This is a genomic window from Streptomyces sp. BV286, from assembly GCF_019090165.1.
Classification (GTDB): Bacteria; Actinomycetota; Actinomycetes; order Streptomycetales; family Streptomycetaceae; genus Streptomyces.
In genome coordinates, this window is sequence record NZ_JAHRIB010000026.1 from 1 (window position 1) to 48202 (window position 48202).

At 70.1% G+C, this 48202-nt stretch carries 38 protein-coding genes, 1 pseudogene and 1 riboswitch; of the genes and pseudogenes, 14 read left to right on the top strand and 25 right to left on the bottom strand.

What is annotated here, in order from left to right; genetic code table 11:
• On the bottom strand, positions 1 to 579 hold a 579-nt coding region (locus KUF83_RS03490; protein WP_254643318.1), incomplete at its 3' end, for an ABATE domain-containing protein.
• 37 nt (positions 580 to 616) lie between these two features.
• On the opposite strand from KUF83_RS03490, the gene KUF83_RS03495 reads away from it, so the two are divergent.
• The 3 genes from KUF83_RS03495 (at position 617) to KUF83_RS03505 (ending at position 3037) form a co-directional block, all read left to right on the top strand.
• A complete protein-coding gene (locus tag KUF83_RS03495; RefSeq protein WP_217453036.1) occupies positions 617 to 1111 on the top strand; it encodes a VOC family protein in 495 nt (164 codons plus the stop codon).
• A 290-nt stretch (positions 1112 to 1401) separates the two neighbouring features.
• Positions 1402 to 2343, top strand: a complete 942-nt coding sequence (locus KUF83_RS03500) for a M28 family metallopeptidase (RefSeq protein ID WP_217453037.1) — start codon at positions 1402 to 1404, stop codon at positions 2341 to 2343.
• A gap of 112 nt (positions 2344 to 2455) precedes the next feature.
• Positions 2456 to 3037: a flavodoxin family protein gene (locus KUF83_RS03505; protein ID WP_217453038.1), complete on the top strand. Its 582-nt coding sequence runs from the start codon at positions 2456 to 2458 to the stop codon at positions 3035 to 3037.
• A 40-nt stretch (positions 3038 to 3077) separates the two neighbouring features.
• On the opposite strand, the gene KUF83_RS03510 is transcribed toward KUF83_RS03505, so the two are convergent.
• From KUF83_RS03510 to KUF83_RS03525, 4 genes are all read right to left on the bottom strand, one after another.
• A complete protein-coding gene (locus KUF83_RS03510; protein WP_217453039.1) occupies positions 3078 to 3998 on the bottom strand; it encodes an ABC transporter permease in 921 nt (306 codons plus the stop codon).
• Positions 3985 to 4974: an ABC transporter ATP-binding protein gene (locus tag KUF83_RS03515; RefSeq protein WP_217453067.1), complete on the bottom strand. Its 990-nt coding sequence runs from the start codon at positions 4972 to 4974 to the stop codon at positions 3985 to 3987. Before KUF83_RS03515 ends, KUF83_RS03510 begins: the two co-directional genes overlap by 14 nt.
• A gap of 162 nt (positions 4975 to 5136) precedes the next feature.
• Complete coding sequence (locus KUF83_RS03520; RefSeq protein ID WP_217453040.1) at positions 5137 to 6399, bottom strand: sigma-E factor regulatory protein RseB domain-containing protein; 1263 nt, start codon at positions 6397 to 6399, stop codon at positions 5137 to 5139.
• A gap of 300 nt (positions 6400 to 6699) precedes the next feature.
• Positions 6700 to 7710 (bottom strand): polyprenyl synthetase family protein, encoded by a 1011-nt coding sequence (locus KUF83_RS03525; protein WP_217453041.1) that lies wholly within the window; start codon positions 7708 to 7710, stop codon positions 6700 to 6702.
• A 2080-nt stretch (positions 7711 to 9790) separates the two neighbouring features.
• A riboswitch (cyclic di-AMP (ydaO/yuaA leader) is annotated at positions 9791 to 9953 on the top strand.
• Between the two features lie 4 nt (positions 9954 to 9957).
• Between KUF83_RS03525 and KUF83_RS03530 the strand changes: the two genes are divergently transcribed.
• Positions 9958 to 10689 carry a LysM peptidoglycan-binding domain-containing protein gene (locus KUF83_RS03530; RefSeq protein WP_217453042.1) on the top strand — a complete coding sequence of 244 codons (732 nt, stop codon included), beginning with the start codon at positions 9958 to 9960 and terminating at the stop codon, positions 10687 to 10689.
• 149 nt (positions 10690 to 10838) lie between these two features.
• Here KUF83_RS03530 and KUF83_RS03535 read toward each other — a convergent pair.
• Positions 10839 to 11636 (bottom strand): annotated as a pseudogene (locus tag KUF83_RS03535) (HAD family hydrolase); the annotation flags it as partial.
• 335 nt (positions 11637 to 11971) lie between these two features.
• Here KUF83_RS03535 and fahA point away from each other — a divergent pair.
• From fahA to KUF83_RS03570, 7 genes are all read left to right on the top strand, one after another.
• Positions 11972 to 13186 carry a fumarylacetoacetase gene (gene fahA / locus KUF83_RS03540; protein ID WP_217453044.1) on the top strand — a complete coding sequence of 405 codons (1215 nt, stop codon included), beginning with the start codon at positions 11972 to 11974 and terminating at the stop codon, positions 13184 to 13186.
• A 552-nt stretch (positions 13187 to 13738) separates the two neighbouring features.
• Positions 13739 to 14518 carry a GntR family transcriptional regulator gene (locus KUF83_RS03545; protein ID WP_217453045.1) on the top strand — a complete coding sequence of 260 codons (780 nt, stop codon included), beginning with the start codon at positions 13739 to 13741 and terminating at the stop codon, positions 14516 to 14518.
• Between the two features lie 45 nt (positions 14519 to 14563).
• The gene (locus KUF83_RS03550; protein ID WP_217453046.1) at positions 14564 to 14791 is read left to right on the top strand and encodes a ferredoxin family protein; all 228 of its coding nucleotides are present in this window, start codon (positions 14564 to 14566) and stop codon (positions 14789 to 14791) included.
• A 90-nt stretch (positions 14792 to 14881) separates the two neighbouring features.
• Positions 14882 to 16225 (top strand): ABC transporter substrate-binding protein, encoded by a 1344-nt coding sequence (locus tag KUF83_RS03555; protein WP_217453068.1) that lies wholly within the window; start codon positions 14882 to 14884, stop codon positions 16223 to 16225.
• Positions 16222 to 17097, top strand: coding sequence for an ABC transporter permease (locus tag KUF83_RS03560; RefSeq protein WP_217453047.1), 876 nt, complete (start codon positions 16222 to 16224; stop codon positions 17095 to 17097). Before KUF83_RS03555 ends, KUF83_RS03560 begins: the two co-directional genes overlap by 4 nt.
• The gene (locus KUF83_RS03565) at positions 17081 to 17878 is read left to right on the top strand and encodes an ABC transporter ATP-binding protein (protein ID WP_217453048.1); all 798 of its coding nucleotides are present in this window, start codon (positions 17081 to 17083) and stop codon (positions 17876 to 17878) included. Before KUF83_RS03560 ends, KUF83_RS03565 begins: the two co-directional genes overlap by 17 nt.
• Positions 17879 to 17889: 11 nt before the next feature.
• Positions 17890 to 20850 carry a fumarate reductase/succinate dehydrogenase flavoprotein subunit gene (locus tag KUF83_RS03570; protein WP_217453049.1) on the top strand — a complete coding sequence of 987 codons (2961 nt, stop codon included), beginning with the start codon at positions 17890 to 17892 and terminating at the stop codon, positions 20848 to 20850.
• A gap of 188 nt (positions 20851 to 21038) precedes the next feature.
• Here KUF83_RS03570 and recQ read toward each other — a convergent pair whose 3' ends face one another.
• The 15 genes from recQ to KUF83_RS03645 all read right to left on the bottom strand — a co-directional run bounded on the left by recQ (position 21039) and on the right by KUF83_RS03645 (position 39410).
• Positions 21039 to 23060, bottom strand: coding sequence for a DNA helicase RecQ (gene recQ / locus KUF83_RS03575; RefSeq protein WP_217453069.1), 2022 nt, complete (start codon positions 23058 to 23060; stop codon positions 21039 to 21041).
• Positions 23061 to 23271: 211 nt separating this feature from the next.
• The gene (nuoN, locus tag KUF83_RS03580; protein ID WP_217453050.1) at positions 23272 to 24921 is read right to left on the bottom strand and encodes an NADH-quinone oxidoreductase subunit NuoN; all 1650 of its coding nucleotides are present in this window, start codon (positions 24919 to 24921) and stop codon (positions 23272 to 23274) included.
• Positions 24918 to 26489 carry an NADH-quinone oxidoreductase subunit M gene (locus tag KUF83_RS03585; RefSeq protein WP_217453051.1) on the bottom strand — a complete coding sequence of 524 codons (1572 nt, stop codon included), beginning with the start codon at positions 26487 to 26489 and terminating at the stop codon, positions 24918 to 24920. The genes nuoN and KUF83_RS03585 overlap by 4 nt, the downstream gene beginning before the upstream one ends.
• A gap of 5 nt (positions 26490 to 26494) precedes the next feature.
• Positions 26495 to 28441 (bottom strand): NADH-quinone oxidoreductase subunit L, encoded by a 1947-nt coding sequence (gene nuoL, locus KUF83_RS03590; protein WP_217453052.1) that lies wholly within the window; start codon positions 28439 to 28441, stop codon positions 26495 to 26497.
• A gap of 11 nt (positions 28442 to 28452) precedes the next feature.
• Positions 28453 to 28752 carry an NADH-quinone oxidoreductase subunit NuoK gene (nuoK, locus tag KUF83_RS03595; RefSeq protein ID WP_004927567.1) on the bottom strand — a complete coding sequence of 100 codons (300 nt, stop codon included), beginning with the start codon at positions 28750 to 28752 and terminating at the stop codon, positions 28453 to 28455.
• On the bottom strand, positions 28749 to 29591 hold the full coding sequence (locus tag KUF83_RS03600) for an NADH-quinone oxidoreductase subunit J (protein WP_217453053.1): 843 nt from the start codon (positions 29589 to 29591) through the stop codon (positions 28749 to 28751). The genes nuoK and KUF83_RS03600 overlap by 4 nt, the downstream gene beginning before the upstream one ends.
• A complete protein-coding gene (gene nuoI / locus KUF83_RS03605; RefSeq protein ID WP_217453054.1) occupies positions 29588 to 30229 on the bottom strand; it encodes an NADH-quinone oxidoreductase subunit NuoI in 642 nt (213 codons plus the stop codon). The genes KUF83_RS03600 and nuoI overlap by 4 nt, the downstream gene beginning before the upstream one ends.
• Positions 30222 to 31610: an NADH-quinone oxidoreductase subunit NuoH gene (gene nuoH / locus KUF83_RS03610; protein ID WP_217453055.1), complete on the bottom strand. Its 1389-nt coding sequence runs from the start codon at positions 31608 to 31610 to the stop codon at positions 30222 to 30224. The genes nuoI and nuoH overlap by 8 nt, the downstream gene beginning before the upstream one ends.
• A complete protein-coding gene (locus tag KUF83_RS03615; RefSeq protein WP_217453056.1) occupies positions 31607 to 34111 on the bottom strand; it encodes an NADH-quinone oxidoreductase subunit G in 2505 nt (834 codons plus the stop codon). The genes nuoH and KUF83_RS03615 overlap by 4 nt, the downstream gene beginning before the upstream one ends.
• Positions 34108 to 35490 (bottom strand): NADH-quinone oxidoreductase subunit NuoF, encoded by a 1383-nt coding sequence (gene nuoF, locus KUF83_RS03620; RefSeq protein WP_217453057.1) that lies wholly within the window; start codon positions 35488 to 35490, stop codon positions 34108 to 34110. Before nuoF ends, KUF83_RS03615 begins: the two co-directional genes overlap by 4 nt.
• Positions 35490 to 36368: an NADH-quinone oxidoreductase subunit NuoE gene (nuoE, locus tag KUF83_RS03625; protein WP_217453058.1), complete on the bottom strand. Its 879-nt coding sequence runs from the start codon at positions 36366 to 36368 to the stop codon at positions 35490 to 35492. The genes nuoF and nuoE overlap by 1 nt, the downstream gene beginning before the upstream one ends.
• Positions 36365 to 37696: an NADH-quinone oxidoreductase subunit D gene (locus KUF83_RS03630; protein WP_217453059.1), complete on the bottom strand. Its 1332-nt coding sequence runs from the start codon at positions 37694 to 37696 to the stop codon at positions 36365 to 36367. The genes nuoE and KUF83_RS03630 overlap by 4 nt, the downstream gene beginning before the upstream one ends.
• Positions 37693 to 38433, bottom strand: coding sequence for an NADH-quinone oxidoreductase subunit C (locus KUF83_RS03635; RefSeq protein ID WP_217453060.1), 741 nt, complete (start codon positions 38431 to 38433; stop codon positions 37693 to 37695). The genes KUF83_RS03630 and KUF83_RS03635 overlap by 4 nt, the downstream gene beginning before the upstream one ends.
• The gene (locus KUF83_RS03640) at positions 38430 to 38984 is read right to left on the bottom strand and encodes an NADH-quinone oxidoreductase subunit B family protein (protein ID WP_018528252.1); all 555 of its coding nucleotides are present in this window, start codon (positions 38982 to 38984) and stop codon (positions 38430 to 38432) included. Before KUF83_RS03640 ends, KUF83_RS03635 begins: the two co-directional genes overlap by 4 nt.
• A 66-nt stretch (positions 38985 to 39050) precedes the next feature.
• Positions 39051 to 39410: an NADH-quinone oxidoreductase subunit A gene (locus KUF83_RS03645; RefSeq protein WP_003974383.1), complete on the bottom strand. Its 360-nt coding sequence runs from the start codon at positions 39408 to 39410 to the stop codon at positions 39051 to 39053.
• A 765-nt stretch (positions 39411 to 40175) separates the two neighbouring features.
• Here KUF83_RS03645 and KUF83_RS03650 point away from each other — a divergent pair.
• Positions 40176 to 41003: a C40 family peptidase gene (locus tag KUF83_RS03650; protein ID WP_217453061.1), complete on the top strand. Its 828-nt coding sequence runs from the start codon at positions 40176 to 40178 to the stop codon at positions 41001 to 41003.
• Positions 41004 to 41237: 234 nt separating this feature from the next.
• On the opposite strand, the gene KUF83_RS03655 is transcribed toward KUF83_RS03650, so the two are convergent.
• A complete protein-coding gene (locus KUF83_RS03655) occupies positions 41238 to 42542 on the bottom strand; it encodes a geranylgeranyl reductase family protein (protein ID WP_217453062.1) in 1305 nt (434 codons plus the stop codon).
• A 129-nt stretch (positions 42543 to 42671) separates the two neighbouring features.
• Here KUF83_RS03655 and KUF83_RS03660 point away from each other — a divergent pair, with 129 nt between their 5' ends.
• Together KUF83_RS03660 and KUF83_RS03665 are read left to right on the top strand one after the other, a co-directional pair.
• Entirely contained in the window at positions 42672 to 43178 is a 507-nt protein-coding gene (locus KUF83_RS03660; RefSeq protein ID WP_217453063.1) for a GNAT family N-acetyltransferase, read from the top strand.
• A gap of 71 nt (positions 43179 to 43249) precedes the next feature.
• A complete protein-coding gene (locus tag KUF83_RS03665) occupies positions 43250 to 43597 on the top strand; it encodes a PASTA domain-containing protein (RefSeq protein ID WP_374105970.1) in 348 nt (115 codons plus the stop codon).
• An 86-nt stretch (positions 43598 to 43683) separates the two neighbouring features.
• Here the strand turns inward: KUF83_RS03665 and KUF83_RS03670 are convergent, their stop codons facing one another.
• From KUF83_RS03670 to KUF83_RS03680, 3 genes are all read right to left on the bottom strand, one after another.
• Positions 43684 to 44385, bottom strand: coding sequence for a demethylmenaquinone methyltransferase (locus KUF83_RS03670; RefSeq protein WP_217453065.1), 702 nt, complete (start codon positions 44383 to 44385; stop codon positions 43684 to 43686).
• 102 nt (positions 44386 to 44487) lie between these two features.
• Positions 44488 to 45723, bottom strand: coding sequence for an acyltransferase (locus KUF83_RS03675; RefSeq protein WP_254643317.1), 1236 nt, complete (start codon positions 45721 to 45723; stop codon positions 44488 to 44490).
• Entirely contained in the window at positions 45723 to 48074 is a 2352-nt protein-coding gene (locus KUF83_RS03680) for a bifunctional polysaccharide deacetylase/glycosyltransferase family 2 protein (protein WP_217453066.1), read from the bottom strand. The genes KUF83_RS03675 and KUF83_RS03680 overlap by 1 nt, the downstream gene beginning before the upstream one ends.
• Positions 48075 to 48202: the final 128 nt, after the last annotated feature.

The window sequence follows — 48202 nt, forward strand, 5'->3', positions numbered from 1 at the left end:
CCGGCGCGCCCGGTGCGCCCGCACCTTGTGGAGGGTGCCGCAGTGCTCCATCGCGCACCAGCGCCGACGCCCGGGCCGTGAGGTGTCGACGAACAGCAGACGGCAGTTGTGGGACCCGCACTCGCGGATGCGCTCCGCGTACGGCCCGGTGAGGAGCTCGACCGCGTCACGGGCGACCGTGGCCAGCAGCCGCGCGACGGTGGCACCCGGCGCCCACCCGCGCGAACCGTCCGCCTCGATACGGGCGGCGAGCGGCGGCCCGGCGGCGGCGGCGTTGACGGCGTCCAGCTCCCGGCCTCTCGCGGGCCGCCCGTGGGCACGGTCGGCGACGAGCTGGAAGAGCGCGTCGCGCAGGGCACGTGTTTCCGCCAACTCCCCCTGGGTGACCGTCATTTCGAGGCCGTCGGGCAGGCGGCTGCGCTCCACCCAGTCCAGCAGGTCCGCGGGCTCGTGCAACGCCTCGTGACGCGCGAACTCCCCTGGCCCGCCCGTCGTCAGCAGCTCCGTGCACAGCGACCCGGCGTCGAAGCGGTACGGCTTCCCCTCGCGCGACACGAGAGTCAGTCCGGGCGACTTCATTGCAGGCTCACTCACGTAACCACTATAAGTGGTTACCATGACTCAGGCCTCCGCACCTCAGCCCGTACCGACGCCCACGGTCGCGCCGCTGCACTGGAAAGTCGTCGTCGACACCGCGGACCCGCACGCCCAGGCCGACTTCTGGGCCGCCGCCCTCGGCTATCTGGTCGAGGACCACAGCCCGCTGATCGAGCGCCTGCTGGGCCTGGGTGCCGTACCTCCCGAGATCGTCGTCGAGTCCCACGGCCGCCACGCCTGGCGGGACGCGGCCGGCGTACGGCACCCGCAGGATCCGTACGAGAAGGAGAGCGGGACGGGGCTCGGGCGGCGGCTGCTCTTCCAGCGCGTCCCGGAGCCGAAGACGGTGAAGAACCGGCTGCACATCGACCTGCACAGCGGGGGCGGGCAGTTGGAGACGGAGGTCGCGCGACTGACCGGGCTCGGGGCGACGGTCCTGCAGGAGGTGAACGAGCCCTCCGGCCGGTGGGTGGTGATGGCGGACCCGGAGGGCAACGAGTTCTGCCTCCACTGAGCCGCGGCGGCCCGGACCACGGGGCCCGCGGCCTGAGATCCTGGGGCGCGGCGCTCGGGACTTGGGCATGGGGCACGGGAGTTGGGGCTCGGCGCTTGGGCTTGAGGCTCGGCGCTTGGGGCCTGGGGCCTGGGCCCCGAGGGCCACCGTCGCAGGTGAACGTGAGGCATCCGCTATACGAACACCTCTGACCGGATTGCGCTCTTGACGGAACGTCAACCCCGGCTTCACCATCAGGCACCCATTTCCGCAAGGAATCCAAGGAATCCAAGGAATTCGGAGCCCCCCACATGAAGCTCTCTGTTCCCGGACGTGCCACGGGTGTCGCGGCCCTGGCGGTTGCCGCGCTGCTCACCACGAGCGCGATAGCCGACGCCGCGCCCACGCGCGCGGCCGCCGCACCGGACATACCCGTGGCCAACGTCAAGGCCCACCTCACCCAACTGCAGTCCATAGCCACCGCCAACGGCGGCAACCGCGCCCACGGCCGCGCCGGCTACAAGGCGTCCCTCGACTACGTGAAGGCCAAGCTGGACGCGGCCGGCTTCACCACCACCATCCAGCAGTTCACCGCCTCCGGCCGCGTGGGGTACAACCTGATCGCCGACTGGCCCGGCGGCAACGCCAACCAGGTCGTCATGGCGGGCTCCCACCTCGACAGCGTCTCGTCGGGGGCCGGCATCAACGACAACGGCTCGGGTTCGGCAGCCGTCCTGGAGGCCGCGCTCGCGGTGTCCCGGGCCCAGTACCAGCCCACCAAGCACCTGCGGTTCGCCTGGTGGGGAGCGGAGGAGCTCGGCCTGGTCGGCTCGCGCTACTACGTCAACAACCTCTCCAGCACGAACCGCGCGAAGATCAGCGGCTATCTGAACTTCGACATGATCGGGTCGCCGAACCCCGGCTACTTCGTCTACGACGACGACCCGGCCATCGAGAAGACCTTCAAGGACTTCTACGCCGGTCTCGGCGTCGCGACCGAGATCGAGACCGAGGGCGACGGCCGCTCGGACCACGCCCCCTTCAAGAGTGCGGGCATCCCCGTCGGCGGCCTCTTCACCGGCGCCAGCAACACCAAGTCCGCGGCGCAGGCCGCCAAGTGGGGCGGCACGGCCGGCCAGTCGTTCGACCGCTGCTACCACTCGTCGTGCGACACGACGGCGAACATCAACGACACCGCCCTGAACCGGAACAGTGACGCGCTCGCGTACGCGGTGTGGGAGCTGTCGGAGTAGACCGGCCCGTCCCGCTCCCACCGCTCCCACTCCGGGGTGGCCGACGACTGCATGCGTGTGCATATACTGCATACGCGTGTAGTCGTCGTACGCCCTCGATGCCGGAGCTCTCATGAACCGCCACTTCCTCTTCCTGCTGGGCAGCAGCCGCGACAGCGGCAACACGGAACTGCTGGCCCGCAGAGCCGCCGAACAGCTGCCCGCCGATGTCACACAGCGGTGGCTCGCCCTGGCCGAGCATCCGCTGCCCGACTTCGAGGACCTGCGCCACGACAGTGACCACGTCCGCCCGTCCGGCGACAACACGGCGCTGCTCCTCGACGCGACACTCGCGGCGACGGACATCGTCATCGCCTCGCCGCTGTACTGGTACTCCCTGTCCGCGCACACCAAGCGCTACCTCGACCACTGGTCGGGGTGGCTGCGCACCCCCGGTCTCGACTTCAAGAAGACGATGGGCGGGCGCACGCTGTGGGGCGTCACCGCTCTCGCGCACGAGGAGGAAGAGGTCGCCGATCCTCTCGTCGGCACGCTCAACCACTCGGCCGCGTACATGGGGATGCGCTTCGGCGGGGTCCTCCTCGGCAACGGCAGCAAGCCCGGCGACGTACTCACCGACTCCGCCGCGCTGACCCGTGCCAAGACGTTCTTCGCCCAGGAGCCCCCGCTCGCCCGCTTCCCCTACGAAAGCTGAGCTGAGCCGAGGGGAAACCCGAGCCGGGCGGGCCCGCGCCCTACGCGGTGATGTCCTTGGCCGTGAACCGAGCCCAGGCCGCCGCGCCGAACACCGCCGCGTAGAGCACCTGGACCTCCAGGTTGCGGATCAGGTCGTCCCAGTAGACGGGATCACGCATGAGGTCGGCGAACGACAGCCAGTAGTGCGAGAAGAAGTACGGCTGTATCGCGTGGAGCTGGGGTATCTGGTCGAGGATCTGCACGGTGATGAGCAGGCCGACGGTCGTCGCCATCGCGGCGATCCCGCTGTTCGTCATGGTCGAGACGAACAGGCCCAGCGCCGCGACACCTATGAGTGACGCGGCGACGGTCAGCGCGATCAGCAGCGCCCGGCCCAGCCCTTCACCGAAACTGATGCGGGTACCGGAGATCGTCGTCAGTTCACCGAGCGGGAACAGGAGTGCGCCCACGATGAGCGCCGAGGTCGCCACGACGAGTGTCGCGATGACGCAGAAGGCCAGGGTGGTCGCGTACTTGGTGATCAGCAGGCGCGTACGTCCCGCCGGGGCGACCAGGAGATAGCGCAGCGTCCCGCCGCCGGCCTCGCCCGCTATCGCGTCACCCGCGACGACGCCGACCGCCATCGGCAGGAAGAACGGCAGTGTGGCGGCCAGCGCGGTGAACACCAGGAACAGTCCGTTGTTGGTGATCTGCGCGATGAACGCCGGCCCTTCGCCGCCGCCTCCTCCGGCGGACGACCCGTCGCTCGTCTCGACCTTGATCGCGATGCCGACCAGTACCGGCACGGCGGCGAGCACCGCGAGCAGCGCGATCGTCCGCCAGCGCCGGAGTGTGGTGCTCAGCTCGTTGCGCAGCAGGCCGAGGGTCCACAGGGGACTCGGCGCCCGTCCGGCGACGGCCGTCGCCGGGGCCGGGGCTGGGCCGGCTGCCGACGGCTCGGCGGCCTCAGCCCGCGACATCGAATCCCTCCCCCGTGAGTGCCACGAACGCGTCCTCCAGCGAGGCCCGCTCGACCCCGAAACCGCGAACGCGGACACCCGCCGTCACCAGTGCCGCGTTCACCTCGGCGAGGTCGAGGTCCGGCGGATCGGCGGTCACCCGGTCCTCGGTGACGACGACATCGCTCACGCCCTGCTCCTTCAGCACCCGGGCCGCGTCGCCGGGGTCGGGTGTGGTCACGACGAGCCGGCCGCGCGCGCCCGCCGCGAGCTCGGCGACCGGACCCTGCGTGATCAGCCGACCCTGTGCCATCACCGCGGCGTGTGTGCAGACCTGCTCGATCTCGTCGAGCAGGTGCGAGGAGAGGAACACGGTCGTGCCGTCCGAGGCCAGTTCGCGGACCAGTGCGCGGATTTCGCGCATTCCCTGCGGGTCGAGACCGTTGGTCGGCTCGTCCAGCACGAGCAGCCGCCGAGGTTGCAGCAGGGCGGCCGCCAGTCCGAGCCGCTGCTTCATTCCCAGCGAGTAGGCCTTCGCCTTCTTGCCCGCGGCGGCCGTGAGCCCGACACGGTCGAGCGCGGTCGACACGCGGGCACGCCGGGTGCGCGGGTCGGCGACCGGGTCGGCGGCGTCGTACCGCAGGAGGTTGTCCCGGCCGGAGAGGAAGCCGTAGAGAGCCGGTCCTTCGATGAGCGCGCCCACGTGCGGCAGCACGGCCCGCGCGGCGCGCGGCATGGGCCTGCCCAGGACGCGCGCCGTCCCTGCAGTGGGCTCGATCAGGCCCATCAGCATTCTGATGGTGGTCGTCTTCCCCGAGCCGTTCGGCCCGAGGAAGCCGAAGACGCTGCCTGCCGGGACGGCCAGGTCGAGGCCGTCGACGGCGAGCTGCCCGCCGCGGAAGCGCTTGGTCAGCGCGCGGGTGGCGATCACGGTGTCACCCGCGGCCACGGAATCGTCCGTGGCCGCCGTGCCGTCCGTGGCCGCCGTGCCGTCCATGGCCGCGGGTGGCACGGCGCCCGAGGTCGCGGTCGCTTTCGCGTCCGCCTCCGCCGTGCCGCCCGCGCCTGCCGTGCCCCCGTCCGCGGTGGACAGTTCCGCCATCGACTCCCTCGATTCGCCTTGCCCTCGGAGAGACCCGCCGTGAGCGGGCCGGCGGGCCTACTTCGCCGCGTTGGCCGCCTTCACCAGTGCGTCCTTGGTGACCGCGCCCGCGTAGACCTTGCCGTCATCCGTGATCAGCGCGTTCACCAGGCGGGTCGAGAAGACCGTGCCCGAGCCGAACTTGCCGCTCACGTGGTCGCCCAGCGAGTCCAGGAACCGGCCCGCGTCACCGCCGCCGGAGCCCCCCGACGGGATGCCCTCGCCACCCGTGTCGAACTGGGCGATGGAGCCCCAGCCCTCACCGATGACGTCAAGGCCCTGGAACTCCTTGCCCAGGTCCTCGCCGCGCCCGGGGCGCTCCTTGTCACCCTTGTCGCCCTTGTGGGCGTTGCCGTCCTTGTGTGCCGGGCCCTCGGACTTCGGCTCGTCGCCCTCGGTGACCTTGGTGCCCTTCGGCGGGCTGAAGTCGAAGGTGGAGGCCGCCGGCTTGGCGAAGTCGACCTCGGTGAAGCCCGCGTCGACCACGGCCGCGCCGCCGCTCGCCGGCGTGAGCGTGAACTTCAGCGGCAGGCCGGTCTTCGCGTCGACGGCGATGGAGATCGCGCCGACCGTCGAACCGGACTGCTTCGGCTTGATCAGCAGCTTGTAGGCGTCACGGCCGGCGACCTGCGCCGTGCCGTCGACGGTCACGGACGTCGTGCTGTCGACCGCCTTCAGCGCCTCGTCGGCCAGGGCCTTGGGCGTGGCCGGCACATCCTCCGGCCTGTCCTTCGTCCCCTTGTCGGCGGAACCGGACGAGCCGTCCTGCATGTGGTAGGCCTCGTTCGACGCGCTGTCGTACGCCCACACCTCGTCGCCGTTGCGGATCACGCTGTACTCGGCGGCCTTGTCGAGCAGGGACAGCTTCTGCTTGTCCTCGCCGTCGGCCGCGACCCGCAGCGTGTGCGTACCGGACGCCAGTTCCAGCAGCTTGGACGACGGGTCCGCGGACGAACCCGAGCCGTCGCGCCCGCCCATCCCGCCGCCGAGGCTGCTCTCCAGGCCGCCGAGGCTCGGCAGGCCCAGGTCCGTACTGATCTTCACCGTGCCGGACAGCCGCTGCACGTCCGACGCGGCGATCTTCTCGATGAGCTGCTGGGCGCTGACATCCGGCAGGTCGGGGTCTCCGGAGCCCGCGAACGCCGGGACCAGCCCGATGGTCGCCGCCGCCACCCCCACCACCGCAACGGGAACGACGTACCGCGCGGCTTTGCGCCGGCCGACGCGCATGTCGTCGGCCTCGTCCCCGGTCATGCTGTCGTCGGATTCGTACGGTGCCATGTGTGCCCTACCTCCGTCGTCGGCGGCGGCTTACCGTCCACGCACTCGTCCACCCCTGGCCGCCATTGTCACCCGAACTCCTGTGAAGTGGTGTTTCCAATCTGACCAAATCGGCCGGAGGAAAGCGTCAGACCTCGGAGCCAACTCCGCCTACACCTGCGGTATGACATGGGTGGACGGCGCCTCCCCCGACCCGTAGGGGTCGTGTGGGGGAGACACCGTCCAAGTAACTCGCCGCAACTCGCCAATCCGCCCACCCGATGGGGCCTTCAGGCCACTGAGGAAGAGAGACCGCGCGGGTCAGCCCGCCCGGTGCACCACCGCGTCGCACAGCTCCACCAGAGCCGCCTTCGCGTAGCACTCCGGGAGCGGCGCCAGCGTGGCGCGGGCCTCCTCCGCGTACCGCACGGTGTCGCGGCGGGCCTGGTCCAGCGCGGGGTGGACGCGCAGCCTGGCCAGCGCCTCCGCATGCCGTGCGTCGTCCGTCAGGTCCGAGGCGAGCAGCTCGGACAGGGCGATGTCCTCGGCGAGCCCGAGCCGCTCCACGCGCTCACGCAGCAGCAGTACGGGCATCGTCGGGATGCCCTCGCGCAGATCCGTGCCCGGCGTCTTGCCGGACTCCCGCGAGTCGCTCGCGATGTCCAGGACGTCGTCGGCGAGCTGGAAGGCGACGCCGAGCCGCTCGCCGTACTGCGTCAGCACGTCGACGACCGTCTCGTCGGCGCCCGACATCATCGCGCCGAACCGTCCCGCCACGGCGATCAGCGAGCCGGTCTTGCCGCTGAGCACGTCCATGTAGTGGTCGACCGGGTCGCGCCCGTCACGCGGTCCGGCCGTCTCCAGGATCTGGCCGGTGACCAGCCTCTCGAAGGCCTCCGCCTGGATGCGTACGGCCTCGGGACCCAGGTCGGCCAGGATGTGCGAGGCACGCGCGAAGAGGAAGTCCCCGGTGAGGACGGCGACCGAGTTGTCCCAGCGGCTGTTGGCGCTGGGCACTCCGCGGCGCACGTCCGCCTCGTCCATCACGTCGTCGTGGTACAGCGTGGCGAGGTGGGTCAGCTCGACGACGACCGCCGAGGGCACGATGCCCGGCGCGTACGGGTCGCCGAACTGGGCGGCGAGCATCACGAGCAGCGGCCGGAACCGCTTGCCGCCCGCACGCACGAGGTGCTGCGCGGCTTCCGTGATGAACGGGACCTCGCTCTTGGTGGCCTCGAGCAGGCCCTCCTCGACAGCCACCAGTCCGGCCTGGACATCGGCTTCGAGAGCCTGGTCCCGCACGCTCAGCCCGAACGGCCCGACGACGGTCACGAGGGTCTCCTGTCTGCTGACGCTCTCAACGGCGGTCTCTGGATGCTCTGGGTGTGCTGGGTGCTGTGGGTGTTTGTCGATGTGTCGCTGCTGGCACTCAAGTCAGCGTATCCGGTCGTCTTTCGATCACGATGAGCGCCCGCCCGTCACCCGCCACCACCCTGCCTGACACGCTCCACCTGGTCCCTTTTGCCCCGTCGGCCAGGCCGGGCCGTATCGGAGCACGAGGGGTATGTTCCTGATCTGGTGATACGGCTGATACGACTGGTACGTCCTGAAAAAGGGAGTCTTTTCGGGACGTGATGAATCTTGTCCGACAGTGCGACCGAGAACGGTCCCGCTCCCGTCTCCGGTCCAGGGCCCTGGGACGGGCAGGCGAGGGGGCGGGCGGGCGGATGCCGCCCTGCCGCCGGAGACCGGGCGGCACGCGAGCCCTCTGATCGTTCCGAGGTTCGCTCCGGGGTTCGCTCCGGGGTTCGCTCCGGGGTTCGCTTCGAGGTTCGCTCCGGGTGGCGACGGGCCCGCGGGCCTCCACGAGAGCTCCGGCGGCTCCGCTCGTGATCACCGCCGTACCCCGGCCGCGTCGCACGACGCACCCGGTCCACTGAGGTGACACCCACGGGCATCCGTACGCCCTTCCCTTACGAGTCCTACGAGTCCTACGAGCCCCTACGGGACGACTCATGCTCGGCCCACGACTCACTCTCGGCCTACGAAACGACTCACGACGATGTCCGCGTTCCCCTCACGGACGGAACCAAGCTCCACGCGCGCGTGGCATCCCCTCAGTGCCGAACCCGAACCCGAGCCCGAACCCGCACTCGCACCCGCGCTTCCCGAATACCTCCCCCTCCCGCCCTGCTGACCGGACGCGCCCGGAGCCTGACAACTCGTCACGGTCGCGATCCGACGGCTCCCGGAAATTGGGTTCACCGGAGAACGTGATGGTTCTCCGGAGAACGTGACGCACGGAACCGAACGCCACCCGCCACACCTTTCCTCCGGCCGTCGCATCCGACTCGCCGCCTTCTCCACCGGGCGTCAACTCCTCTGCCACGTCGGACGAAACCCATCCCGAACGCCCTCCGCCGACCGGTCCTGCCGTCGGAGGCGGGTGTCGAGTCGCACTCCGAAATCACCGGTGGTGAGGCGGACTTCAGAACCCACGGCGAGGACCGGTCAGTGAAAGGCGGCGGCAAGATGGTGTTCCAAGGCGTCCAGGGAAGGGGATTCCGCGAACAGGGGGATGACTTCGCGGGCTCCCGCATTCATCCTTCAGAACCCCGAACAGACGGGACGAAACCGACCGCGTGGGGCAAGAGCCGCGGGTGACACGGGAGTTGAGCGATGGCGGGAAATCGCTCCTGTGCCGACACGGTTTTGCGCGGCGGAGCGAACGAATCGTGGTTGACCGAGGAAATTGTGACGCATCTCGACGAAGGAAAGATCGACCGTCTCCGTGGGAGAGCGCCGGGAATGGCGCGGCGACCGGTCCGGCGTTCCGCACAGCGGAAATGCGGCGATCCCACACCTCCACAGCACTCCCCCGCGCACCGACGGGAGGCGATCACCGGCCTCGCCGACCTCACCGGCCCCACCGGTGACCACTGGCGCCCACATCCACCCACCAGCACCCATCAGCGCTCGACAGCGCCCAACCGACACCGCCCGGCCCCGTCCTGGCCCTGTCCGGCACTCGTGAGCCCGACGCCCTCGTCCGACCCTCACCCAGTCCGGTGTATCACCTTTCTTCTGGACATACGGCGTTCGATACGACCCGCAAGTCGCTGGAACCTCCCGAAGACGACCGAGTTGCCCGTATTGCCGAGCGATTTCCCTAATTCCCCATGTGCGCAAGTGAATTGAGTCACGCTCGCCCAAAGTGATCATTTCGCCCGGTCGGTCGATTTCCCTTCACGGAAAGCAAGTTGAACTTTGCCTTCCGAATGGATCAAGGGATATTCGCCCGACAAGGCCGGTCATAACCGCTGCTGTGCGAATTCGGGGCTTGTTCACGGCATGTGCTCTCGCATACGTTCACGTCACTCCGGACGGATCGCCTAATCCTGCCGCCGCCCGGAAATCCCACCCACCCATTCACTCGCGTACGGCAGGAGCGGGGGACCCAGGTAAGCCGTCGGTCCGGATATCGGATCGACTAGGGGTTTAGTCGCGTACAGCACGCGGCCGGGCATCTCCCGCCCGAACCCGACAGCTCACCTCGCAGGCGTCGGAGAGGAATTCGGCATGGCCGCACGAGGTAAGCACCGCCGCCCCAGAACGAGCCCCCTCACCCGTGGCATCGTCGCCGCGGGGACGGGCGGCGCCGCGCTCGCACTTCCCCTCGTGGGGGCGACCGGCGCCCACGCCGCCCAGCCGGCCCAGGCGGCACAGTCCGCTCCGGCCGCGGTCCCGCAGGTCTCACTGATCACCTACAAGGTGGTCTCGGGCGACACCCTGTCGAAGATCGCGAAGGCGCACACCAAGGGCGACTGGAAGAAGCTCTACAAGGCCAACCGTGCGGTCATCGGCAACGACCCGGCACTCATCCGCCCGGGCCTCAAGCTGACCGTGGGCACCAAGAACGCCCAGACGTCCGCCAAGACGGCCAAGGCGACCACCGCTTCCGCCGTCACCCCCGCCTCGGCGAAGACGTACGCGGACAACCTCGACGGCTGGATCAGGGAGTCGCTGGACGTCATGGCCCAGCAGGGCATCCCCGGCACCTACGACGGCATCCACCGCAACATCATCCGCGAGTCGTCCGGGAACCCGCAGGCCCTGAACAACTGGGACTCCAACGCGGCCGCCGGTACGCCGTCGAAGGGGCTCCTCCAGGTCATCGACCCGACCTTCACCGCGTACCACGTGCCCGGGACGTCGCTGGACCCCTTCGACCCGGTCGCCAACATCACGGCGGCGTGCAACTACGCCGCCGACAGGTACGGCTCGATCGACAACGTCTTCGGAGCCTACTGACCGGCTCCCGTGGCCACCCCCTGGCCTGCTCCCCGGCCGACCTGCTGACCCGTCCGCTGTCCCGCCTGCCGACCGATACGCCGGCCCGCCCGGCTGTCGGCGCGGTCGGCGTCGGCACGGTCGTGGTCGGCGGCGCGGTCAGGGGAGCACAGCCGCTCCAGGACGACCGCGATGCCGTCGTCCTCGTTCGAGAGCGTGATCTCGTCGGCGACGGCCTTCAGTTCGGGATGCGCGTTCTCCATCGCGACTCCGTGCGCGGCCCAGTCGAACATGGGGATGTCGTTGGGCATGTCCCCGAAGGCGATGGTCTCGGCCGACGTCAGGCCGAGGTGCCTGGCGGCCAGCGCGAGACCCGTCGCCTTGGTGATGCCGCATGGCTGGAGTTCGACGGTGCCGGGACCCGACATCGTCACGGTGGCGAGGGAGCCGACCGCTCCGCGGGCCGCGGACGCCAACTCGTCGTCGGAGAGAAGAGGATGGCGCAGCAGCACCTTGCTGATGGGCGCCTTCCAGAGGTCGTCGCGGTGCAGCACCCGCACCGCCGGGAGCGTCGGATGCGGCATCTCGTAGCCCGGCTCGATGAGAGTGAGGCCGTCGACCCCGTCCTGGTCGACGGCCGCGTACACCTCGCCGATCTCCGCCTCGATCTTGCCGAGAGCCACCTCGGCCAGCTCGCGTTCGAGCGTGACGGACCACACCATGCGGTCGGCCCCGGCGTCGTACAGCTGCGCACCCTGCCCGCACACCGCGAGCCCCTGGCTGCCCAGTTCGTCCAGCAGCGGCCGTACGCGCGGAGCGGGGCGTCCCGTCACCACGAGGTGACGGGCGCCTCTCCCGACCGCCATCGCCAGCGCGGCGCGTGACCGGTCCGAGAGGGTGTCGTCGCCGCGCAGCAGCGTCCCGTCCAGGTCAGTGGCGATAAGTGAATATGCAATCGGTGCGGCCATGATCAGAGAATACGGATCGGAGGCCCCAACGACTCGACGGGAACCGGACGTCGTTCGGCACCTCGACCGCCTCACGCGTCACCGTATGTCCCATCTGGACCCGGTAGTTCGGGCTGATCCCGTGACATATCAACCGCCCCACAGGCCCCGGCGCACTCCCGTCCGCGACTGCCCACCCCCATGCGCTCCCGTCCACTCCCACGCGCCCCTGCCCTCTCCTTCCGCCAGGTTCGATTCGTCCTCAATCGGACATCGCGAACTCATTGGGCACTGCACACGAACGGTGCCTCCCCGTAACGTGTGCCCCACCCACCCGGAAAGCGAGGCAGCACCCGATGCCCCCCTTCGATGTCACCGAGGGCGATCCCTTCGGCCCGCACAATCTTCCGTACGGCGTCTTCTCCCTGAGCGGCTCCGAACAGCGCAGCGTGGGCGTCCGGCTGGGCGACCACGTCCTCGACGCGGGGGCCGCGGCGGTGGAACTCGGCTCCCCGTACGCCTCCCTGCTCGCCCGCCCCTCGCTGAACCCTCTGCTCGCGGCCGGCCGCACCGCGTGGTCGGACGTGCGGCGCGCGCTCACCGCGTGGGTGACGGTGCCCGCCCACCGCGAGGCTGTCGCGCCCCTGCTCCACCCGCTCTCCGAGGTGACCCTCCACCTCCCCTTCGAGGTCGCCGACTACGTCGACTTCTACGCCTCCGAGAACCACGCCCGGAACGTCGGCCAGATCTTCCGTCCCGACGCCGAGGACTCCCTCACCCCCAACTGGAAGCACCTGCCCATCGGTTACCACGGCCGGTCGGGCACCGTCGTGGTCTCCGGGACGGACGTCGTACGCCCCGCCGGCCAGCGCAAGGCCCCGGCGGACCCGGCGCCGGTCTTCGGCCCGTCCGTCCGGCTGGACATCGAGGCGGAGGTCGGATTCGTCGTCGGCGCCCCCTCCGCGATGGGCACACCGGTGCCGCTGAGCGACTTCCGCGAACACGTCTTCGGTCTCTGCCTCCTCAACGACTGGTCCGCGCGCGACCTCCAGGCCTGGGAGTACGTCCCCCTCGGCCCCTTCCTCGGCAAGTCCTTCGCCACCTCGGTGTCAGCCTGGATCACACCGCTCGACGCACTGGACGACGCCCGGGTCGCGCCCCCGGCCCGCACACACCCCCTCCTCCCTTATCTGGACGACGCCTCGGAGGACCCGGGCGGCTACGACCTGCGCATCTCCGTCGCCGTCAACGGCCATGTGGTGTCCGAGCCGCCGTTCTCCACGATGTACTGGACGGCCGCCCAGCAGCTCGCCCACATGACCGTGAACGGGGCCTCGCTGCGCACGGGCGACCTCTACGGGTCGGGCACGGTGAGCGGGCCCACGGAGAGCGAGCGGGGCTCGCTCCTGGAGCTGACCTGGAACGGCCGCGACACCCTCGACCTCCCGGACGGCAAGCGGACGTTCCTGGAGGACGGCGACGTCGTGACCCTGACGGCCTGGGCCCCCGGCCCGGACGGGACGCGGGTGGGACTCGGCGAAGTGACGGGCCGGATCGCCCCGGGCGCCTGAGCACGCGCCCCCGGGGGCGGGCGGGCTGCCCGCTCGGGGAGGCACCGCGGCCAACCAGGGGTGAGCGGCCACACGTCCGCGGGAAGGCGGGCGACCGTCCGCGCGTGCGTGACCGCGCGGACGGTCGATCGGTCCGGCGGCGCCAGCAAGGTGAAAGCGGCCGTTCCAGCGGGGACTGCTCGGCAGAGGCGACCGTTCCGGCCGGGGCAGCCCGGCAGAGGCGGCCATTCCAGCAGGGGCACCCCGGGGAAAGCGGCCGTTCCAGCGGAGACAACTCGGCAGAGACAGCCCGGTGGAGGCCGCCGTTCCAACGGGGGCAGCCCGGCAGAGGCGGCCGTCCGGCCGGAGCGGGGCGGTGGAGGCCGCCGTTCCGGCAGGACGTGGCGGCGTCGGCACGGCACTGTGAGCGGCCGCTCCCCAGTCGGGCCGACAGTGGCAGATCTTGTCGCCGCCCGTAGGAAACCGCAGGTCAGCCATCCGTCCGGCGGAGCCGATGGTGGCGCAACACTCTTGCAACACCACATCGCGTACCCCCTGGGTATGGTCCGTCGCATGCCCACCGAACGCATCCGAGAACACGCCGGCCAGGGCGCGACCACCGTCGCGGCCCACCGGCGTCGGCTGCGCGCGGACCGGGCCAGGCAACTCGCCGACCTGCTGCGCCACCAGGTACTGGCAGGCGGCTTCCCGGACGGCACACTGCCGCACGAGGCGGCCATCGGGACCGACTACCGCGCCTCGCGGGGCACCGTGCGCCAGGCACTCGACCTGCTGCGGGCCGAGGGCCTGGTGGAACGGCTGCCGGGGGTCGGCACGGTCGTCGTCGCCGAGAAGTACCCGCACGGGCTCGACCGGCTGATGGGACTCGCGGAGACCCTGCGCGAACACGGCCGGGTCAGCAACGAGGTCCGCTCGGCCGGCCCGGTCGCCGCGCCGGCCCCCGTCGCGGAACGGCTCCGCGTACCCGTCGGTGCCGACGTCCTCTACATCGAGCGGCTGCGGCGGCTGAACGGCCTGCCGCTCTCCCTCGACCTCACCTACATCCCCCTCGACCTCGGCACCGCTCTGCTCGGCGCCGACCTGGAGAACACCGATGTCTTCCGCCTCCTGGAAGCCATCACCGGACAGCCGCTCGGGCACGCCGAGATCACCCTGGAGGCCGTCAACGCGGACGCGCACTCCGCGACCGTGCTCCAGGCCCCGCGCGGCTCGGCCGTCCTCATGCTGGAACGCCTCACGCACCTCGCCGACGGCCGCCCCGTCGACCTCGAGTTCATCCGCTTCCGCGGTGACCGCATCACCATGAGCGGTCTGCTGCGCCGCTCGCTCTGACCGCGCCCCCTTTCCCGTATCAGCAGGACCTCCCTGGAGACAGCCATGCCCTTGGCGCCCCAGCGGGCCGACGTGCCCGTGACCATCGACGAGTCGAAGTGCATCGACGGCTGCACGCTCTGTGTGGACATGTGCCCCCTGGACTCCCTCGCCATCGACAACAGCAACGGCAAGGCCTACATGCACGTCGACGAGTGCTGGTACTGCGGCCCGTGCGCGGCCCGCTGCCCCACCGGAGCCGTCACGGTCAACATGCCCTATCTGCTCCGGTGAGAGGCCCGAATCCCCATGACACCCCTGGCCTTGCAGCGCCCGATCAGGAAACGTCCGGCTTCGAAACGGCCGGTCCCGAAGCGTCCGGCCCTGAAGCGTTCCGCGGTCGCGGTCACCGCGGTCGCCCTTCTGTTCCCGCTGGCCGGCTGCGGCGGTGACGCCGAGGCCGGCGACGCCTCCACGGTCACCGTCACCGTCGGCTACCAGTCCAAGACGATCAACACGGTCACGGCGGGCACGCTCCTGCGCTCCCTCGGCTACTTCGAGAAACAGCTGAACGCGCTGGGCGACGGCGTCACCTACAAGGTGGACTGGCAGGACTACGCGACCGGCGCCCCGATCACCGCCCAGATGACCGCCGGGAAGATCGACATCGGTTCGATGGGCGACTTCCCCCTCCTCATCAACGCGGCCCGCGGCAAGCAGCTGGGCCGTCCCACCCGCCTCGTCTCCGTCACCGGATACAACCTGCGCGGCGGCCTCAACACCATCGTCACCGCACCGGACTCGAAGCTCGCCTCCCTGAAGGACCTGCGCGGCAGGAAGGTGTCCACGAGCATCGGCTCGGCGGCCGACGGCACCCTCGTACGGGCCCTGCAGCGCGCCGGGATCGACCCGGACAAGGGCATCGAGAAGCTCAACCAGCAGCCCGCGGTGGGGGCCTCGGCGCTCTCGGCGGGCAGCACGGACGCGCTGTCGCAGTTCGTCGCGTGGCCGGGCCTGCTCGCCTTCCAGGGCAAGGCGAAGGCCCTCTACGACGGCGCCGAACTGAACCTGCCGACCTTCCACGGAGTCACCGCCCGCGAGGACTTCGCGCAGAAGCGCCCCGCCGTCCTCGAAGCCTTCCTCAAGGCGCAGTCGCAAGCGACGGACTACCTGCACGACCATCCGGTGACCGCTGCGGAGAAGGTCGCGAAGGCGACCGCGCTGCCCGCCGAGGTCGTGTACCTCTACAACGGCGCGCACGGCATCGCCACCTTCGACCCGGCCATCAAGCCGAAGCTCGTCTCCGCCCTGAAGAAGGACGTCTCGATCCTGAAGTCGGCGAAGCTGACGGGGGACGTGGACGTGGCCTCCTTCGTCGACGACCGGTACGTCAGGAAGGCTCTCGGCCCGGACTACGCCGAGCGCCTGGCCTCGGCGCCCGCACCGGCGGCGAGCGAGGTGTGGGCCAAGGGCGCCTCCGAGACGCGTGCCTTCAAAACGCCCGCCGAACTGCTGGCCTACGTCGCGAAGCACAAGGACGGCATCCGCGCCGCCTACGTCCCCGACGCCACCACCGGCACCCCGTGGTTCGCCGACAGGGCGGTGTGGGTGGCCGACGGCGAAGAGCTGCTGCCCTTCGTCACCCCGGCGACCGCGAAGGCGTACGCCGCCGGCCACGCGGGCGCCCGCATCGTCACCTACGACACCGCACTGGAGCGGGCGTCGTGACCCGGTACGCGCTGCGGGCGGCCTCACTGGCGGCCGCCCTGGGGCTGTGGCAGCTGCTGACCAGCCTGAACATCGACCTGTGGCTGCGCTTCTCGCAGTTCCCCACGGTCGCCGACGTGGCCCGTACGTTCGCCGACCGCCTGGCCGGCCCCGACTACTGGACCGACCTCACCGACAGCCTCACCCGGATCCTCACCGGCTTCCTGCTCGCGGCCGTCCTGGGAGTCGCGACGGGCGTGCTCGTGGCACGCTCGCGCCTCGCCGAGGACCTGCTCGGCCCGCTGCTGGAGGTCATCCGCCCGATCCCGGCCATCGCCCTCGTCCCCGTCGCGATCCTCCTCTTCCCCTCCAACGAACAGGGCATCGTCTTCATCACCTTCACGGCGGCCTACTTCCCGGTCCTGGTCTCCGCCCGGCACGCGGTCCGGGCCCTGGCCCCCGCCTGGGAGGAGGCGGTACGCACGATGGGCGGCGGCCGGTGGAGGATTCTCGGCTCGGTCGTCCTGCCGGGTGCCCTGCCCGGCATCTTCGGCGGCCTCTCGGTCGGCATCGGTGTCTCGTGGATCTGTGTCATCTCCGCCGAGATGATCTCCGGCCAGTACGGCGTCGGCTACCGCACCTGGCAGGACTACACCGTGGTCGACTACCCCGGCGTCTTCGTCGGCATGGTGACCATCGGAGTGCTGGGCTGGCTCACCTCCACGGCCGTGGAACTGCTGGGCCGCCGCCTGACCCACTGGCTGCCTCGCACCTCCTACGTGCCCGGAGCGCGCACCCGGACACCGAAGGGCGCCCCGCCCGCCGGCCCCTCCCCCACCACCGGCCGCACCACCGGCCGCACCGAGGAGGCGCGCGATGAGCACCTCGTCTGAGACCCGGACCTCCACCGGTACGGCACCGGTCCGGGCGCCCGCACCGGTGCGCGGCACCCGGCTCACCCTCCGCTCGGCCACGCTCGGCCGCCCGGACGCCACCGCCCTGGACCGCGTCGACCTGGACGTCGCCCCCGGCGAGATCCTCACCGTCGTGGGCCCCTCGGGCTGCGGCAAGTCGACCCTGCTGCGCACCCTGGCCGGACTGCTGCCGCCCCTGGCCGGAACGGCGGAGCAGGACGGCGTGCGCATCGACGAACCTGCGGCGGACCGTGCCCTGGTCTTCCAGGAGGACGCCCTGCTCCCCTGGCGCACCCTGCGAGCGAACGTCGAACTGCCCCTGGCCATCCAGGGGTTGTCACGCGGTGAACGCAGGCGCCAGGCCGAGTCCTGGCTCGGCCGCGTCCAACTCGCCGACCGGTCGGGACAGTTGCCGCACCACGTCTCCGGGGGCCAGCGCCAGCGCGCGCAACTGGCCCGAGCGCTCGCCCCGGGCCCGCGTGCGGTCCTGATGGACGAGCCGTTCGGCGCCCTCGACGCCCAGACCCGGGCCGGCATGCAGGACCTGCTGGTGGAGGTGCTGCACGGCACGGGCGCGACCGTCGTCTTCGTCACCCATGACGTGGACGAGGCCCTGTTCCTCGGGGACCGCGTGGCGCTTCTCGGCTCCGGCCGGCTGACCGCCGTGCGCGAGGTGCCCCGTCCGCGCGACCGTACCGCGCACGACGACCCGGCGCGGGTGGCCCTGCGGCGCGAAGTCCTCGCTTCTCTCAGCACCTGAAAGGCACCCTGGTGGACACCCCGGACACCCGTGACACCCTCCTGGAGATTCCCGCCCTCGGTGACGCCGAGGAGCTCTCCTGCGACGTCCTCGTCATCGGCGGCGGCACGGCCGGCACGATGGCGGCGCTGACCGCCGCCGAGCACGGGGCCGACGTGCTGCTGCTGGAGAAGGCACACGTGCGGCACTCCGGCGCGCTCGCCATGGGCATGGACGGCGTCAACAACGCGGTCATTCCCGGCCGCGCCGAACCCGACGACTACGTCGCCGAGATCACCCGCGCCAACGACGGCATCGTCGACCAGTCCACCGTGCGCCAGACCGCGACCCGCGGCTTCGCGATGGTCCAGCGGCTGGAGTCGTACGGGGTGAAGTTCGAGAAGGACGAGTACGGCGAGTACGCGGTCCGCCAGGTCCACCGGTCCGGCTCGTACGTGCTGCCGATGCCCGAGGGCAAGGACGTGAAGAAGGTCCTCTACCGGCAGCTGCGGCGGCGCGAGATGCGCGAACGCATCCGGATCGAGAACCGCGTGATGCCGGTGCGTGTCCTGACGGACGGGGGCCGCGCGGTGGGCGCCGCGGGCTTCAACACCCGCACCGGGCAGTTCGTCACCGTCCGCGCGGGCGCGGTGATCCTGGCAACCGGCGCCTGCGGCCGTCTCGGCCTGCCCGCCTCGGGCTACCTCTACGGCACGTACGAGAACCCCACCAACGCCGGTGACGGTTACGCCATGGCCTACCACGCCGGCGCCGAGCTCACCGGCATCGAGTGCTTCCAGATCAACCCGCTGATCAAGGACTACAACGGCCCCGCCTGCGCGTACGTCGCCAACCCCTTCGGCGGTTACCAGGTCAACCGGCACGGCGAACGCTTCGTCGACTCCGACTACTGGTCGGGCCAGATGATGGCGGAGTTCGCCGCGGAGGTCGCCTCGGACCGGGGCCCGGTCTACCTGAAACTCAGCCATCTCCCCGAGGAGTCGATCTCCTCGCTGGAGTCGATCCTGCACTCCACCGAGCGGCCCACGCGCGGCACCTTCCACGCCGGACGCGGCCACGACTACCGCACCCACGACGTCGAGATGCACATCTCCGAGATCGGCCTGTGCGGCGGGCACTCGGCTTCCGGCGTACGCGTCGACGACCACGCGCGTACGACCGTGCCGGGGCTGTACGCCGCCGGGGACCTGGCGTGCGTCCCGCACAACTACATGATCGGCGCGTTCGTCTTCGGGGACCTCGCGGGGGCGGACGCCGCCCAGTACCGCGCCCACGAAGGCGAGTTGCCCCAGGATCAGCTGCGCGAGGCGCACGAGCTGATCTACCGCCCGTTGCGCAACCCGGAGGGACCGCCGCAGCCCCAGGTCGAGTACAAGCTCCGCCGCTTCGTGAACGACTACGTGGCCCCGCCCAAGTCCGGTGCCCGGCTGTCGCTCGCCCTGGAGTCCTTCGAGCGGATGCGTACGGACATCTCCGAGATGGGCGGGCGCACCCCGCACGAGCTGATGCGGTGCGCGGAGGTCACCTTCATCCGCGACTGCGCGGAGATGGCGGCCCGCGCCTCGCTGGCCCGCACGGAATCCCGCTGGGGCCTCTACCACGACCGCACGGACCATCCCGCGCGCGACGACTCCTCCTGGTTCCACCACCTCGACCTGCACAAGTCCCCCTCCGGTTCGATGGAGTTCACCGCTCGTCCCGTCGCTCCCTACGCCGTCCCCGTCGACGGTTTCGCCCCGGTCGGCGGGTCCTCCCGGTACATCGGTGAGGTCCACCCGGAGGGCGTCGCCACGGCGGGCGCACGGGACGCGGCACCGGTCGCGACCCGACCGACCACCCCCGAGACGCCCGAAACCGATACCGATACCGGCACCGACACCGGGGCTTCCGGCACCGAATCCGGCGCGGCCGCCGACGCCTCGCCGAGGCTCCTGGCACTTCTCGCCCTCGCCGAGGAGGAGCCCGAACTCGACTTGGTCCGGCCCTACTTGACCGACCCGGATCCCGCCCTCAGGAGGGCGGCCGTCACCGTCCTCACCGAGACCGCCCCCGCCGGCACGGGACCGGCGCTGGCCACCGCTCTCGCCGACACCGACCGTGCCGTGCGCGCCGCCGCCGCGGCCTCCCTGCGTGAACTCGTCGAGACGCTCACGCCCGAACCGGCCCTGCGCGCCCCCCTCACGCAGGCCCTCGCCCAACCCGACCCCGTCGTCCGGGCCGCCGCTCTCGACGTCCTGCGAGCCCTGCGGCTGGGCGACGCCGATCTCTTCGCCCCCGCGCTGGACGACCCCGACACCTCGGTCCGCATCGAAGCGGTCCGGGCGCTGGTCTCCGTCGACGCGGCCCACGCCCTGGCCCTCGCGGCGGCCGACCACTCCCGCGAGGTCCGGGTGACCGTGGCCAAGGCCCTGGCCACGGTGGGCCCGGACCGCGAAACGACCGCAGCCGCCGCCGGTCCCAGGCCCGCCCCGGGGGTCGGAGCTGCCACCGGCACCGGATCCGATGTCGTCCTCGCGGCGCTCGACCGTCTCACCGAGGACCCGGATGCCCTGGTCCGCGGTGCCGCCTTCGCCGCGCTGGCCGGCACGGGTTGCCCCACGCCGCTGGCCACTCGTGCCGTCCACGCCCAGACCGACCCCGCCTGGCAGGTCCGGGCCGGCGCCGCCACCGCGCTGTCCGCGGCGGACGCCGAGACCGCCGTGCCGACCCTCGCCAAGGCCCTGGGCGATCCGAACGCGGACGTCCGGAAGGCCGCGGTCCTGGCACTCGTCCGGCACACCGCACCCGTGGACACCAAGCCCGTGGACACAGAGCCCGTGGACCCCGAGTCCGTGGACACCAGCTCTTCAGCCGCCTCGGCCGCCTTGGGCGCCGATGCCGCCCGGGCAGCCCTCGCCACGGCCACGACGGACTCGGACGCCGACGTCAGGGCGTACGCCTCACGAGCCCTGCGCCGCGTGGAAGCTCCGTGACACGAGGCCCGTGTACCGCACGGGCCTCACACAGAGCACCGAGCACGAAGCACCAAGCACTGACCACCGACCACCGACCACCGACCACCGACCACCGACCACCGACCGAGGCAACCACCCGAAGAGCTTCCGAGATGCGCCTCCGCCCGGGCGGATTCCGAAGGGGCCGCCTCCGCCGACGGGGCTGCCTACATCCAGTCCTCCGGCTCGGGCTCCGCGTCCATCTCGGGCCAGTGCAGCCCCGGGTCGTCGTCCCTCGGAGCAGCCTCCGGCGCCGGTCCGTCGCCGCTCCCCGCACCCGCCGCGGCCCCGGAAGGCCGCTCCAGGGACGCGAGCACCCCGACCACGCCCTCTCCGTACGTCGCGAGCTTCTTCTCGCCGATCCCGCTGATGCCGCCGAGCTCCGCGACGGAGGCAGGCCACAGTATGGCGATCTCCCGCAGCGTGGCGTCGTGGAAGATGACGTACGCCGGGACGCCCTGTTCCTTGGCCTGACCGGCACGCCATGCGCGCAGGGCCTCGAAGGCGGGGAGCAGCTCGGAGGGCATCTCGGCCGCCGCTGCCGCCGCCTTGGCCTTGCGCTCGGCCCGGGAGCCGGACGAGCCGGACGAGCCCGACGAGCCGCGGGAGGAAGCCGGCTTCGGCTGCTCCTTGCGCAGCGGCACGTCCCTCTCGCGCCGCAGCACCGTGCCGCTCGCCTCGGTCAGTACCAGCGTCCCGTACGCGCCCTCGACCGCGAGGAGGCCCTGGGCCAGCATCTGCCGTACGACGCCGCGCCATTCACCCTCGGCCAGTTCCTCGCCGATGCCGAACACGGAGAGCTGGTCGTGGTCGAACTGGATGACCTTGGCCGTCTTGCGTCCGAGGAGGATGTCGACGATCTGGATCGCCCCGAACTTCTGTCCCCGCTCGCGCTGCAGCCGCACCACGGTGGACAGCACCTTCTGGGCCGCGACCGTGCCGTCCCAGGTCTCGGGCGGGACCAGGCACGTGTCGCAGTTCCCACAGGCCTCGGTCACGGGATCCTGGCCGAAGTAGGCGAGCAGCTGGCCGCGCCGGCACTGGGCGGTCTCGCAGAGGGCGAGCATCGCTTCGAGGTGCGCGGCCGCCCGGCGCCGGAACGCCTCGTCGCCCTCGCTCGACTGAATCATCTTGCGCTGCTGTATGACGTCGTTCAGGCCGTAGGCCATCCAGGCCGTGGACGGCAGGCCGTCGCGGCCGGCGCGGCCCGTCTCCTGGTAGTAGCCCTCGACGGACTTCGGCAGGTCGAGGTGGGCGACGAACCGGACGTCCGGCTTGTCGATGCCCATGCCGAAGGCGATGGTCGCGCACACCACGAGGCCGTCCTCGCGCAGGAACCGCGACTGGTGGGCGGCGCGCGTGCCCGCGTCGAGGCCCGCGTGGTACGGGACCGCCGCGATGCCGTTGCGGGCGAGGAACTCGGCCGTCTTCTCGACGGAGTTGCGCGAGAGGCAGTACACGATGCCCGCGTCGCCCGGGTGCTCCTCCTTGAGGAAGGACAGCAGCTGCTTCTTGGGGTCGGCCTTCGGCACGATCCGGTACTGGATGTTGGGCCGGTCGAAGCTGGCCACGAAGTGCCGGGCCTCCGGCATGCCCAGGCGCTGGGTGATCTCCTTGTGCGTGGCGTCCGTTGCCGTGGCGGTCAGCGCGATCCGCGGTACGTCCGGCCAGCGCTCGCCCAGCAGGGAGAGCGAGAGGTAGTCGGGGCGGAAGTCGTGGCCCCACTGCGACACGCAGTGCGCCTCGTCGATCGCGAAGACGGAGATCTTTCCGCGCTTGAGGAGGTCGAGCGTGGACTCCAGGCGCAGCCGCTCGGGAGCGAGGTAGATCAGGTCGAGCTCGCCCGCGAGGAACTCGGCCTCGACGGTGCGCCGCTCGTCGAAGTCCTGCGTGGAGTTCATGAACCCGGCGCGCACGCCGAGCGCCCGCAGCGCGTCCACCTGGTCCTGCATCAGCGCGATGAGGGGTGAGACCACCACGCCCGTACCCGGTCTGACCAGGGCCGGGATCTGGTAGCACAGCGACTTGCCGCCGCCCGTCGGCATCAGGACGACCGCGTCCCCGCCGCTCACCACATGCTCGATGACGGCTTCCTGCTCACCTCGGAAGGCCTCGTAACCGAAGACCCGGTGGAGCGTGCCGAGCGCTTCGCTCTCCGCCACCTCTGTCATCACACCCGTCCCGCCCATCGTCCCGTCCCCCGTACGTCGTGCCTCGACCACTGCGTCCACGATAGGGGTCCGCACCGACAGCCCCAGGGTTATCCACAGGCTGCGACGGAACATCTGCGGAACGCATCCGCCGATGCCGTCTCGAAAACGCCTCGGGCCCCGGTTCCCAACGGAACCGGGGCCCGAGAACCACGCCGCCGGCGGACGGTGACGTCCGCCGGCCCCGCCGTCAGCGGACGAAGACGCCCGCCTGCCCTGCCAGATCGAGGAAGTACTGCGGTGCGACACCGAGCACCAGGGTGACCGCCACACCCACCGCGATGGCCGTCATCGTCAGGGGCGACGGCACGGCGACCGTCGGTCCCTCCGGGCGCGGCTCGCTGAAGAACATCAGCACGATCACGCGGATGTAGAAGAACGCCGCGATGGCCGACGAGATCACACCGACCACGACCAGTGAGCCCGCGCCGCCCTCGGCCGCCGCCTTGAACACGGCGAACTTGCCCGAGAACCCTGAGGTCAGCGGGATGCCCGCGAAGGCCAGCAGGAAGACCGCGAACACGGCCGCCACCAGCGGCGACCTGCGCCCGAGGCCGGCCCACTTGGACAGGTGCGTGGCCTCGCCGCCCGCGTCCCGTACGAGGGTGACCACCGCGAACGCGCCGATCGTCACGAAGGAGTACGCGCCCAGGTAGAAGAGCACCGACGAGACACCGTCCGGCGTGGTCGCGATGACACCCGCGAGGATGAATCCCGCGTGCGCGATCGACGAGTACGCGAGGAGGCGCTTGATGTCGGTCTGGGTGATCGCGACGATCGCGCCGCCCAGCATGGTGACGACCGCGACGCCCATCATCACCGGCCGCCAGTCCCAGCGCAGGCCCGGCAGTACGACGTACAGCAGCCGCAGCAGCGCGCCGAACGCGGCCACCTTGGTCGCCGCGGCCATGAAGCCGGTCACCGGGGTCGGCGCGCCCTGGTAGACGTCCGGGGTCCACATGTGGAACGGCACGGCGCCGACCTTGAACAGCAGGCCCATGACGACCATCGCGGCGCCGATGAGCAGCAGCGCGTCGTTGCCCATGGTGTCGGCGAGCGCGGGGTTGACCGTCTCGACCGTGCCGTCGACGACCTGCGCGATCGTGGCGTACGACACCGAACCGGCGTAGCCGTAGAGCAGGGCGATGCCGAAGAGGGTGAACGCGGACGCGAAGGCGCCGAGCAGGAAGTACTTGACCGCGGCCTCCTGCGACATGATCCGCTTGCGGCGGGCCACGGCGCACAGCAGGTAGAGCGGCAGCGAGAAGACTTCCAGTGCGATGAACAGCGTCAGCAGGTCGTTCGCCGACGGGAAGACGAGCATGCCGCCGATCGCGAAGAGCAGCAGCGGGAACACCTCGGTGGTGGTGAACCCGGCCTTGACCGCGGACTTCTCACTGTCGCTGCCCGGCACGGACGCGGCCTGCGCGGCGAACGAGTCGACGCGGTTGCCGTGCGCCACCGGGTCGAGGCGCCGCTCGGCGAACGTGAACACGCCGAGCACACCGGCCAGCAGGATCGTGCCCTGAAGGAACAGCGAGGGTCCGTCCACCGCGATGGCGCCCATCGCGGCGACGCCGGCCTTCGTGGTGCCGTATCCGCTCGCCGCGAGTCCCACGACCGCGGCGAAGGCGGCGGCGAGGGCGACGACGGACACGAAGAGCTGGACGTAGTAGCGGGACTTGCGGGGCACGAAGGCCTCGACCAAAATCCCGATGATCGCCGCTCCGATGACGATCAGGGTGGGCGACAGCTGCCCGTACTCGATGTTCGGCGCGTCGATCTTGTCGATCGGATCCGCCGCCATTGTCCACAGGCTGTGGACGGCTGTTGCGCTCACTTGGCGGCCTCCACGTCGGGCTTCGGGTCTTTCTTGTGCACGTCGGACATGGTCTGTTTGACCGCCGGGTTGACGATGTCGGTGAGGGGCTTCGGGTAGACGCCGAGGAAGATCAGCAGGGCGATCAGCGGGGCGACCACCGCGAGCTCGCGCACCCTGAGGTCGGGCATGGCCGACACCTCGGGCTTCACCGGGCCCGTCATCGTCCGCTGGTAGAGGACGAGGGTGTAGAGCGCGGCGAGGACGATGCCGAAGGTGGCGATGATCCCGATCACCGGATAGCGGGCGAACGTACCGACCAGGACCAGGAACTCACTCACGAACGGGGCGAGTCCCGGCAGCGACAGCGTCGCGAGGCTGCCGATCAGGAAGGTGCCGGCGAGTACCGGTGCGACCTTCTGCACCCCTCCGTAGTCGGCGATCAGGCGCGAGCCCCGCCGCGAGATCAGGAAGCCGGCCACCAGCATCAGTGCGGCGGTCGAGATCCCGTGGTTGACCATGTAGAGCGTCGCGCCCGACTGCCCCTGGCTGGTCATCGCGAAGATGCCCATGATGATGAAGCCGAAGTGCGAGATCGACGCGTACGCCACCAGCCGCTTGATGTCGCGCTGGCCGACCGCGAGCAGCGCCCCGTAGATGATGCTGATCAGGGCGAGTACGAGGATGGCCGGCGTCGCCCACTTCGAGGCCTCCGGGAAGAGCTGGAGGCAGAAGCGGAGCATCGCGAAGGTGCCGACCTTGTCGACCACCGCGGTGATCAGTACGGCGACCGGGGCGGTGGCCTCCCCCATGGCGTTGGGCAGCCAGGTGTGGAGCGGCCACAGGGGCGCCTTCACCGCGAACGCGAAGAAGAAGCCCAGGAAGAGCCATCGTTCGGTGTTGGTCGCCATGTCCAGCGAGCCGTTGGCCCGGGCCTCGGCGATCTCCTGGAGCGAGAAGTTCCCGGCCACCACGTAGAGGCCGATCACTGCGGCCAGCATGATCAGGCCGCCGGCCAGGTTGTAGAGGAGGAACTTCACGGCGGCGTACGAGCGCTGCGCCGCCGCGTGCTCGTCGGATCCCGCGTGGGCCCGGTCTCCGAAGCCGCCGATGAGGAAGTACATCGGGATGAGCATGGCTTCGAAGAAGATGTAGAAGAGGAAGACGTCGGTGGCCTCGAAGGAGATGATCACCATCGCCTCGACGCCGAGGATCAGGGCGAAGAAGCCCTGCGTCGGCCGCCAGCGGCTGCTGTGGGTCTCCAGCGGGTCGGCGTCGTGCCAGCCCGCGAGGATCACGAACGGGATCAGCAGGGCGGTCAGCGCGATGAGCGCCACCGCGATGCCGTCGACACCCAGCTCGTACCGCACCCCGAAGTCCTTGATCCAGGCGTGCGATTCGGTGAGCTGGTAGCGGTCACCGTCGGGGTCGAAGCGGACCAGGACGACGACGGCGAGGACGAGCGTGGCGAGGGAGACAAGCAGCGCCAGCCACTTGGCGGCGGTGCGGCGCGCGGCCGGCACGGCGGCCGTGGCGATCGCCCCGATCGCCGGGAGCGCCGCCGTCGCTGTCAGCAGAGGAAAGGACATCGGTATCAGACCGCCCTCATCAGCAGGGTCGCGGCGATGAGGATCGCCGCACCGCCGAACATCGAGACGGCGTACGAGCGCGCGTAGCCGTTCTGCAGCTTTCGGAGCCGTCCGGACAGACCGCCCATCGAGGCCGCGGTGCCGTTGACGACCCCGTCGACCAGGGTGTGGTCGACGTACACCAGGGAGCGCGTGAGGTGCTCGCCGCCGCGCACGAGGACGACGTGGTTGAAGTCGTCCTGGAGGAGGTCGCGCCGGGCGGCTCGGGTGAGCAGGGAGCCGCGCGGGGCGACGACCGGGACGGGACGGCGCCCGTACTGGAGGTACGCGAGGCCGACTCCGATGACCATCACGGCCACCGTGGCGGCCGTGACCGTCGTCGCGCCGATCGGCGGGTGCCCGTGCGCGTGGTCGGTCACGGGCTCCAGCCAGTGCACGAAGCGGTCGCCGATGCCGAAGAAGGCGCCCGCGAAGACCGACCCGAAGGCCAGCACGATCATGGGGATCGTCATGGACCGGGGGGACTCGTGCGGGTGCGGCTCGGCGTGTGCTCCGTGGTGCTCGGCGGCCGGTTCCACGTCCGCCTCCGCCGGGGAGGCGGTCGGCCGGTTCCGCCAGCGCTCCTCACCGAAGAACGTCATCAGCATCACGCGCGTCATGTAGAACGCCGTGATGGCCGCGCCCAGCAGGGCCACGCCGCCGAGGATCCAGCCCTCGGTGCCGCCCTTGGCGAACGCCGCCTCGATGATCTTGTCCTTGGAGAAGAAGCCGGACAGACCCGGGAAGCCGATGATGGCCAGGTAGCCGAGGCCGAACGTCACGAAGGTGACCGGCATGTACTTCCTGAGGCCGCCGTACTTCCTCATGTCGACCTCGTCGTTCATGCCGTGCATGACCGAACCGGCGCCGAGGAAGAGCCCGGCCTTGAAGAAGCCGTGCGTCACCAGGTGCATGATCGCGAAGACGTAGCCGATGGGGCCGAGGCCCGCGGCGAGGACCATGTAGCCGATCTGCGACATGGTCGAACCGGCGAGCGCCTTCTTGATGTCGTCCTTGGCACAACCGACGATCGCACCGAAGAGGAGCGTGACCGCGCCGACGACGGTGGTGACGAGCTGGGCGTCCGGGGAGGCGTTGAAGATGTCGGCGGAGCGGACGATCAGGTACACGCCCGCCGTCACCATCGTCGCGGCGTGGATGAGGGCCGAGACCGGGGTCGGGCCCTCCATCGCGTCCCCGAGCCAGGACTGCAGCGGCACCTGGGCGGACTTGCCGCAGGCGGCGAGCAGCAGCATCAGCGCGATGGCGGTGAGCTTGCCCTCGCTCGTCTCACCGGTGGCCTCCAGGACCGGCCCGAAGGCGAAGGTCCCGAAGGTGGTGAACATGAGCATGATGGCGATCGACAGGCCCATGTCGCCGACGCGGTTGACCAGGAAGGCCTTCTTCGCGGCGGTGGCGGCGCTGGGCTTGTGCTGCCAGAAGCCGATGAGCAGGTACGAGGCGAGACCCACGCCCTCCCAGCCGACGTACAGCAGCAGGTAGTTGTCGGCGAGGACGAGCACCAGCATCGCCGCGAGGAACAGGTTCAGGTAGCCGAAGAAGCGGCGGCGCCGCTCGTCGTGCTCCATGTACCCGATCGAGTACACGTGGATCAGCGAGCCGACGCCCGTGATCAGCAGCACGAACGTCATCGACAACTGGTCGAGCTGGAAGGCGATGTCGGCCTGGAAGCCCTCGACGGGGATCCAGCTGAACAGGTGCTGGCCGATGGCCCGGTGCTCGGCGTCCTTGCCCAGCATGTCGGCGAAGAGGATCGCGCCGATCACGAAGGAGGCGGACGCGAGGACCGTGCCGATCCAGTGGCCGACGGCGTCGAGCCGCCTGCCGCCGCACAGCAGTACCGCCGCTCCGAGCAGAGGCGCCGCGACGAGCAGCGCAATCAGGTTCTCCACGATTCAGCCCCTTACAGCTTCATCAGGCTGGCGTCGTCGACCGAGGCCGAGTGGCGGGAACGGAACAGCGACACGATGATCGCGAGCCCGACCACGACCTCCGCGGCGGCGACGACCATCGTGAAGAAGGCGATGATCTGGCCGTCGAGATTGCCGTGCATCCGGGAGAAGGCGACGAACGCGAGGTTGCAGGCGTTGAGCATGAGCTCGACGCACATGAACACCACGATCGCGTTACGCCTGATCAGGACGCCTGTGGCGCCGATCGTGAACAACAGGGCGGCGAGGTAGAGGTAGTTGACGGGGTTCACTTCGCGGCCTCCTCTTCACGGTCCTCGCGGCCGAGCCGCTCCTCGGAGCGCTGCTCCAGGGCCTTGAGGTCGCTGATCGCCTCGTTCGACACGTCGCGGATCTGGCCGCGGTCGCGCAGCGTCTTGATGACGGTGAGCTCGGACGGGGTGCCGTCCGGGAGGAGACCGGCGATGTCCACCGCGTTGTGCCGGGCGTAGACGCCGGGGGCGGGCAGCGGCGGCAGCTGCTTGTTCGCGCGTACGCGCTCCCCGGCCAGCTCGCGCTGGGTCTTCGCCCGCTCGGTGCGCTCGCGGTGGGTGAGCACCATGGCACCGACGGCGGCCGTGATGAGCAGGGCGCCGGTGATCTCGAAGGCGAAGACGTACTTCGTGAAGATGAAGGTGGCGAGCCCTTCCACGTTGCCGGCGGAGTTGGCCTGGGCCAGGCCGTTGAACTCCGTCAGCGACGCGTTTCCGATGCCCGCGCAGAGCAGGATGCCGAAGCCGAGGCCACACAGGAGGGCCAGCCAGCGCTGGCCCTTGATGGTCTCCTTGAGGGAGTCCGCCGCGGTGACACCGACGAGCATGACCACGAAGAGGAACAGCATCATGATCGCGCCGGTGTAGACGACGACCTGCACGATGCCCAGGAAGTACGCGCCGTTGGCGAGGTAGAACACCGCCAGGACGATCATGGTCCCGGCGAGGCAGAGCGCGCTGTGCACGGCCTTCTTCATGAAGACGGTGCACAGGGCGCCGATCACGGCGACGGTACCGAGAACCCAGAACTGGACGGCCTCACCGGTGGAGGTCGAATAGGCCGCCAGCGAGCTGGAGTGGGCGGCGAGTTGCGCGCTCATCGGCCGATCACCTGCCCCGACGCGGGTTCGCCCTCGCCGAAGGTCGAGGAGCCGTCCTGCGGGACCTCACCCTTGGAGTGGGCGACCTGCGGTTCCGTGCCCGGCGCGGCCTCGGTGACCAGCCCCTGGTAGTAGTCCTGCTCGTCCATGCCCGGGAAGATCGAGTGCGGAGACTCGACCATGCCCTCCTCCAGGCCGGCGAGCAGCTGCTCCTTGGTGTAGATGAGGTTGGCGCGGCTGCTGTCGGCCAGCTCGAACTCGTTGGTCATCGTGAGCGCGCGCGTGGGGCACGCCTCGATGCACAGGCCGCACAGGATGCAGCGGGCGTAGTTGATCTGGTAGACCCGCCCGTACCGCTCGCCCGGGGAGTAGCGCTCCTCCTCGGTGTTCTCCGCGCCCTCCACGTAGATGGCGTCCGCAGGGCAGGCCCAGGCGCACAGCTCGCAGCCGATGCACTTCTCCAGGCCGTCCGGATGGCGGTTGAGCTGGTGCCGGCCGTGGAAGCGCGGGGCTGTGGTCTTCTGCTGCTCCGGATACTGCTCGGTCAGCCGCTTCTTGAACATGGCCTTGAAGGTCACGCCGAAGCCTGCGACGGGATTCTGGAAACCGGGTTTGGTCTCCTTCTGCTCATCAGCCATCGGACGCCTCCTTTCCGTCACGAGGTCCATCGGATCCGTCACTGGCAGTATCGGGTCCGCCACTGACAATCAACTCCCGCTCCCGGCGCGGGCGGCGCCGGGGTACCGGCGGCAGCTCCTGTCCCGGCAGTGGCGGCACGGGGAACCCGCCCGCCATCGGGTCGAAGGCGACGGGTTCGTCCGGCGCCTCCTTCGCGCCCTTCCGGTCGCGGAACATGTCGGCGACGAAGGAGAGCAACAGCAGGACGAGGACGGCGCCGGCCACGTACAGGGCGATGTCGGCGAAGTCGTAGTTCTCGTTGCGAAGCGTCCGTACGGTCGCGACGAGCATCAGCCAGACCACCGAGACCGGGATCAGGACCTTCCAGCCGAGCTTCATCAGCTGGTCGTAACGGACACGCGGGAGCGTGCCGCGCAGCCAGATGAAGAAGAACAACAGCAGCTGGACCTTGATGACGAACCAGAGCATCGGCCACCAGCCGTGGTTCGCGCCCTCCCAGAAGGTGCTGATCGGCCACGGGGCCCGCCAGCCGCCCAGGAAGAGCGTCACGGAGACCGCCGAGACGGTCACCATGTTCACGTACTCGGCGAGCATGAACAGCGCGAACTTGATGGACGAGTACTCGGTGTTGAAGCCGCCGACCAGGTCGCCCTCGGACTCCGGCATGTCGAACGGGGCCCGGTTGGTCTCACCGATCATCGTCACGACGTAGATCAGGAACGACACCGGCAGCAGCAGGATGTACCAGCGGTCCTGCTGCTGGGCGACGATCTCCGAGGTCGACATCGAACCGGAGTACAGGAACACCGACGCGAACGCGGCGCCCATGGCGATCTCGTACGAGATCATCTGCGCGCACGAGCGCAGACCGCCGAGCAGCGGGTACGTCGACCCGGACGACCAGCCCGCGAGGACGATGCCGTAGATGCCCACCGAGGCGACCGCGAGGATGTAGAGCATCGCGATCGGCAGGTCGGTGAGCTGCATCGTCGTGCGGTGGCCGAGGATCGAGATCTCGTTGCCGGCCGGTCCGAAGGGGATCACGGCGATCGCCATGAAGGCCGGGATGGCCGCCACGATCGGCGCGAGGACGTAGACCACCTTGTCCGCGCGCTTGACGATCAGGTCTTCCTTGAGCATCAGCTTCACGCCGTCGGCGAGCGACTGGAGCATGCCCCAGGGGCCGTGCCGGTTGGGGCCGATCCGCAGCTGCATCCAGGCGACGACCTTGCGCTCCCACACGATGGAGAAGAGCACGGTGATCATCAGGAAGGCGAAGCAGAAGACCGCCTTGATGACGACCAGCCACCAGGGGTCACGGCCGAACATGGAGAGGTCCTCCGCGGCCAGGTACACCGGCGCGGCGAGGTTTCCGGTCATGCCTCCACCTCCTTGGGGGCCTCGGTGGCGAGCGTCGCCGGTCCGATGCGGACGAGTGCGCCGGGCAGCGCCCCCGTGTCCGAGGCGACGCCTCCCCCGGCGGAGTTCAGCGGGAGCCACACCACGCGGTCGGGCATCTCCGTGATCCGCAGCGGGAGTTCGACCACACCGGCGGGTCCTGTCACGGCCAGCGTGTCGCCGTCCTTGACGCCCGCCTCGGCGGCCGTGGCGGCCGACACGCGCGCCTGGGCGGCGTGCCGGGTCCCGGCGAGTGCCTCGTCGCCCTCCTGGAGGCGGCCCTGGTCGAGCAGCAGCCGGTGTCCGGCGAGGACTGCCTCCCCGGCGGCGGGCCGCGGCAGCACGGCCGCGGCCTGTGCGGGTCCGGTGGCCCGCGGCCCGTCCCAGGCACCGAGCCGGTCCAGCTCCGCGCGCGCGGTGCGCAGGTCGGGCAGTCCCAGGTGTACGTCCATGGCGTCGGCCAGCATCTGCAGGACACGCGCGTCGGTGGGCGCCACCCGGCGGGTCATCTGGTCGGGCTTGAGGGCGGCTTCGAAGAGACGCGCCCGGCCTTCCCAGTTGAGGAAGGTGCCGGCCTTCTCGGCGACCGCGGCGACGGGGAACACGACGTCCGCGTGCTCGGTGACCTCGCTGGGACGCAGCTCCAGCGACACCAGGAAGCCCACCGCGGAGAGTGCCGCACGCGCGCGTGCCGGGTCGGGGAGGTCGGCGACCTCGACGCCCGCCACGACGAGCGCGGAGAGTTCACCGGCGGCGGCGGCCTCGACGATCTGTCCGGTGTCGCGTCCGTGGCGGTGCGGCAGTGCGGCGATCCTCCAGGCCTGGATGACCTCGTCCCGCGCGCGCGGGTCGGTGGCAGGGCGTCCGCCGGGCAGCAGCGAGGGCATCGCCCCCGCCTCGATCGCGCCGCGTTCGCCGGCCCGGCGCGGGATCCACACCAGTTGGGCGCCGGTCGCGGAGGCGGCCCGTACGGCGGCGGTGAGCCCGCCGGCCACGGAGGCCAGCCGCTCACCGACGACGATGACGGCGCCTTCGGCGCGCAGTGCCTCGGCGGCCTTCGCGCCCTCGCCCTCGAGGCCCGCTCCGGAGGCGAGCGCGTCCAGCCACTCGGTCTCGGTGCCGGGCGCGGCCGACAGCAGCGTGCCGCCGGCCTTCTCGAGGCCGCGGGTCGTGTGCGTGGCCAGCGCGAAGGTCCGCTGTCCGTGTCCGCGCCACGCCTTGCGAAGCCGCAGGAAGACGCCGGGGGCCTCCTCCTCGGACTCGAGTCCGGCGAGCAGGACCGCGGGGGCCTTCTCCAGGGCGGTGTACGTGACGCCCGTACCGTCGAGGTCCCGGCCGCGTCCGGCGACGCGGGCGGCCAGGAAGTCGGCCTCCTCGCCGCTGTGCACGCGCGCGCGGAAGTCGATGTCGTTCGTGTCGAGGGCCACGCGCGCGAACTTGCTGTACGCGTAGGAGTCCTCGACGGTCAGGCGGCCGCCGGTGAGGACACCGGACCGGGAGCGGGCGGCCAGGAGTCCCTGCGCGGCCGCTTCCAGTGCCTCGGGCCATGAGGCGGGCTCCAGGGCCCCGGACTCACCGCGGACCAGGGGCGTCGTCAGCCGGTCACGCTGCTGCGCGTACCGGAAGCCGAAGCGTCCCTTGTCGCACATCCACTCCTCGTTGACCTCGGGGTCGTCGGCCGCGAGGCGCCGCATGACCTTGCCGCGGCGGTGGTCGGTGCGGGTCGCGCAGCCGCCGGAGCAGTGTTCGCACACCGAGGGCGACGAGACGAGGTCGAAGGGCCGGGAGCGGAATCGGTACGCCGCGGAGGTGAGCGCGCCGACCGGGCAGATCTGGATGGTGTTCCCGGAGAAGTACGACTCGAAGGGGTCGCCCTCGCCGGTGCCGACCTGCTGGAGCGCGCCGCGCTCGATCAGCTCGATCATCGGGTCGCCCGCGACCTGGTTGGAGAACCGGGTGCAGCGGGCGCACAGCACGCACCGCTCACGGTCGAGCAGCACCTGGGTGGAGATCGGTACCGGCTTCTCGTACGTCCGCTTCTTTCCCTCGAAGCGGGACTCGGAGTGGCCGTGGGACATGGCCTGGTTCTGCAGGGGGCACTCGCCGCCCTTGTCGCAGACCGGGCAGTCCAGCGGGTGGTTGATGAGCAGGAGCTCCATCACACCCTTCTGGGCCTTCTCGGCGACAGGAGAGGTGAGATGAGTCTTGACGACCATCCCGTCCGTACAGGTGATCGTGCAGGACGCCATGGGCTTGCGCTGGCCCTCGACCTCGACGATGCACTGGCGGCAGGCACCGGCCGGGTCGAGGAGGGGGTGGTCGCAGAAGCGGGGAATCTCGATGCCGAGCTGCTCGGCGGCGCGGATGACCAGGGTGCCCTTGGGCACGCTGATCTCGATGCCGTCGACGGTCAGCGAGACGAGATCCTCCGGCGGGACCGCCGCCTCCCCGCCTCCGGAGGGAGCGCTTGTGGTCACGGTCATGCGTTCACCTCCGTGTGCTTGTCCTTGTCGGCCCAGGCCGTCGACTTGGCGGGGTCGAAGGGGCAGCCGCGTCCCGTGATGTGCTCCTCGTACTCCTCGCGGAAGTACTTGAGGGAGGAGAAGATCGGCGAGGCGGCGCCGTCGCCGAGAGCGCAGAAGGACTTGCCGTTGATGTTGTCGGCGATGTCGTTCAGCTTGTCGAGGTCGGACATGACGCCCTTGCCCGCCTCGATGTCGCGCAGCAGCTGCACGAGCCAGTACGTGCCCTCGCGGCAGGGCGTGCACTTGCCGCAGGACTCGTGGGCGTAGAACTCGGTCCACCGTGTGACGGCCCGGACGACGCAGGTCGTCTCGTCGAAGCACTGGAGTGCTTTCGTGCCGAGCATGGAACCCGCGGCGCCCACTCCTTCGTAGTCAAGAGGGACGTCGAGGTGCTCGTCGGTGAACATCGGGGTCGAGGAGCCGCCCGGCGTCCAGAACTTGAGGCGGTGTCCGGCCCGGATGCCGCCGCTCATGTCGAGGAGCTGACGGAGGGTGATGCCGAGCGGGGCCTCGTACTGGCCGGGGCTGGTGACGTGGCCGCTGAGCGAGTAGAGCGTGAAGCCCGGGGACTTCTCGCTTCCCATCGAGCGGAACCATTCTTTGCCCTTGTGGAGAATCGCGGGAACCGACGCGATCGACTCGACGTTGTTCACAACAGTCGGACAGGCATAAAGACCCGCGACCGCAGGGAAAGGAGGACGAAGTCGCGGTTGTCCACGGCGGCCTTCGAGCGAGTCGAGCAGCGCGGTCTCCTCACCGCAGATGTACGCGCCCGCGCCCGCGTGCACGGTGAGCTGGAGATCGAGTCCGCTGCCCAGGATGTTCTCGCCGAGGAAGCCCGCCGCGTAGGCCTCGCGGACGGCCTCGTGCAGGCGCCGCAGCACGGGGACGACCTCACCCCGCAGATAGATGAACGCATGCGACGACCGGATCGCATAACAGGCGATCACAATGCCCTCGATGAGGCTGTGCGGGTTCGCGAAGAGGAGCGGGATGTCCTTACAGGTCCCCGGTTCCGATTCGTCGGCGTTGACAACTAGATAGTGAGGCTTTCCGTCGCCCTGCGGAATGAACTGCCATTTCATTCCGGTGGGGAATCCCGCGCCGCCGCGCCCGCGCAGACCGGAGTCCTTCACGTACGCGATGAGGTCGTCCGGTGACATGGCGAGCGCCTTGCGCAGGCCCTCGTACCCTTCGTGCCTGCGGTACACGTCCAGCGACCAGGACCTGTCCTCGTCCCAGAAGGCCGACAGCACCGGCGAGAGCAGCTTCTCGGGACTGCTCTCACCGCCGGTCTCGGGCCGGGAGGTGCCCCCGTATTGAGTGGACAAGGTCATCACTCCCCCTCCTCGGCAGCGGGCCCGGCCGGGTTGGCCGGGTCGGAGGCCGCCGTGTCCTGCGGCGCGTCGTGCGAACTGAGGTGCTCGGCCGGGGACGGGGCGTGCGGCGCTCCGTCCTGGGGAGCTCCGGACCCCCGCGGGTGCACCACGCGGGCGGAGCCCGTCTCCCCCTTGGCCAGCCGGAGGCCGATCAGCGAGGCGGGGCCCGCGCCGCCGCTCGCCTCGACCGCGCCGGCCCGCTCGTCGGGGAAGCCCGCCAGGATGCGGGCGGTGTCCTTGAAGGAGCACAGGGGGGCACCGCGCGTCGGCTCGACCTGTGTTCCCGCGCGCAGGTCGTCGACGAGGCTCTTCGCGCTCGCCACGGTCTGGTTGTCGAAGAACTCCCAGTTGACCATCACGACCGGCGCGAAGTCGCAGGCCGCGTTGCACTCGATGTGCTCCAGGGTGACCTTGCCGTCACCGGTGGTCTCGCCGTTGCCGACGCCGAGGTGGTCCTGGAGCGCCTCGAAGATCGCGTCGCCGCCCATGACCGCGCACAGCGTGTTGGTGCACACGCCCACCTGGTAGTCACCGCTCGGCTTGCGGCGGTACATGGAGTAGAAGGTCGCGACCGCGGTCACCTCGGCCGTGGTGAGGCCGAGCATCTCCGCGCAGAACCGCTGTCCGGTGCGCGTGACATGGCCCTCCTCCGACTGCACGAGATGCAGCAGCGGAAGGAGGGCGGACCGGGAGTCCGGGTAGCGGGCGATGACCTCGCGCGCGTCCGCCTCGAGCCGGGCCCGGACGTCGTCCGGGTATGCGGGCGCGGGCAGTTGGGGCATGCCCAGGCTGACGCCCTGCGGCTGTACGCCCTGCTCGGAAGGAGTGGTGGTCACCGGTCGACGCCTCCCATCACGGGGTCGATGGACGCGACGGCGACGATGACGTCGGCGACCTGGCCGCCCTCGCACATCGCCGCCATGGCCTGCAGATTGGTGAAGGACGGGTCCCGGTAGTGGACCCGGTAGGGGCGGGTGCCTCCGTCGGACACGGCATGCACCCCGAGTTCCCCCTTGGGTGACTCGACGGCCGCGTACGCCTGTCCCGGCGGTACGCGGAAGCCCTCGGTCACCAGCTTGAAGTGGTGGATCAGGGCCTCCATGGAGGTGCCCATGATCTTCTTGATGTGGTCGAGCGAGTTGCCGAGGCCGTCGGGGCCGAGCGCGAGCTGGGCGGGCCAGGCGATCTTCTTGTCGGTGACCATGACCGGACCGGGCTGCAGCCGGTCCAGGCACTGCTCGACGATCGCCAGCGACTGGCGCATCTCCTCCAGCCTGATGAGGAAGCGCCCGTACGCGTCGCAGGTGTCGGTGGTCGGGACGTCGAAGTCGTACGTCTCGTAGCCGCAGTACGGCTGCGCCTTGCGCAGGTCGTGCGGGAGGCCCGCGGACCGCAGGATGGGCCCCGTGGCACCGAGGGCCATGCAGCCGGCCAGGTCGAGGTGGCCGATGTCCTGCATACGGGCCTTGAAGATGGGGTTCCCGGTGGCGAGCTTGTCGTACTCGGGAAGGTTCTTCTGCATCTTCTTCACGAACTCGCGGATCTGGTCCACCGCGCCCGGGGGCAGGTCCTGGGCGAGGCCGCCGGGCCGGATGAACGCGTGGTTCATGCGCAGGCCGGTGATCAGCTCGTAGATGTCGAGAATCAGTTCACGATCACGGAAGCCGTAGATCATGATCGTGGTGGCGCCGAGTTCCATGCCGCCGGTGGCGATGCACACCAGGTGCGAGGAGAGCCGGTTCAGCTCCATCAGGAGCACCCGGATGATCGTCGCGCGGTCCGGGACCTGGTCCTCGATGCCGAGGAGCTTCTCGACGGCCAGGCAGTACGCGGTCTCGTTGAAGAACGACGTCAGGTAGTCCATGCGCGTCACGAAGGTGGTGCCCTGTGTCCACGTACGGAACTCGAGGTTCTTCTCGATGCCGGTGTGCAGGTAGCCGATGCCGCAGCGGGCCTCGGTGACCGTCTCGCCGTCGATTTCGAGGATGAGCCGGAGCACGCCGTGCGTGGACGGGTGCTGGGGGCCCATGTTGACGACGATGCGCTCGTCGTCGGCCTTGGCCGCGGTCTGGACGACCTCGTCCCAGTCGCCGCCGGTGACCGTGTAGACGTGGCCCTCGGTGGTCTCGCGCGCGGAGGCGGCTGATGCGTGCGACGTGCTCATGAGTACGACCTCCGCTGGTCCGGAGCCGGGATCTGGGCGCCCTTGTACTCGACGGCGATGCCGCCGAGGGGATAGTCCTTGCGCTGCGGAAAGCCCTGCCAGTCGTCCGGCATCATGATCCGCGTCAGTGCCGGGTGGCCCTCGAAGACGATGCCGAAGAAGTCGTACGTCTCGCGCTCGTGCCAGTCGTTCGTCGGATAGACCGAGACGAGGGACGGGATGCGCGGGTCGCTGTCCGGGGCGCTGACTTCGAGGCGGATCAGCCGGTTGTGGGTGATCGAGCGCAGGTGGTAGACGGCGTGCAGTTCGCGGCCCTTGTCCTCGGGGTAGTGGACTCCGCTCACCCCGGTGCACAGCTCGAAGCGCAGGGCCGGGTCGTCGCGCAGGGTCCGGGCGACGCGGAGCAGGTGCTCGCGGTCGATGTGGAAGGTCATCTCGTCGCGGTCGACGATCGTCTTCTCGATCGCGTTCTCCGGGACGAGCCCCTGTTCCTCCAGGGCGCCCTCGAGCTCGTCGGCGACCTCGTCGAACCAGCCGCCGTACGGGCGGGACGCCGGGCCGGGAAGACGGATCGAGCGGACCAGGCCGCCGTAGCCGGAGGTGTCCCCGCCGTTGTTGGCGCCGAACATGCCGCGCTGGACGCGGATCTCCTCCCCGCCGTCGCCGCGCTGGCCCGGCAGGTTGGAGGCGCCGAGGTCCTTCTCGGGGTTCGTGCCGTTGCCGTTCGCGTCGCTCACCGCAGCAGCCCCTTCATCTCGATGGTGGGGAGCGCCTTGAGCGCCGCTTCCTCCGCCTCGCGGGCCGCTTCCTCGGCGTTCACGCCGAGCTTCGAGGACTGGATCTTCTGATGGAGCTTGAGAATCGCGTCCATCAGCATCTCGGGCCTCGGCGGACAGCCGGGCAGGTAGATATCGACAGGGACGATGTGATCGACGCCCTGCACGATCGCGTAGTTGTTGAACATGCCGCCCGACGACGCACAAACCCCCATGGAGATCACCCACTTCGGGTTCGGCATCTGGTCGTAGACCTGCCTCAGGACCGGCGCCATCTTCTGGCTGACGCGTCCGGCGACGATCATCAGGTCGGCCTGCCGCGGCGAACCGCGGAAGACCTCCATGCCGAAGCGCGCCAGGTCGTAGCGGCCCGCGCCCGTCGTCATCATCTCGATGGCGCAGCAGGCGAGGCCGAAGGTGGCGGGAAAGACGGACGACTTGCGCACCCACCCCGCGGCCTGCTCGACGGTGGTCAGCAGGAAGCCGCTCGGCAGCTTTTCTTCGAGTCCCATGCTCAGTGGCTCCTCTGTCCCCTATACGGGGCTCAGTCCCTTGCGGGGTTCAGTCCCATGCGGGTTTCAGTCCCATTCCAGGCCGCCTCGCCGCCACACGTACGCGTACGCGACGAAGACGGTGAGCACGAAGAGCAACATCTCCACGAGCCCGAAAATCCCGAGCGCGTCGAACGTGACCGCCCAGGGGTAGAGGAAGACGATCTCGATATCGAAAATGATGAAGAGCATCGCCGTCAGGTAGTACTTGATGGGGAACCGCCCGCCGCCCGCCGGCGTGGGGGTCGGCTCGATTCCGCACTCGTAGGCCTCGAGCTTGGCCCGGTTGTATCGCTTTGGACCGATAAGCGTGGCCATGACCACGGAGAAGATCGCAAAGCCTGCCCCGAGGGCTCCCAGTACGAGGATGGGCGCATACGCGTTCACCGCTCCTCGCTCCTCTCAGTCGGCATTGACTGCTGGCGGTTGCATCAGGCGTCGCTCCTGCTTCACGAACCTCATGGACCTCATGAGGCGCGCGAGCCCTGTGCAGCTCCACGAAGATCGCGCACATGTGAAGCAGGTCACAAGCCCAACTGCCCCGCATCCTATGCCTGCCGGTCTGTGATCTGCGACACGGGGTACGACAACGCCTTTGTGATCTCCACCACCCGGCGAACGATCATGAAGTCGGATGAGTGCTGATCTTCGTACGAGAAGCGCCCGAGTGATCACCAGAGGTGACATTTTCGCTCGTCGTCGCTGGTCCAGGCCCTGGCGCACTATCAAGGGAGTCGGACCCAAGGCAAATTGGTGCTGGACGTGGGCGCTTGATAGAGGAACTCGTTCACACTTCGGGGGGAGTTGGGATGCCCGTTGTGGACGACTCCGGTGCGTGCATCCGTTCACGAGCGGAGCCGCCACCGGGCCGGCCTTCACGCCTCCCCCCGATCCGCGCGCGCGACGCGGCCGTCACGGGTGCCGTTCCGTGACGTGCGTCACATTGGTAACGGGCCGGAAACAACCGGGCTTGGCCATCCGCGCCAACGAGTGGTAGGCCGCGGGCAATTCGGGCGTAACGCGAAAAGGCCTTGATCACAGGCTTGTTGGGTGGTGTCCGCAATGCCCGTTACGGCGTCAATAAGGAACGCCACGCCCGGCCTTCGGAGGGCCCGTTGAACAATTGTGGCGCAGCGCACGTTTCTTGAAGGTATGGAGGACTCCCTGATACCGGTTGTACCCATGTCCCACACCGCTCACATACGCAGCCACCGGAAACCCCGGCCTCGCAGCAGCTCGGCGCTCGCGATGCGCGCCGGAGTTGCCGGTGGCGTCCTCAGCACCCTGGCAGTGGCCGGTGCCGCCGGATCGGCCAACGCGGCCGAGCCGGTCACCCAGACCATCGAGCTGCCCACGCTCACCGCCGACCTGACCGCTCAGGTGGCCGAGTCCGCGGAGGTCACCCAGCAGGCCGCGGCCGACTACCAGCTGCGGGCCGAGCGTGACGCCGCCGCCGCCAAGGCCGCCAAGCAGGCCAAGGCCGACCTCGCGGACGCGAAGAAGAAGGCTGAGGCCAAGCAGAAGGCCGAGGACGCCCGTAAGGCCGCCGCGGAGCGCGCCACGCGTTCCGCCGGGCGGACCACCCTCGCGGCGACGCCCAGCAACGACGCCGTCGCCCCTGCCAGCGGCAGCGTCGCCACCGTCATCAGCTTCCTCCGGGCGCAGGTCGGCGACGCGTACGTCATGGGTGCCACCGGCCCCGACGCGTGGGACTGCTCGGCTCTGGTCCAGGCCGCGTTCAAGCAGGTCGGCATCGACCTGCCGCGTGTCTCCCAGGCCCAGTCGACGGCCGGCACCCCGGTCGCGCTGTCCAACATCCAGGTCGGCGACATCCTGTACTGGGGTGGCGCGGGTTCGGCGTACCACACGGGTGTCTACATCGGCGGCGGCCAGTACCTGGACGCGGCGAACCCCTCGAAGGGCGTCGTCATCCAGGACCTGTCGGGCTACCCCGCGAGCGGTGCGGTGCGGGTGCTCTGACCTTCGGTCACACAATTTGACCGCTTTTGACGGGCCGCTTCCCTCGGTGAGGGGAGCGGCCCGCGGGCGTGCTCCCGCAGCGGGCCACCGGGCGTGCCGTCCGGAAAGGGCTCCACGGGCCCTTCAGGCCGCGCGCACGCGGCGCGGGCGGCCGCTCCACGTGGAGCGGCCGCCCGGGGCGTGGCGGTGCGGTGGGCGGGCCCGCCCACCGCACCGCCACGCGGTGTTTGTCGCCTATGCCTTCGGAGCGACCTTCGACAGGCCGTTGATGATGCGGTCCATGGCGTCGCCACCCGTCGGGTCCGTCAGGTTGGCGAGCATCTTCAGCGTGAACCGCATCAGCATGGGGTGCGTGAGGCCGCGCTGGGCGGCGATCTTCATGACCTTCGGGTTGCCGATGAGCTTCACGAAGGCGCGGCCGAGCGTGTAGTAGCCGCCGTAGGTGTCCTTGAGGACCTTCGGGTAGCGCTGGAGGGCGAGTTCCCGCTGGGCGGGCGTCGCGCGGGCATGGGCCTGGACGATGACGTCGGCGGCGATCTGGCCGGATTCCATGGCGTAGGCGATGCCCTCGCCGTTGAAGGGGTTCACCATGCCGCCCGCGTCGCCGACGAGCAGCAGGCCCTTCGTGTAGTGGGGCTGGCGGTTGAAGGCCATCGGCAGGGCGGCGCCGCGGATCGGGATCGTCATGTTCTCCGGGGTGTAGCCCCAGTCCTCGGGCATCGAGGCGCACCAGGCCTTGAGGACCTCGCGCCAGTCCAGCTCCTTGAACGAGGAGGTGGTGTTGAGGACACCGAGGCCGACGTTCGACGTGCCGTCGCCCATGCCGAAGATCCAGCCGTACCCGGGCAGCAGGCGGTCCTCGCCGGGGCCGCGCCGGTCCCACAGCTCCAGCCACGACTCCAGGTAGTCGTCGTCGTGGCGCGGGGACGTGAAGTACGTACGGACCGCGACGCCCATCGGGCGGTCCTCGCGGCGGTGCAGGCCCATCGCCAGGGACAGCCGGGTGGAGTTGCCGTCGGCGGCGACGACCAGGGGCGCGTGGAAGGTGACCTCGCGCTTCTCCTTGGAGTCGGCGTCACCGATCTTCGCGTGGACGCCGGTGATCCGGCCCGTGCGGTCGTCGATGACCGGGGCGCCGACGTTGCAGCGCTCGTGCAGCCGGGCGCCCGCCTTCTGCGCCTGCCGGGCGAGCTGTTCGTCGAAGTCGTCGCGCTTGCGGACGAGTCCGTAGTCGGGGTAGGCGGCGAGTTCCGGCCAGTCCAGCTGGAGACGGACTCCGCCGCCGATGATGCGGAGCCCCTTGTTCCGGAGCCAGCCCGCCTCCTCCGAGATGTCGATTCCCATGGAGACGAGCTGCTTGGTCGCGCGGGGCGTCAGCCCGTCGCCGCACACCTTCTCCCGCGGAAACGCGGTCTTCTCCAGGAGCAGGACGTCCAGCCCGGCCTTGGCCAGGTAGTAGGCGGTGGTGGAACCGGCTGGTCCGGCCCCGACGACGATCACATCGGCGGTGTGTTCGGAGAGGGGCTGGGACTCGGTCACGGCGGGGTCTCCCCAAGTCTCGAAGGCTCGAAGTCTCTAAGCGCGAAGTCTCGAAATCCGCGTGCTGACGGGCACGGGACATGGGCAGTCTATGCAGCGGTACTGATCACCTGGCTGAAGGGCTGCCCCGTGAACCGAGCTCTCCCCGTGGTACACCTGCGCGTCCCGACCGACGAGGACGCGTTCGCCTGGCATCGGGCCTTCGATCACCCGGACGTGATGGAGTTCCACGGCGGGAGATCCGCCGAGTTGTCCGTCTACGAGGAGTTGACCGCCCGGCAGCGCCGGCACGACGCCGAACACGGTTTCTGCTTCTGGACCATGCTCGACGAGGAAGGGCGGGTCATCGGTTTCACCGGGGCGCAGCCGTGGCCCCACGAGTGGGGCCCGAAGGGCGAGATCGAGATCGGCTGGCGGCTCGGGCGGGAGTACTGGGGCAGGGGGTACGTCACCGCGGCGGCGCAGGCCACGCTGGAGAGGGTGCGCGCGACCGGCGTACCGAGCGTGGTGGCCATGGTGAACGCGCGCAACCAGCGGTCCATCGCGGTGACCAGACGCCTCGGCATGGAGCTCGTGGAGTCGTTCACGTCCCCGAATTCGCAGCAGGTCGGGCACTGCTACCGGCTGGCTCTCTGACGGCTCCCCCGCGGTCCTCCGACACCTTCCGGCGCGGCCCGGCAGGGCTTACTCTGCCGGTACCGCTGGGGGTGACGTCTGTGCGCATACCACGCAAGACACCCGAAGTGCGCGTACCGCGGCTCGTCGGTCTGATGGCCATGGACGCGCGCGAGACGGCCGAGGCGCGCGGGGTGCTGCTCGCGGCGCCCGACCGGCCCGACTTCCATCTGACTGTCGTCGACTACGTCGTACGGCAGTACCCGCTGCCCGGGTCGGAGGTGTCCCGCGGCGCGGTGGTGACCGTGTGGTTCGACTTCGGCGAGGGTGAGGGCGGGGGCGGAGCGGGTGTCCGGGAGCCCCGGCGGGGCGGGCCGCCGCCCGGAGGGCTGTACCGGGAGCTCGACGAGCCGGGGGATCCGTTCGCGGTCCTGCGCTAGCGGCCGGGTCTCCCGACCGGGCCGGGGCACAGGAACGGGCCGGGGCACAGGCCCCTCACGCCCCCGGACGGCAGAGGCGGCGGGGGCTACGCGGCCTGCTGCTTGTAACCCCTGTGCAGCGCCACGATCCCGCCCGACAGGTTGCGCCACGCCACCTTCGACCAGCCCGCCTTGATCAGGCGCTCGGCCAGGGCCGGCTGGTCGGGCCAGTCACGGATCGACTCGGCGAGGTAGACGTACGCGTCGGGGTTGGAGGAGACCGCGCGGGCCACCGGCGGCAGGGCACGCATCAGGTACTCGGTGTAGACGGTGCGGAAGGGCGCCCAGGTCGGGTGCGAGAACTCGCAGATCACCACGCGGCCGCCGGGCTTCGTCACCCGGTACAGCTCACGCAGTGCCGTGTCCGTGTCCTGCACGTTCCGCAGGCCGAAGGAGATCGTCACCGCGTCGAAGGTGTCGTCCTTGAACGGCAGCTTCGTGGCGTCGCCCGCCGTGAGCGGCAGCCAGGGGTGGTTCTTCTTGCCGACCCTGAGCATCCCGAGGGAGAAGTCGCAGGGGACGACGTACGCACCCGTGCGCGCGAAGGGCAGCGAGGAGGTGGCCGTGCCCGCCGCGAGGTCGAGGATCTTCTGCGCGGGCCGCGCGTCGACCGCCTTCGCGACCTCCTTGCGCCACACCCGGTCCTGGCCGAGCGACAGCACGTCGTTCGTCAGGTCGTACCGTTCCGCCACGTCGTCGAACATCGAGGCGACTTCGTGCGGCTGCTTGTTCAGGGATGCGCGGGTCACGGTCCCCATTGTGGCAGTACGGGCCGGGCGACTCGCCGACACCCGGCCCGCACCCCGGCCGGGAACGCCGGTGGAGAACGCCGCCGTGCCCCGGGGCGGCTCTCAGGGCAGCAGCCTCGGCCTCGTCCGGGCGGCCACGTCCTCCACCCACCCGCACAGCAGGACGAACACGGCGATCAGGAGCCAGCCGACGCCGAACATGAACCACTGGCTCTCCAGCGGCAGATACGCCTCGAAGGCCGGGACGTTCCAGAACCGGTCGATCAGCGGGACGGCCAGGATCAGCGCGATCTCGTGCCAGAGGTAGAGGGTCACGGCGCGGGCGTTGAAGATCGTGACGATCCGGTCGAGGCGCCTGAAGCGGGCCAGCCACGCGAAGTCGATCCCGAAGCGCGCCTTCGCGTACATCAGCAGGGTCACGAACCCCGCCGACCAGAAGGCCTGCGCGAGTGGGATGTCGTCGAGGTCGTACGAGCCCGTCTCGGCCTGGTGCGTGAAGGCGTACCAGCCTCCGTAGCCGATCGCGGCGAGCGAGAGGACCACGACGGCGAGCGGCTTCAGCCGCTGCAGCACGCCGTCGCGGTGCGCGAAGCCGAGGATCCAGCAGAAGAGGAACGTGGCCAGGTCGGTGAGCGCGTTGCCGAAGCGGTCGTCCGGCGGCGCCCGGAGGAACTGGACGACCAGGATCGGCGCGAGCGAGAGCACCAGGACCGCCACCGGGGCCGCCCGGAAGACCCGCAGCAGCAGGGGCGACAGCAGGACGAACCAGAGGTAGGTGCGCAGGTACCAGAGGATCTCCCAGGCCTGCTCGCCCCACGCGTTGCCCGGCGGGTCGCCGAGCGGCACGACCCAGTAGACGATCTGCCAGCCGGGCATCCAGCCGTGGACCAGCATCGCGGCCACGACGAAGAAGCCCCAGAACCAGAAGGGCGGCAGGAGCCGGCGGACACGGCTCCTGATCACCTTGAGGGCGGGCCGCTCCAGGGACTTGGCCATCAGGGTTCCGGCGAGCGCGAACATGATCCCCATGGAGGGCAGGACCATGCCCGCCCAGGCCCAGCCGAAGGTGTGGTACGTGACGACGCGGACCAGGGCGACCGCCCGGAGCGTGTCGAAGTAGCGGTCGCGACCCGCGGCCGCCCGCGTCTTCGGAACGGTCTCCACGCGCGGCAGCCGTGCCGTGTCCGACAGCGGCCCGGACCCGGTGGTCGGCGGCGCCTCGGCGACCGGCGGAGCTCCGGACCCGGCGACCGGCGGGACGTCCGGTGCGGTGGTGGCCGGCGGGAGATCCGGTGCGGCGGTCGCCGGCGGGCGGCCGTCCCGGCGGTGCGAGCCCATCAGCCCGCCCCCGCCGGTGTGCCGACCTCACCCGTGCGCTTCAGCTTCTGCCAGCGCAGACGGCCGCCCGTGAGGGCCGTGACGCAGGAGTGGATGAGGACGAGGTACATCATCTGCCGGTACGCGAGCTGCTGCAGCGGCATCATCAGCAGGTACCGGTACTTCTCCCGGTCGAGCCGGAACGCGTAGGCCGCGCACACGAGTTGCACGCACAGGACGGCCAGCCAGGCCAGCAGGGACGCCTTGAAGTCGATGAAGATCATCGAGTAGACGGTGAACACGTCGATGAGCGGCGCGAAGACGGGCGTGACGATCTGGAAGATGACGACCAGCGGCATGCCGACCCGGCCGAAGCGCCCCGAAGGCCCCTTGTCCGTCAGGGACTTGCGGTGCTTCCAGAGCGCCTGCATCGTGCCGTACGACCAGCGGTAGCGCTGCGACCACAGCTGCTTGAGCGAACCGGGCGCCTCCGTCCAGGCCCTGGCGTGCTCCTGGTAGACGACCCGCCAGCCCTGACGGTGCATGGCGATGGTGATGTCGGTGTCCTCGGCGAGCGTGTCCTCGCTCATCCCGCCGACCGCGAGCACGGCCTCCCTGCGGAACGCGCCGATCGCGCCCGGGATGGTGGGCATGCAGCGCAGCAGGTCGTACATGCGGCGGTCGAGGTTGAAGCCCATCACGTACTCGATGTGCTGCCAGGCGCCGATGACCGTGTCGCGGTTGCCGACCTTGGCGTTGCCCGCGACCGCGCCGACCTCGGGGTCGGCGAAGGGCTGCACCAGCTGGTGCACGGCGTCCGGTTCGAAGACCGTGTCCCCGTCCATCATCACGACGATGTCGTAACTGGCGCTGCGGACACCGTTGTTGAGGGCGGCCGGCTTGCCCGCGTTCTCTTGGCGGACGACCCGGACGTTCGTCATGCCGAAGGACTCGGCGGCGCTGCGCGCGATCTCGGACGTGCCGTCCGTCGAACCGTCGTCCACGACGATGATCTCGATCGGGTGGGTGCTCTGCGCCAGCGACTTGAGGGTGTTGGCGATGCACTCCTTCTCGTTGTACGCGGGCACGATCACGCTGACCGGCCGGGTGACGGCGGGCCCCCAGCTGAACCGGCGTCTGTTGCGCTGCCGGTAGTGCCTGCGGGCGAGGATCAGCATCATCCCGAAGCGGCCCATGACGGCGACGCCCACGACCGCGAGCCCGGTCGCGAGCCCCGGTACGGTCCACTCGGCGACGGTGACCGCCGCGACGAGTGCCTTGCCCTCGTACAGGGTGGTGCCGGTGGCGGTGCGGTGGGCGGCCTGGAGGCCGCCGGCTCCCCCGGCCTGCTGTCCCTGCTGTCCGCCGGGTGCCTGGCCCGCCGCCTGCCCGCCGGCGGCCTGTTCCCCGCCCGTCTGCTCGCCGCCGGGCTGCTGGCCGTTCGCCTGCTGACCGTCCGACTGCGGGCTGTCCGTCTGCCGGTCCGCGCCGTCCGTCTGCTGGATGGCGCCGCTGATGGTGGTGAAGGTGTAGCCCTTCGCCTTCATCTTCTTGATGTACGTGCCGAGCGCCGCGACGGTCTGCGAGCGCTCGCCGCCCGCGTCGTGGAAGAGGACCGACGCGCCCTTGTTCTTCGACGGCGTCGCCCACTTGATGATCTTCGAGACGCCGGGCCGCTTCCAGTCGTCGCTGTCGGTGTCGACGAAGACGCTGGTGTAGCCCTCCTCGCCGAGCTTCTTGTAGACGGGCCAGCTGTAGTTGTCGATGGCGTCCGTCTCCGAGGAGTACGGGGCGCGGAACAGGGTCGTCGTGATCCCCGCCGCGCCTGCCAGGGCGAGCTGCGTCTGGTCCATCTCCCGCTTGATCCGGGCGTCGCTCTGGTACGAGAGGTCGACGTGCGTGAACGTGTGGATGCCGATCTCGTTGCCCTGGTCCACCAGGTCGTTCACGATGTCCGGGTAGCGCGAGACCATCGAGCCGACCACGAAGAACGTGCCCGGGACGTCGTTCTCCTCCAGGATGTCGAGGATCTGGGGCGTCCAGGTGAGGTTGGGGCCGTCGTCGAAGGTCAGCGCGATGGTCTTGTCCGGGACGGACCGGCTCTGGGCCTGCCCGCCTCTGAAGGAGAGGATCGGCCCGCCGTCGAGGACGTCGTCCGGGACCTTGCTGGAGCTGGCGTTGCTGCGTACGCGCTCGTCCCCGCCGACCTCGGCGCGCAGATAGCCGTCGAGCAGCATCACGCTGGTGAGGGCGAGGAGGAGCAGCAGGGCGAGGATGACACGCGGTTTCTGCAGCGCCGCGGCCCTGCCCGCGGCCCGGGTCATCCGGGACGGGGCACGCCGGCGGCCGCGCGAGGGCGTCGTGGTTGCCATGAGTGTGGGTGCGTTCCGGTCAGTTGGCGGCCGCGGAGGCGGACGCGGTCGGGGCGGGGACGGGCGCCGACGGGGCGGCGGTGGGAGCGGCGCCGGTGGCCACGCCCGAGGGCGGGGCGCCGGTGGGC

What these genes read in the sequence shown, in the direction of transcription:
- KUF83_RS03495 (WP_217453036.1), top strand. Translation starts at nt 617, where the DNA reads ATGACTCAGGCCTCCGCACCTCAGCCCGTACCGACGCCCACGGTCGCG.
- KUF83_RS03500 (WP_217453037.1), top strand. Translation starts at nt 1,402, where the DNA reads ATGAAGCTCTCTGTTCCCGGACGTGCCACGGGTGTCGCGGCCCTGGCG.
- KUF83_RS03505 (WP_217453038.1), top strand. Translation starts at nt 2,456, where the DNA reads ATGAACCGCCACTTCCTCTTCCTGCTGGGCAGCAGCCGCGACAGCGGC.
- KUF83_RS03510 (WP_217453039.1), bottom strand. Translation starts at nt 3,998, where the DNA reads ATGTCGCGGGCTGAGGCCGCCGAGCCGTCGGCAGCCGGCCCAGCCCCG.
- KUF83_RS03515 (WP_217453067.1), bottom strand. Translation starts at nt 4,974, where the DNA reads ATGGACGGCACGGCGGCCACGGACGGCACGGCGGCCACGGACGATTCC.
- KUF83_RS03520 (WP_217453040.1), bottom strand. Translation starts at nt 6,399, where the DNA reads ATGGCACCGTACGAATCCGACGACAGCATGACCGGGGACGAGGCCGAC.
- KUF83_RS03530 (WP_217453042.1), top strand. Translation starts at nt 9,958, where the DNA reads ATGGCCGCACGAGGTAAGCACCGCCGCCCCAGAACGAGCCCCCTCACC.
- fahA (WP_217453044.1), top strand. Translation starts at nt 11,972, where the DNA reads ATGCCCCCCTTCGATGTCACCGAGGGCGATCCCTTCGGCCCGCACAAT.
- KUF83_RS03545 (WP_217453045.1), top strand. Translation starts at nt 13,739, where the DNA reads ATGCCCACCGAACGCATCCGAGAACACGCCGGCCAGGGCGCGACCACC.
- KUF83_RS03550 (WP_217453046.1), top strand. Translation starts at nt 14,564, where the DNA reads ATGCCCTTGGCGCCCCAGCGGGCCGACGTGCCCGTGACCATCGACGAG.
- KUF83_RS03565 (WP_217453048.1), top strand. Translation starts at nt 17,081, where the DNA reads ATGAGCACCTCGTCTGAGACCCGGACCTCCACCGGTACGGCACCGGTC.
- recQ (WP_217453069.1), bottom strand. Translation starts at nt 23,060, where the DNA reads ATGGGCGGGACGGGTGTGATGACAGAGGTGGCGGAGAGCGAAGCGCTC.
- KUF83_RS03585 (WP_217453051.1), bottom strand. Translation starts at nt 26,489, where the DNA reads ATGTCCTTTCCTCTGCTGACAGCGACGGCGGCGCTCCCGGCGATCGGG.
- KUF83_RS03600 (WP_217453053.1), bottom strand. Translation starts at nt 29,591, where the DNA reads ATGAGCGCGCAACTCGCCGCCCACTCCAGCTCGCTGGCGGCCTATTCG.
- nuoI (WP_217453054.1), bottom strand. Translation starts at nt 30,229, where the DNA reads ATGGCTGATGAGCAGAAGGAGACCAAACCCGGTTTCCAGAATCCCGTC.
- nuoH (WP_217453055.1), bottom strand. Translation starts at nt 31,610, where the DNA reads ATGACCGGAAACCTCGCCGCGCCGGTGTACCTGGCCGCGGAGGACCTC.
- KUF83_RS03615 (WP_217453056.1), bottom strand. Translation starts at nt 34,111, where the DNA reads ATGACCGTGACCACAAGCGCTCCCTCCGGAGGCGGGGAGGCGGCGGTC.
- nuoF (WP_217453057.1), bottom strand. Translation starts at nt 35,490, where the DNA reads ATGACCTTGTCCACTCAATACGGGGGCACCTCCCGGCCCGAGACCGGC.
- KUF83_RS03630 (WP_217453059.1), bottom strand. Translation starts at nt 37,696, where the DNA reads ATGAGCACGTCGCACGCATCAGCCGCCTCCGCGCGCGAGACCACCGAG.
- KUF83_RS03640 (WP_018528252.1), bottom strand. Translation starts at nt 38,984, where the DNA reads ATGGGACTCGAAGAAAAGCTGCCGAGCGGCTTCCTGCTGACCACCGTC.
- KUF83_RS03650 (WP_217453061.1), top strand. Translation starts at nt 40,176, where the DNA reads ATGGAGGACTCCCTGATACCGGTTGTACCCATGTCCCACACCGCTCAC.
- KUF83_RS03675 (WP_254643317.1), bottom strand. Translation starts at nt 45,723, where the DNA reads ATGGGCTCGCACCGCCGGGACGGCCGCCCGCCGGCGACCGCCGCACCG.
- KUF83_RS03680 (WP_217453066.1), bottom strand. Translation starts at nt 48,074, where the DNA reads ATGGCAACCACGACGCCCTCGCGCGGCCGCCGGCGTGCCCCGTCCCGG.